Source organism: Culturomica sp. (genome assembly GCF_003524185.1).
Classification (GTDB): Bacteria; Bacteroidota; Bacteroidia; order Bacteroidales; family Marinifilaceae; genus Culturomica; species Culturomica massiliensis.
In genome coordinates, this window is sequence record NZ_DOED01000008.1 from 1 (window position 1) to 57671 (window position 57671).

The 57671-nt window shown below is 43.2% G+C and carries 53 protein-coding genes, 1 other RNA gene and 1 pseudogene (1 of these 55 running past the window's edge); 39 read left to right on the forward strand and 16 right to left on the reverse strand.

The window, feature by feature from the left end:
* Positions 1-93: 93 nt before the first annotated feature.
* Complete coding sequence (locus DD657_RS02870; RefSeq protein ID WP_287048402.1) at positions 94-1071, forward strand: tyrosine-type recombinase/integrase; 978 nt, start codon at positions 94-96, stop codon at positions 1069-1071.
* A gap of 85 nt (positions 1072-1156) precedes the next feature.
* On the opposite strand, the gene ssrA is transcribed toward DD657_RS02870, so the two are convergent.
* Together ssrA and DD657_RS02880 are read right to left on the reverse strand one after the other, a co-directional pair.
* Positions 1157-1553: a transfer-messenger RNA gene (gene ssrA, locus DD657_RS02875) on the reverse strand.
* 159 nt (positions 1554-1712) lie between these two features.
* Positions 1713-2270: a manganese efflux pump MntP gene (locus DD657_RS02880; RefSeq protein ID WP_021989016.1), complete on the reverse strand. Its 558-nt coding sequence runs from the start codon at positions 2268-2270 to the stop codon at positions 1713-1715.
* Positions 2271-2524: 254 nt separating this feature from the next.
* On the opposite strand from DD657_RS02880, the gene DD657_RS02885 reads away from it, so the two are divergent.
* Positions 2525-3961: a sulfatase-like hydrolase/transferase gene (locus DD657_RS02885; RefSeq protein WP_418501371.1), complete on the forward strand. Its 1437-nt coding sequence runs from the start codon at positions 2525-2527 to the stop codon at positions 3959-3961.
* A 21-nt stretch (positions 3962-3982) separates the two neighbouring features.
* Positions 3983-4954 (forward strand): GSCFA domain-containing protein, encoded by a 972-nt coding sequence (locus tag DD657_RS02890; RefSeq protein ID WP_287048407.1) that lies wholly within the window; start codon positions 3983-3985, stop codon positions 4952-4954.
* Here the strand turns inward: DD657_RS02890 and DD657_RS02895 are convergent.
* Complete coding sequence (locus tag DD657_RS02895) at positions 4912-5439, reverse strand: hypothetical protein (RefSeq protein WP_287048409.1); 528 nt, start codon at positions 5437-5439, stop codon at positions 4912-4914. The genes DD657_RS02890 and DD657_RS02895 overlap by 43 nt on opposite strands.
* Positions 5440-5611: 172 nt before the next feature.
* On the opposite strand from DD657_RS02895, the gene DD657_RS02900 reads away from it, so the two are divergent.
* The 3 genes from DD657_RS02900 to DD657_RS02910 are packed head-to-tail and all read left to right on the forward strand — an operon-like array spanning position 5612 to position 8339.
* On the forward strand, positions 5612-6904 hold the full coding sequence (locus DD657_RS02900; protein WP_287048411.1) for an L-cysteine desulfidase family protein: 1293 nt from the start codon (positions 5612-5614) through the stop codon (positions 6902-6904).
* A 14-nt stretch (positions 6905-6918) separates the two neighbouring features.
* A complete protein-coding gene (locus DD657_RS02905) occupies positions 6919-7578 on the forward strand; it encodes a TatD family hydrolase (protein ID WP_287048413.1) in 660 nt (219 codons plus the stop codon).
* 26 nt (positions 7579-7604) lie between these two features.
* Positions 7605-8339 carry a tRNA threonylcarbamoyladenosine dehydratase gene (locus DD657_RS02910; protein WP_021989010.1) on the forward strand — a complete coding sequence of 245 codons (735 nt, stop codon included), beginning with the start codon at positions 7605-7607 and terminating at the stop codon, positions 8337-8339.
* 40 nt (positions 8340-8379) lie between these two features.
* Here the strand turns inward: DD657_RS02910 and DD657_RS02915 are convergent, their stop codons facing one another.
* Positions 8380-8727 carry a DUF3276 family protein gene (locus tag DD657_RS02915; RefSeq protein WP_021989009.1) on the reverse strand — a complete coding sequence of 116 codons (348 nt, stop codon included), beginning with the start codon at positions 8725-8727 and terminating at the stop codon, positions 8380-8382.
* 264 nt (positions 8728-8991) lie between these two features.
* On the opposite strand from DD657_RS02915, the gene trpS reads away from it, so the two are divergent.
* From trpS to DD657_RS02945, 6 genes are all read left to right on the forward strand, one after another.
* The gene (trpS, locus tag DD657_RS02920; RefSeq protein WP_118773596.1) at positions 8992-9975 is read left to right on the forward strand and encodes a tryptophan--tRNA ligase; all 984 of its coding nucleotides are present in this window, start codon (positions 8992-8994) and stop codon (positions 9973-9975) included.
* 2 nt (positions 9976-9977) lie between these two features.
* On the forward strand, positions 9978-10556 hold the full coding sequence (ruvA, locus tag DD657_RS02925) for a Holliday junction branch migration protein RuvA (RefSeq protein WP_021989007.1): 579 nt from the start codon (positions 9978-9980) through the stop codon (positions 10554-10556).
* Between the two features lie 87 nt (positions 10557-10643).
* Entirely contained in the window at positions 10644-17972 is a 7329-nt protein-coding gene (sov, locus tag DD657_RS02930) for a T9SS outer membrane translocon Sov/SprA (RefSeq protein WP_287048416.1), read from the forward strand.
* Between the two features lie 105 nt (positions 17973-18077).
* Complete coding sequence (locus DD657_RS02935; RefSeq protein WP_068689764.1) at positions 18078-18713, forward strand: MBL fold metallo-hydrolase; 636 nt, start codon at positions 18078-18080, stop codon at positions 18711-18713.
* A gap of 30 nt (positions 18714-18743) precedes the next feature.
* Positions 18744-19427 carry a 5'-methylthioadenosine/adenosylhomocysteine nucleosidase gene (locus DD657_RS02940; RefSeq protein ID WP_287048419.1) on the forward strand — a complete coding sequence of 228 codons (684 nt, stop codon included), beginning with the start codon at positions 18744-18746 and terminating at the stop codon, positions 19425-19427.
* 84 nt (positions 19428-19511) lie between these two features.
* Positions 19512-19991, forward strand: a complete 480-nt coding sequence (locus tag DD657_RS02945; protein WP_021989003.1) for an S-ribosylhomocysteine lyase — start codon at positions 19512-19514, stop codon at positions 19989-19991.
* Between the two features lie 32 nt (positions 19992-20023).
* Here the strand turns inward: DD657_RS02945 and DD657_RS02950 are convergent, their stop codons facing one another.
* A complete protein-coding gene (locus DD657_RS02950; protein ID WP_021989002.1) occupies positions 20024-20242 on the reverse strand; it encodes a hypothetical protein in 219 nt (72 codons plus the stop codon).
* A gap of 158 nt (positions 20243-20400) precedes the next feature.
* On the opposite strand from DD657_RS02950, the gene DD657_RS02955 reads away from it, so the two are divergent.
* From DD657_RS02955 to DD657_RS03035, 17 genes and pseudogenes are all read left to right on the forward strand, one after another.
* Entirely contained in the window at positions 20401-20697 is a 297-nt protein-coding gene (locus DD657_RS02955) for a DUF3276 family protein (protein WP_021989001.1), read from the forward strand.
* Positions 20698-20768: 71 nt separating this feature from the next.
* A complete protein-coding gene (gene ubiE, locus DD657_RS02960; RefSeq protein ID WP_021989000.1) occupies positions 20769-21461 on the forward strand; it encodes a bifunctional demethylmenaquinone methyltransferase/2-methoxy-6-polyprenyl-1,4-benzoquinol methylase UbiE in 693 nt (230 codons plus the stop codon).
* Between the two features lie 271 nt (positions 21462-21732).
* The gene (locus DD657_RS02965) at positions 21733-22329 is read left to right on the forward strand and encodes a hypothetical protein (RefSeq protein WP_021988999.1); all 597 of its coding nucleotides are present in this window, start codon (positions 21733-21735) and stop codon (positions 22327-22329) included.
* A 230-nt stretch (positions 22330-22559) separates the two neighbouring features.
* The gene (locus DD657_RS02970; RefSeq protein ID WP_287048423.1) at positions 22560-23681 is read left to right on the forward strand and encodes a L,D-transpeptidase family protein; all 1122 of its coding nucleotides are present in this window, start codon (positions 22560-22562) and stop codon (positions 23679-23681) included.
* Entirely contained in the window at positions 23678-24397 is a 720-nt protein-coding gene (locus DD657_RS02975) for a L,D-transpeptidase (protein ID WP_021988997.1), read from the forward strand. Before DD657_RS02970 ends, DD657_RS02975 begins: the two co-directional genes overlap by 4 nt.
* A gap of 17 nt (positions 24398-24414) precedes the next feature.
* On the forward strand, positions 24415-25194 hold the full coding sequence (locus DD657_RS02980; RefSeq protein ID WP_068689754.1) for a hypothetical protein: 780 nt from the start codon (positions 24415-24417) through the stop codon (positions 25192-25194).
* A gap of 32 nt (positions 25195-25226) precedes the next feature.
* A complete protein-coding gene (locus DD657_RS02985) occupies positions 25227-25631 on the forward strand; it encodes a hypothetical protein (RefSeq protein ID WP_021988995.1) in 405 nt (134 codons plus the stop codon).
* 204 nt (positions 25632-25835) lie between these two features.
* Entirely contained in the window at positions 25836-26831 is a 996-nt protein-coding gene (locus tag DD657_RS02990) for an AAA family ATPase (protein WP_021988994.1), read from the forward strand.
* Positions 26832-26876: 45 nt separating this feature from the next.
* Complete coding sequence (locus DD657_RS02995) at positions 26877-27746, forward strand: DUF58 domain-containing protein (RefSeq protein ID WP_021988993.1); 870 nt, start codon at positions 26877-26879, stop codon at positions 27744-27746.
* Positions 27747-27827: 81 nt separating this feature from the next.
* Positions 27828-28835 carry a hypothetical protein gene (locus DD657_RS03000; RefSeq protein WP_021988992.1) on the forward strand — a complete coding sequence of 336 codons (1008 nt, stop codon included), beginning with the start codon at positions 27828-27830 and terminating at the stop codon, positions 28833-28835.
* A gap of 24 nt (positions 28836-28859) precedes the next feature.
* A complete protein-coding gene (locus tag DD657_RS03005) occupies positions 28860-29852 on the forward strand; it encodes a vWA domain-containing protein (RefSeq protein ID WP_287048427.1) in 993 nt (330 codons plus the stop codon).
* A 102-nt stretch (positions 29853-29954) separates the two neighbouring features.
* Positions 29955-30998: a VWA domain-containing protein gene (locus tag DD657_RS03010; RefSeq protein WP_021988990.1), complete on the forward strand. Its 1044-nt coding sequence runs from the start codon at positions 29955-29957 to the stop codon at positions 30996-30998.
* A gap of 107 nt (positions 30999-31105) precedes the next feature.
* Positions 31106-31915 carry a tetratricopeptide repeat protein gene (locus DD657_RS03015; RefSeq protein ID WP_021988989.1) on the forward strand — a complete coding sequence of 270 codons (810 nt, stop codon included), beginning with the start codon at positions 31106-31108 and terminating at the stop codon, positions 31913-31915.
* A gap of 48 nt (positions 31916-31963) precedes the next feature.
* The gene (locus DD657_RS03020; protein WP_021988988.1) at positions 31964-33793 is read left to right on the forward strand and encodes a BatD family protein; all 1830 of its coding nucleotides are present in this window, start codon (positions 31964-31966) and stop codon (positions 33791-33793) included.
* 121 nt (positions 33794-33914) lie between these two features.
* Positions 33915-34667, forward strand: a complete 753-nt coding sequence (locus DD657_RS03025) for a tetratricopeptide repeat protein (RefSeq protein ID WP_118773587.1) — start codon at positions 33915-33917, stop codon at positions 34665-34667.
* A gap of 127 nt (positions 34668-34794) precedes the next feature.
* Positions 34795-35880: pseudogene (locus DD657_RS03030) on the forward strand (DNA polymerase III subunit gamma/tau); the annotation flags it as partial.
* Positions 35881-36134: 254 nt separating this feature from the next.
* Positions 36135-36518, forward strand: coding sequence for a DUF8439 domain-containing protein (locus tag DD657_RS03035; RefSeq protein ID WP_021988985.1), 384 nt, complete (start codon positions 36135-36137; stop codon positions 36516-36518).
* Positions 36519-36557: 39 nt separating this feature from the next.
* Here DD657_RS03035 and DD657_RS03040 read toward each other — a convergent pair whose 3' ends face one another.
* Positions 36558-37313, reverse strand: a complete 756-nt coding sequence (locus DD657_RS03040; RefSeq protein ID WP_287048432.1) for an SDR family NAD(P)-dependent oxidoreductase — start codon at positions 37311-37313, stop codon at positions 36558-36560.
* A 158-nt stretch (positions 37314-37471) separates the two neighbouring features.
* Between DD657_RS03040 and porT the strand changes: the two genes are divergently transcribed.
* From porT to DD657_RS03075, 7 genes are all read left to right on the forward strand, one after another.
* Complete coding sequence (gene porT / locus DD657_RS03045) at positions 37472-38212, forward strand: type IX secretion/gliding motility protein PorT/SprT (RefSeq protein WP_068689742.1); 741 nt, start codon at positions 37472-37474, stop codon at positions 38210-38212.
* Between the two features lie 48 nt (positions 38213-38260).
* A complete protein-coding gene (locus DD657_RS03050; RefSeq protein ID WP_287048434.1) occupies positions 38261-39817 on the forward strand; it encodes an NAD(P)/FAD-dependent oxidoreductase in 1557 nt (518 codons plus the stop codon).
* 117 nt (positions 39818-39934) lie between these two features.
* The gene (locus DD657_RS03055; RefSeq protein ID WP_068692148.1) at positions 39935-40204 is read left to right on the forward strand and encodes an HU family DNA-binding protein; all 270 of its coding nucleotides are present in this window, start codon (positions 39935-39937) and stop codon (positions 40202-40204) included.
* A gap of 68 nt (positions 40205-40272) precedes the next feature.
* The gene (locus DD657_RS03060) at positions 40273-40833 is read left to right on the forward strand and encodes an NUDIX hydrolase (RefSeq protein WP_021988980.1); all 561 of its coding nucleotides are present in this window, start codon (positions 40273-40275) and stop codon (positions 40831-40833) included.
* Positions 40834-40843: 10 nt separating this feature from the next.
* Entirely contained in the window at positions 40844-41530 is a 687-nt protein-coding gene (locus tag DD657_RS03065; protein WP_287048437.1) for a TrmH family RNA methyltransferase, read from the forward strand.
* 76 nt (positions 41531-41606) lie between these two features.
* Positions 41607-42407, forward strand: coding sequence for a hypothetical protein (locus DD657_RS03070; RefSeq protein WP_068689736.1), 801 nt, complete (start codon positions 41607-41609; stop codon positions 42405-42407).
* On the forward strand, positions 42394-44295 hold the full coding sequence (locus DD657_RS03075; RefSeq protein WP_287048439.1) for a dipeptidyl-peptidase 3 family protein: 1902 nt from the start codon (positions 42394-42396) through the stop codon (positions 44293-44295). The genes DD657_RS03070 and DD657_RS03075 overlap by 14 nt, the downstream gene beginning before the upstream one ends.
* Before the next feature lie 34 nt (positions 44296-44329).
* Here the strand turns inward: DD657_RS03075 and DD657_RS03080 are convergent, their stop codons facing one another.
* From DD657_RS03080 to DD657_RS03105, 6 genes are all read right to left on the reverse strand, one after another.
* Positions 44330-45397: a DUF4097 family beta strand repeat-containing protein gene (locus DD657_RS03080; protein WP_021988976.1), complete on the reverse strand. Its 1068-nt coding sequence runs from the start codon at positions 45395-45397 to the stop codon at positions 44330-44332.
* 4 nt (positions 45398-45401) lie between these two features.
* The gene (locus DD657_RS03085; RefSeq protein WP_068689731.1) at positions 45402-45917 is read right to left on the reverse strand and encodes a hypothetical protein; all 516 of its coding nucleotides are present in this window, start codon (positions 45915-45917) and stop codon (positions 45402-45404) included.
* Complete coding sequence (locus tag DD657_RS03090) at positions 45898-46449, reverse strand: RNA polymerase sigma factor (RefSeq protein ID WP_021988974.1); 552 nt, start codon at positions 46447-46449, stop codon at positions 45898-45900. Before DD657_RS03090 ends, DD657_RS03085 begins: the two co-directional genes overlap by 20 nt.
* Before the next feature lie 115 nt (positions 46450-46564).
* Positions 46565-47332, reverse strand: coding sequence for a triose-phosphate isomerase (gene tpiA, locus DD657_RS03095; RefSeq protein ID WP_068689725.1), 768 nt, complete (start codon positions 47330-47332; stop codon positions 46565-46567).
* Positions 47333-47390: 58 nt separating this feature from the next.
* Positions 47391-48638, reverse strand: a complete 1248-nt coding sequence (locus DD657_RS03100) for a BT_3928 family protein (RefSeq protein ID WP_287048444.1) — start codon at positions 48636-48638, stop codon at positions 47391-47393.
* A 42-nt stretch (positions 48639-48680) separates the two neighbouring features.
* The gene (locus tag DD657_RS03105) at positions 48681-49223 is read right to left on the reverse strand and encodes a DUF1599 domain-containing protein (protein WP_021988969.1); all 543 of its coding nucleotides are present in this window, start codon (positions 49221-49223) and stop codon (positions 48681-48683) included.
* 111 nt (positions 49224-49334) lie between these two features.
* On the opposite strand from DD657_RS03105, the gene folP reads away from it, so the two are divergent.
* The gene (folP, locus tag DD657_RS03110; RefSeq protein WP_021988968.1) at positions 49335-50180 is read left to right on the forward strand and encodes a dihydropteroate synthase; all 846 of its coding nucleotides are present in this window, start codon (positions 49335-49337) and stop codon (positions 50178-50180) included.
* A gap of 15 nt (positions 50181-50195) precedes the next feature.
* Here the strand turns inward: folP and DD657_RS03115 are convergent, their stop codons facing one another.
* The 4 genes from DD657_RS03115 to DD657_RS03130 all read right to left on the reverse strand — a co-directional run bounded on the left by DD657_RS03115 (position 50196) and on the right by DD657_RS03130 (position 55356).
* Positions 50196-50738 (reverse strand): RNA methyltransferase, encoded by a 543-nt coding sequence (locus tag DD657_RS03115; RefSeq protein ID WP_068689719.1) that lies wholly within the window; start codon positions 50736-50738, stop codon positions 50196-50198.
* Between the two features lie 64 nt (positions 50739-50802).
* Complete coding sequence (gene miaB, locus DD657_RS03120; protein ID WP_287048447.1) at positions 50803-52128, reverse strand: tRNA (N6-isopentenyl adenosine(37)-C2)-methylthiotransferase MiaB; 1326 nt, start codon at positions 52126-52128, stop codon at positions 50803-50805.
* Between the two features lie 232 nt (positions 52129-52360).
* On the reverse strand, positions 52361-53866 hold the full coding sequence (locus tag DD657_RS03125; RefSeq protein WP_068689716.1) for an OmpP1/FadL family transporter: 1506 nt from the start codon (positions 53864-53866) through the stop codon (positions 52361-52363).
* Positions 53867-53904: 38 nt separating this feature from the next.
* Positions 53905-55356 carry a hypothetical protein gene (locus tag DD657_RS03130; RefSeq protein WP_287048450.1) on the reverse strand — a complete coding sequence of 484 codons (1452 nt, stop codon included), beginning with the start codon at positions 55354-55356 and terminating at the stop codon, positions 53905-53907.
* 202 nt (positions 55357-55558) lie between these two features.
* Here DD657_RS03130 and proS point away from each other — a divergent pair, with 202 nt between their 5' ends.
* Positions 55559-57034: a proline--tRNA ligase gene (gene proS / locus DD657_RS03135; protein WP_068689709.1), complete on the forward strand. Its 1476-nt coding sequence runs from the start codon at positions 55559-55561 to the stop codon at positions 57032-57034.
* 136 nt (positions 57035-57170) lie between these two features.
* A protein-coding gene (gene mutY / locus DD657_RS03140; RefSeq protein ID WP_437124778.1) for an A/G-specific adenine glycosylase crosses the window boundary here: on the forward strand, positions 57171-57671 show its 5' portion. 573 nt of this gene lie beyond the right edge of the window; 501 of the gene's 1074 nt are visible here — the first part of the coding sequence; its start codon is at positions 57171-57173; its stop codon lies off the right edge, out of view.

Sequence of the window (57671 nt, forward strand, 5' to 3'; positions counted from 1 at the left end):
TAGTAGCCATAATATTAAGTTATCACTTATTTATTCATACATTTGAACTCATAAGAAAGTCTATTTTGTCTTTTCAAAAACAATCCACAAATTATGAATATGCAAATCTTTACAAATGAACATGCTGTTCTTGCCGATAGTTCTATACATCAATTTTTGTTTCATTGTCGGTATGAGAAAAATCTGAATGATAAAACTTTGAATGCCTATGCGACGGATTTAAGGCAGTTTATCGGTTATATTCAAAATATGAATCCATGTGAGGATATTAAACAAGTGACCCGGGATATGCTTAAGAATTACTTTCAGGAAATATCCCATTTTAAGCCTAAGACGGTAAAACGTAAGATCGCTTCCTTGAAAGCGATTATGAATTTTCTGGAGTTTGAGGATGAGACATATGTCAGTCCGTTCCGGAAATTGAAGGTAAAATTCAAAGAACCTTATGTTTTGCCTGCCGTAATGACGATGGACGAAGTGAGGAAGATTTTTCAGTCGGTATATACGGAGCACCGGAACAATACATGCACGGATAATTATACTTATAAAGCCCAGGTCCGGAATATTGCCGTTATGGAATTGTTGTTTGCGACCGGAGTACGCGTATCGGAATTGTGTAATTTGAAATGTAGCGATATCGATCTTCAAAACGGTTTGGTAAAAGTTTTCGGGAAGGGGAGTAAGGAACGGATTATTCAAATCTGTCAAAGGGAGGTTTTGACAGCGTTGAAAAATTATTTCAGGTTATTCAAGCCGGTGACTTCATTTTTTGTCAATCGCCTGGGGTTGCCTTTGGCCCCTCAATCCGTGAGATTACTGATAAAAAAATATGCCCGGGCTGCCCGTATCGATAAAAGGATTACGCCGCATACCTTCCGTCATACTTTTGCCACTTTGTTGCTGGAAGAGGATGTTGATATCAAGTATATTCAAAATTTACTCGGACATAGCACTATTGCAACGACACAGATATATACCCATGTGAATGCGGAAAAACAGAAGAAAATACTTTCCACAAAGCATCCCCGAAGAAAAATGAATTTCGATGATAAACAGGTTATTGCTGTGTAACAGCGCGACCGGAAAGGAAACGAAAAATTTACGTTTGTTGTAATAAAATAAAAACTACTGATTTTTCAGTAGCTTTTATTTTAATCGGTGGAGCAGCAGGGAATCGAACCCTGGTCCAAACACGGAATCCATATGCTTTCTACATGCTTAGCTTTTTATTGGTTTTCGACGATGGTCCGGAAAAAAGCACCCAAGCCATCGCTTATCCTCTTGAATTTTCGCCTTTCGCCAAAGGTGGGCTCAGACTAACCTTATATTGACTGCACCCCGTATGCCGGCCGGAATAAGGTGAAACCACCGGCGGGATGTCTCGTCGCCGCTCCTTGAGCAGCAATTAAGCCAAAAATCTTCTAAAGATTAGGCAGCAAGAGCGTAATTATTTTCGCCAATTAAAGTTTTGTGTCCGGGATTAACGGGCCGTTTCACTGCTCCCGACATGCTTACATACCTATTCTTCATGCTGTCAAAGCCATGTCTGCCCCAAATTATTTCAGGTTGAAACCATGATAAATTCCCAATTGTCCGACCTAAAATATTTAGAAGGTATGTGAATGCAAAGATAGGAAATTAAAAGCGAAATGCAAATAGTTCGTTGAGGAGGAGAAACAGCAGAAAGAAATCGTAAATTTCAGTTGAAGTGTTTATTGAAAACAGGTGTGCTCGATAAGAATTTTGATCCCGATTCCGACTAATATGATACCTCCTAGTAATTCGACGTTAAAGCCTTTGATTTTACCGAAGTAGGAACCGCAACAAACACCGGACAAGGAAAGGAAAAATGTTGTAAATGCGATTATCAGAGTCGGTAACAGGATGGTTGTTTTCAGGAATGCAAAGCTGACTCCGACAGCCAAAGCATCTATACTGGTTGCGATACCCAGTGTGAGTAATGTCCGGGTGGAAAGCGAAGACAGGGAAGAGGATTCGTCCCGAAAGGATTCGTAAATCATTTTTCCTCCGAGATAAACCAATAAGATAAAAGCGATCCAATGGTCAAAGTCGGAAATGTAAGAACTGAATTTACTCCCGAGTGCCCATCCCAACAGTGTCATTCCTCCCTGGAAGAAGCCCATGATAAAAGCCATTTTCAGGGATTTCCGAATACAGAATTTTTTCATGAAAATACCACCGCTGATGCAAACAGCCAGGCTGTCCATCGATAAACCGAGTGCAATTAATATAATCGTCAGGTATCCCATGCATTGAATTTGAGTATGCAAAAATAAGAAAAAATACACTTTGTGAAACGAACCGGGATAAAAGTTATAATTTTTGTTTTAACGTTTGGAAACATTTTTAATAAAAAAGTAAGAAAAAGTTTGGTGATTAAGTTGTTTGTAATTACTTTTACACAAATTTGGTTTCGAATAAAATATCTGATTAATAAGTAGATACTTCTTAAAATATGAAGATGGATTTATTGAAGTTAGGCATAGTGCCGTTAGCAGCTTTGATGGCCGGTTGTGCCGGGAAGGCCAAGAAGGGAGAAAACAGGCCGAATATCATTGTCATTATGGCCGATGATCTGGGGTATGGTGATGTCAGTTGTTATGGGGCAGAAGAGATCCAGACTCCCGGAATAGATCGTTTGGCGGAGGAAGGTTTGCGTCTGACGAACGGACATTGTACTTCGGCAACCAGTACTCCCAGCCGTTTTGCTATGTTGACGGGGATGTATCCCTGGCGGGTAGGGGCGTCTATATTACCGGGAGATGCTCCGATGTTGATTAAGGAAGATATGCCTACTTTTCCGAAAATGTTGAAACAGGCCGGCTATGCGACGGGAGTGGTCGGCAAATGGCATCTGGGGTTGGGAAATGGTAATCTGAATTGGAATGAGCATATAGCTCCTTCTCCGAATGATGTCGGGTTTGATTATTCTTATATTATGGCGGCTACGAACGACAGGGTACCGACGGTGTATGTAAGGAATGGGGATGTTGTGAATCTGGACCCCGATGATCCGATTGAGGTGAATTACAGAATGAATTTCCCAGGGGAGCCGACGGGTAAGGATAATCCGGAACTTCTCCGGTTGCATCCGAGTGTGGGGCATAATATGTCTATTACCAACGGTATTCCGCGTATCGGTTATATGAAAGGCGGAAAATCTGCTTTGTGGGTGGACGAAGATATGTACAGTGTATTTTTGGAGGAAGCAAAAAATTATGTAAAAAAACACAAGGATGAGCCTTTTTTCTTGTATTATGCTTTGCATCAGCCGCATGTACCCCGCTTGCCGAATATCATGTTTGCCGGTAAGTCAAAACTGGGGGCCCGGGGGGATGTGATACTGGAGGCTGATTATTGTGTGGAGGAATTTTTGAAATACCTGGATGAATTGAAATTAACGGAGAATACCATTGTCATTTTTACCAGCGATAACGGTCCGGTTTTGGATGACGGTTATAAAGATATGGCGGAGGAATTAAACGGAGTACACCGGCCTGCCGGTCCTTTTGCAGGATGGAAATGTTCGCCTTATGAGGGAGGAGCACGTATCCCGATGATTGTTCGGTGGCCGGAGAAGGTGAAGGCGGGTACGACATCGGATGCTTTGGTATGTCAGTTGGATTTCTGTCCTTCTTTTGCTGCTTTACTGGAGCAGCCTTATGAAGTAAGAGATGGGATGAATGTGTTGGACGCTTTATTGGGAGTTGCGGAGGAAGGACGGGAATGTCTGGTGTTGGAAGGATATGGTATCGATTTGTGGTTGAAGGAAGGGAATTGGGCTTGTATTCCGGAATATACAAACCGGAGAGGTGAAGTTGTCGGAGCGCGGCTCTATGATCTGGAGGCAGATATTGCCCAACAGTATAATTTAGCGGAAAAGTATCCGGAGCGGGTAAAGGAAATGACGGAAAAACTGAATGGAATAAAAGGATACTGAATATAACCGATTTGAAAGATCATGGAATTTCGAACAAGGGTTGAGATAGAGGCCGTACAGAGTAGGGTGGATTATGATTCCCGGATATGTATGCTGGGCTCGTGTTTTGCTGAGAACATAGGACAACGGTTGAAATATTATCGGTTTCGGACAGAGTTGAATCCTTGCGGAATTGTTTATAATCCGATGTCGGTAGCAAATGTATTGAAGTTGATGCTGGAAAAGTATCGTTTTACCGAGAAAGACCTTTTGTATAATGCTGATAAATGGGTGAGTTTGTATCACCACGGTTGTTTTTCAGCTCCGACAAAAGAGTTGTGTCTTGAGCATATCAACGAGCGCTTGGGACGGGCGGCCGATGGGTTTGAGAAAACGGATTTATTATTGATGACTTTCGGTACCGCCTGGGTGTATCGATACAAAGAGAGGGGAATGATTGTCGCCAATTGTCATCGTTTTCCTGCGGGTGATTTCGAGCGTTTTTGCCTTACCCCTGAAGAGATTGTCGGTGTATATCGACTGCTGATACGGCAATTACGTGAAGTCAATCCGAAGTTGAGGATTGTTTTTACGGTAAGTCCGATACGGCATTGGAAGGATGGTGCACATGGCAATCAGTTGAGTAAAGCTGTACTTTTATTGGCAATAGATAGGCTGGTACAGGAGTTTCCTGAGGTGTATTATTTCCCTGCCTATGAAATCGTTATGGATGAATTGCGGGATTACCGTTTTTATGGGGAGGATATGTTGCATATATCGTCTTTGGCTGTGGAGTATATATGGGAGAAATTCAAGGAAACATGGATATCTCCGGCTATAGAACCTCTGATGAAACGGGTCGATAAATTGAATAAAAGTTTAGCCCACCGTCCTTTTTCGCCGGAAAGCGATGCTTACCGGATGTTTCAGCAACGGTTACGCCAAGAAATCGAAACGTTGCAACAAATGAATCAAAATATTGATTTTACTTCGGTGTCTTCTTCCGGCGTTTGAGGTTCCGGATGGCTTACTTTTATCAAATCGCTGACCGGAATATCCATTTTTACCGGGTAGCTGGACGGATATTTACGACGGATACGTTTCAGCGTCGGAATACAATCCAGACGGTTGCGGAAATTTCCTGCCCGGATTTTAAAATCCGGATCGAAGTAGTTGAGGTATACCGGTATATCCGGGAATTCGGTTTCGAAGTCTGTTTTCATTTGCTGCAGACGTTCAATGGAATAATCATAGGAATTTCCCGAAAAAATCTGAATGCGGTAGCCTGTCACTGTTTTTTGTTCCCGGTTCATACGAATGTGGAGCTTTACCACATCATTAGCGGCAGTTTCTCCCTTGAAATTCACCGTTCCTCCGTTGTCGTTTATTTGTATAAATTCTTCAAATAAGTCCGGTAAAGTTTCTATTTTCACGGAATCGGGGGCCTGTCCGAAAATGGTGTTTGAACACAGTAGCAATATGACGATGATCCGATACATAAAACGACAAATTTTGTGCGAAGATAGAAAATTAAAGTAGAAATATCTCTCTTTTATCCTTTTTTTCTGACTGGAGTCGAAGTGTTAAAAAATATTAATAATACGCTTGATTGTATCAAAATGTAACAGAAATGAATAAATTTGTTACAATTAAAAATAAAAAAGTAACGATATGTATCAGGTTACAGATGAACAGATTATAGAGATTTTAAGACAGGAGTCCGTGCCTGCTTTAGGATGCACTGAGCCCGTAGCCTGTGCATTGGCGTGTGCCCGTTGTCGGGAGGAATTAGGAGGAGTTCCGGAACAGATTGAGGTGTGGGTGAGTGGAAATATTTATAAAAACGGGATGGGGGTCGGGATTCCGGGGTCAGGGATGACGGGTTTACCTATAGCAGCGGCCTTGGGCGCTGTATGCGGAAAAAGTATGTATGGCCTGGAGGTGTTGAAAGATGTATCTGTCGGTGATAATTTGGAGGTCGCAAAAAATAAAGTGACGGAAGGGGCTGTTTCCGTGAAAATGAAAGAGGATGCCGTCGACAAGCTGTATGCAGAAGCGATATGCCGGAAGGGGAACGATACGGTGCGGACTGTCATCGTACATGCCCATACGAATATCGTGTCGGTGGAGAAGAACGGAGAGACGGTCTTTAAAAAGGAGTACACGGTAGATGCATGTGATAAAAAGGAACGTCCCGAATTGAGTGTTGCCCGGATATGGGATTTTATACAGACGGTAGATATATCCCGTATCGAGTTTATATTACAGGGAGCAGAGATGAATAAGGCTATTTCGAACGAGGGGTTGAAGAGTGCTTATGGTTTGCAGATAGGACGTACTTTGCAGGAGAATATTGCTAAGGGACTTTTGGAGGACGATTTGTTGAACAATGCCCTGATTCAGGCGACAGCGGCTTCGGATGCCCGTATGGATGGATGCGAGAAGCCGGTGATGACGAATTCGGGTAGCGGGAATCAGGGAATTACGGTTATTTTACCGGTAGTGGTTGCAGCGGAACGGTTGGCATCGACCCGGGAACAGTTGACGAGGGCATTGGCTTTGAGTAATCTTATAGCAGCCCATATTCATTATTATTTGGGGCATTTGTCGGCTTTATGCGGTATCCTGATAGCGGGTACCGGATCGGCTTCTGCTATTACTTATTTGATGGGAGGGGATTATGATAAAGTCGTGAATACAATCAAAACGATGTGTTCGAATTTGACGGGGATGATGTGTGACGGGGCAAAACAAGGATGTGCATTGAAAGTGTATTCCGGCGTATCTGCTGCGGTACAGGCGGCTTTATTGTCGATGAAAGGGATCAGGACAAATAATGACGGTATCATCGAAGACGATATAGAACAAACGATTCGGAATGTCGGTATTATCGGTACTGCGGGAATGGAGCAGACCGATAAAACGATATTGGATATTATGACGAAGAAGAGAACGAACTATTGAAACCGGATATGCGGATGAAATCAGAGGGGCAGGAAAGGGTGAAGTATGTCGATGTTCATACCCATAAACGGGGGAAAGACATCTATTTACTGGATATTAGCGATGGCCGGCTAGCGGAGGAAGGTGAGTTGTGTTCGGCCGGAATACACCCTATGTTTATCGGAACGTCGGAGCCGGTCAAGCGGATTGAAGAATGGGCTGAACGGAAGCGGATTGTTGCTGTCGGGGAAGCCGGTTTCGACCGTAATTCAGAAACCGGGATAGCAGCTCAGACGGAGTTATTCGAGGAAGAGGTACGTATTTCCGAGACTTATAAATTACCTTTGATTATTCATTGTGTCAAGGCTTTCCCTGAATTATTGGCAGTGTATAAGAAAATGCGGCCCAGGCAGGCTTGGATTATACACGGGTATAATAATAACCGGCAAATTCTGGATGAGTTGCTGAAACACGGACTGTATATATCTGCCGGAAAAAAGGTATTTGTTGAAACGTCAAATATCCGGCAAGTGCTTCCTTTTATTCCTTTGGAACAGCTTTTTATAGAAACCGATGATTCGGATTACACGATAGAAGAAGTATATGCGAAAGTGGCTGATTTACTTCGTATCCCCTTAGATATGTTGATCAGATGCATGTATCGGAACTGGTTGTCCGTTTTTTCCGGTGTTTGAATTTTTCGATTTTAATTTTATTTTATATGATAAATTGGTTAAGTAGAACAGAGCTTTTACTGGGAGTGGAAAGACTGGAGAAATTGAGAAATGCTCATGTATTGGTAGCCGGATTGGGAGGGGTCGGCGCTTATGCAGCCGAGCAGTTGTGCCGGGCAGGTATCGGAGAGATGACTATTGTAGACGGAGATGTGGTAGAAATGACTAACAAAAACCGGCAATTACCGGCATTGGATAGTACGGTGGGTTTACCGAAAGCCGAGTTGATGGCAGCCCGTTTCAGGGATATCAATCCGGAAATCAAGTTACATGTCATCAATGATTTTATCCGGGACGAGGGGATGATTGATTTGCTGAGAGCTGCTGCTTATGATTATGTAATAGATGCTATCGATACTTTGGCACCCAAGATATTTTTAATTTACCATAGTTTGCAATTGGGACTTCCGGTTGTAAGTTCGATGGGGGCCGGGGGAAAATTGGATCCGTCCCGGATTACCGTAGCCGATATTTCCAGGAGCTATAATTGCAATTTAGCCAGGATGCTACGGAAGAGGTTGCATAAACTGGGCGTATATAAAGGAGTAAAGGTGGTATTTTCTTCGGAATTTACGGACCCGGAAGCTATCGTACTGGCAGAAGGGCAGAATAAAAAATCAAATGTCGGGACAATTTCTTATATGCCCCCGCTTTTCGGTTGTTTTGCCGCTTCGGTGGTGATTCGGGATATTATTGGTCTGAAAAATGAAAAAGATGCCTGATAACAAGCATCTTTTTTATAGCATCTGTCGGTACGTTTAATTAAATTTGATCGAAATCTACGTCAAATTCACTCTTTGCAGATTCGGTAGTTTTTGTAGTCGGGATTTCTCCTCCGATAGCAGCCTTGATGTATTTAACTACTTCATCAAGTCCTTCACTGAACTTTTCAAAATCTTCTTTGTATAAGAAAATTTTGTGTTTTTCGAAATTCTGTGTGCCATTATCATCGAATTTCTTTTTGCTTTCCGTAATCGTCAGGTAATAGTCGTTGTTACGTGTTGCTTTTACGTCGAAAAAATAAGTTCTTTTCCCTGCTCGCACTGCCTTAGAATAGATTTCTTCCCGATCACTCGTTTCCATTCCATCTTTTCTTTCGTATCCTTCCATTTATTGAAATTTTAATTAGACTTTAGCGCGTCAAATGTAGGAAAAAAACATAACAACCATAACAAATTCTTAATTTTTTTTAATGTTTAATTGTAAATGTGTTAAAAATAGGAGAAAAATATCCGTTTTTGATGAATTTATCCGGTGGGCAAAACACAAATCCTCTGAATAACTGTTAAATTCAAACATTAATCGCTACTCAAATTTAGTCAAGTTAAATAAAAGACTATCTTTGTGTGCAATTTCATATAAAAGTGTTAAAATATGGAGATAGTAGTAAGCGGAATACGTCCGACAGGAAATTTACATTTGGGAAATTATTTCGGAGCAGTGAAGAATTTTTTACGGCTTCAAGATGAATATAACTGTTTTTTCTTTATTGCTGACTGGCATTCATTGACGACCCATCCCCATCCGGGAGATGTTATGAACAATGTCCGGAAAATATTGGCAGAATATCTGGCTTGCGGCATCGATCCTCAAAAGTCTGCGATATATTTGCAGAGTGACGTGAAAGAGATTCTGGAATTATATCTGTACCTGAATATGAATGCTTATTTGGGCGAATTGGAGCGTGTTACTTCTTTCAAGGAGAAGGCTCGTAAGCAACCGGATAATGTAAATGCCGGTTTACTGACCTATCCGACCCTGATGGCGGCAGATATTCTCATACACAATGCGGACAAGGTGCCGGTAGGAAAGGATCAGGAACAGAATATGGAGATGGCCAGGAAATTTGCCCGTCGTTTTAATACGATTTATGAGGTAGATTATTTTAAGGAGCCTCAGTCTTATTCTTTCGGTGGTGAAGCTGTTAAAGTTCCCGGATTAGACGGTTCCGGAAAAATGGGGAAGTCGGAAGGCAATGCTATTTATTTGTTGGACGAGCCGGCTGTGATTCGTAAAAAGGTGATGAAGGCCGTTACGGATAGCGGTCCGACGGTGCCGAACAGTGCAAAGCCCGAAGCGATAGAAAATTTGTTTAAAATGTTGAAGATCGTTTCTTCTGCCGATACATATGATTACTTTAACGATAAGTACAATGCTTGTGAAATTCGTTACGGTGATCTGAAGAAACAATTGGCCGAAGATATTATTGTGTTCACGACACCGATCCGGGAGCGGATTTTAGAGATTTCTTCGGATGTGGCCTATATGGACAGAGTTGCAGCAGAAGGAGCAGAGAGGGCGCATTGCAGTGCAGATAAAACCATTCGCGACGTTCGAAAAATTATTGGCTTTAAATAATTATGTACGAATATATAAAAGGGGCACTCGTGGAGGCGGGCCCGACATATGCCGTTGTTGATTGTGGAGGAGTCGGATATTGGCTGAATATCTCCGTTAATACATATTCTAAAATTTCTGCGGAAAAAGAGGTGTGTTTGTACGTGCATCTGATTGTGCGTGAAGATGCGCATTTGCTGTATGGTTTTTACAGCAAGGAGGAACGTGTGTTGTTCCGGCAACTGATATCCGTATCCGGGATTGGTGCGAATACGGCAAATGTGATGTTGAGTTCGATGACGGTGGATGAAATTGTCGGGGCGATTCGGACCGGGAATGATGAAGCGATTCGGAGAGTGAAAGGAATCGGGACGAAAACAGCTCAACGGGTTATTATCGAGTTGAAAGATAAAGTAGGTACGAGCGGGGCTGCTGAAAGCTTTGTTTTTGCATCGGGAGCGGTGAAAGAGGAAGCTTTGGCGGCTTTAGTTATGTTAGGATTTGTTAAGGCTCAGGCGTCGAAAGTGTTGGATAAAATTGTTGCAGGAGGTGGCAATAGGACGGTTGAAGAGCTGATAAAGTTGGCTTTAAAGCAGCTATAGTCTGGCTTTAGGGTGTGTAATAAGGAAGGTTGGAATGGAGAAACCGGGTTGTTTTTTTATTTCCAATGTTCAATGATCTTGGGATGTATGCGATTTTTGGTGGTGTTCTTATTTGTCCTGTTCGGGATGTTGTTTGCTGTTTCCGGGAAAACGATGTTTTTGCCGGTAGAGGGGATGCCATACCCGGAATATCCGGCAACAGGTCGCGATACGTTACAGTTTCCCATCCGGGAAAGTGCGGATAATGAAATCCGCCGGAATGTCCCTCCTTCTTCTTTGTTTTTAAAAAAACCTTCCAACGTAAGGGATACGGTGGTTTATGATCCTACAACCAAGCGTTATGTGGTTATGACGTTGATCGGGGATAAGTATGAATATTCGCGCCCTTATTCTTTGACGTTGGATGAATATGTTAATTTGCAGACAAAAAATTCTTTATACGAGTATAATCGTCGGCAAATTCAACAAGGCAATAAATATGATTTTAAAGAACTGGTATCTCATTTACAATTCCTGGATAAAATTCTGAACCCTATTTTTGGAAAAGATAAGGTAAAAATTAATGTACAGGGATCGGTAGAACTGACTTTGGGAGCGAAGATCAACAAAGTAGATAATCCGACTTTACCCATTGATTTGAGGAAGACCACGACCTTGGATTTTGATGAGAAAATTCAGTTTAACATAAACGGTAATATCGGCGACCTGATTAATCTGGACTGGAGTTACAATACGGAGGCGACTTTCGATTATGAGAATATGTTGAAGTTGAATTACGAAGGGAAGGAGGATGATATTGTCAAAAAAGTGGAAGCGGGTAATGTGTCTTTGCCTTTACCGGGGACATTGATTACGGGAGGCCAAAATCTCTGGGGATTCCGTACGGATTTGCAATTCGGTAAATTGACGATGTCTTCTATATTCACGCAACAGAAGAGCGAATCGAATATGGTCACTTTGGATAAAGGGGCGCAGAAGCAGGAATTTGAGGTGTCTGCCCATAATTATGAGGCTAATAAGCACTTCTTTTTGTCGAAATATTTCCGGGATACCTATGATGCGGCTCTGGCAAAACTGCCGATCGTCAACAGTGGGGTTACGATCACTAAAGTAGAGGTATGGGTTACCAATAAAAGTTCCCGGTTTGAGCAGGCCCGGAATATTGTTGCATTCGTGGATTTGGCCGAGAGTGCCCGGAATATTTCAAATCCTTTGTTTCAAGCCGGGGGAAGTATTTATCCGGATAATCAAACGAATAATTTGTACAGTAAAATGGACGGACAATATTCCGGTATCCGGGATATTAACCAGGTTACGAATACATTGGCTCCATTGGCTCCGGGATTTGCTTCGGGAAAAGATTATGAAAAAGTAGAAAATGCCCGTTTGCTGGATGCTTCTGAATACATACTGAATGACAAACTGGGTTATATTTCATTGAATCAGGCTCTGAATGCCGATGAGGTGCTGGCTGTTGCCTACGAATATACGGTAAGGGGGCAAATATATACGGTCGGTGAACTGACCTCGAATGCGCTTGCTGCTCCTTCCACTCTTATCGTCAAGATGTTGCGCAGTACGACTCAAAGTCCGGCAATGCCGACCTGGGACTTGATGATGAAGAATGTTTATAATATCGGTAGCTATAATTTAAGTGCCGATGAGTTTGTGCTGGATGTTCTGTATCAGAATGATAAGGCGGGAACGAAAGTGAATTACTTACCGGCCGGGGATATTAATAATAAAATTTTATTGTCGGTATTGAATCTGGACCGGTTGAATTCCCAATTGGATGCGATTCCTGACGGACGTTTTGACTATATAGAGGGAGTGACGGTATATTCCAGTAAAGGACGGATTGTTTTTCCGGTATTAGAGCCTTTCGGTTCCTATTTGCGGAAGAAGATCAACAATAATAGTGCTGCGAATCAATATGTCTTTGAGGAGTTGTATACGATGACTCAGAGCGATGCCGAGAAAAAGTCGGAAAAGAATAAATATTATTTAAAGGGGAGTTATAAGTCTTCGACGTCCTCTGAAATTTCACTCGGCGGCGGGGATATACCGCAGGGATCGGTAAAGGTTGTAGCAGGAGGTGTCGAGTTGTTGGAAAATATCGATTATATTGTCGATTATACAATGGGAACCGTGAAGATTATCAACCAGTCTTTACTGGAGGCCGGTACTCCGATCACGGTAAAAAGTGAGAATCGCTCGATGTTCGGTATGCAGACGAAGACCCTGATCGGTACTCATCTGGATTATAAGTTTAACGATAAGTTCAATATCGGGGCTACTATTATGCATATGAGCGAAAAGCCGCTCACTCATAAGGTGAATATCGGTGATGAGCCGATTTCGAATACGATATGGGGATTAAATGCTTCTTACAATACGGAATCGGGACTTTTGACGACGTTGGTCGATAAATTGCCTTTTATCAATACGAAGGCCAAATCGCATTTGAGTATAGATGCTGAGTTTGCGAAATTCCAGCCGGGGACGAACAAAGGGGCGGGAGGAAATGCTTATATCGACGATTTTGAAGGCAGTAAGATCGCTATCGATATGAAGGCGGTAACACAATGGAAATTGTCTTCCGTACCCCAGGACGAGGAGTTTCCGGAAGGGCAGCTTTCCAATCAGATCGAATACGGTTTTAATCGGGCCAAAATGGCCTGGTATGTAGTTGATCCGATATTTTACCGGATGTCGACGGCTACGCCGGGACATATCCGGGCCGATAAAGAACAACGTTCGAACCATTTTGTACGTGAGATCCGGCAGACGGAGATTTTTCCGAATAAAGACATTGCAGTCGGGGATGTGAATATTGTTCCGGCTTTGTCCGTTGCCTATTATCCGGAGGAAAGGGGACCGTACAATTTTGAAGTGGAACCGACCCGTTATTCACGGGGAACCGATAAGAACGGTAAATTGAAAGACCCGGAAACCCGTTGGGGAGGAATGATGAGGGCTGTATATACCAATGATTTTGAAGCGGCGAACGTACAGTATATCGAGATGTGGCTGATGGATCCTTTTGTGTATAATGCAGATCATAAAGGAGGAGAGGTATATATCGATTTGGGGAATGTATCGGAGGATATTTTGCGGGATGGGAGAAAGTCTTTTGAGAACGGTTTGCCTACGAGTGCCAATGTGATAAATGTAGATTCGACGAAATGGGGGCGTGTACCTACCGTACAATCCATTGTCAACGGTTTTGACAATAACACACAGGCACGGCGTTTTCAGGATGTCGGCCTGGACGGGTTGAGCGATGAGGATGAGCGGAGTTATTTTTCGGGTTATTTAGAACGAATTCGTCAGCAGTTTGGGGAAAATTCGGAGATGTACCGTCAGGCATACGATGATCCTTCCGGAGATAATTATCATTTTTTCCGGGGGTCGGATTTCGATGCCCGTGAGACTTCTATTCTGGAGCGTTATAAAAGATACAACAATACCGAGGGAAACTCGCCTACGGCAGATATGTCGCCGGAATCCTATCCTACGGCAGCGACAAATCTGCCGGATGTAGAGGATATTAACGGCGATAACACGTTGAATGAAACCGAAGCTTTTTTCCGTTATAAGTTGAAACTTACCCCGCAGGGAATGAAGGTCGGAGAGAATTTTATTACGAGTATTACGGAGGCTGATGTGGATTTGCCTAATGGGACTCAGGGAAAAGTAAACTGGTATCAGATTAAAATACCGATCAATACTTCTAACCGGACTTCGTACGGAAGTATCAGTGATTTCAAGTCGATCCGGTTTATGCGTATGATTCTGAAAGGGTTTCAGGATAGTGTTGTTTTGCGTTTGGCCAGTCTGGATTTGGTAAGGGATAATTGGCGTAAATACGAATCTCAGATTGACGATGATAATTTAGTGACGTCTGACCAGACTGTTTTTGATGTATCGGTCGTGAATCTGGAAGAAAATGCCAGCAAAACACCGGTTAATTATGTGATGCCTCAGGGAATTCAACGAGTGGTAGATGCGACGAACCCGCAATTACGGGAATTGAACGAGCAGGCTATGCTGTTGAAAGTCATGGACCTGGAAGAGGGGGATGCCCGGGGTGTTTATAAGAATGTAAGTCATGATATGTTGCGGTATAAGACGTTGCTGATGGATGTACACGCAGAAGCGATACAAGGTTATCCTTTGGATGATGAGGAATTGACTTTGTTTTTGCGCATGGGGGGAGATAATGTCAATAATTATTATGAATATGAAATACCGTTAAAGCTTACCCCTCCGGGGTTCTATACCGATGACGAACGGGGAAGGCTGGCGGTATGGCCGGCGGAGAATAAAATTCAGTTGCCGCTGCGTTTTTTACAGACGATCAAGCAAAAGCGGAATGCAGCAGCCCGGGCCGTAGGTAAGGAGGTTGACCTCACTGAGGTGTATGAGATGTCTGTTGCTGATTTGGGAGCGGATGTGGAAGCTGAAATGCTGAAACACATTGTCAAGGTCAAAGGTAAACCGAGTCTGGCGGATATAAGGACGATTATGATCGGAATCCGTAATCCGCGAAGTACGTATGTAACGAAAGGAGCCCGTTCTGCTGAGGTTTGGGTGAATGAATTGCGTTTGTCGGATTTCGATAACAAAGGGGGATGGGCTGCCAATGTGCGTATGACAGCTAAATTAGCCGATGTGGCAACGGTTACTTTTGCGGGAAGCCGTATTACGCCGGGATTCGGAAGTATTGAGCAACATGCCAGTGAAATCAGCCGTGAAGATTACAGGTCTATCGATTTTTCGACGAATGTGGAGATCGGTAAGTTTTTTCCGGAGCGTTGGCGGATTCGTTTGCCGATGTACTACGCTTATTCACGTCAGACGACTTTACCGGAATACGATCCGCTGGATACGGATATTCCCTTGGATATCTCCTTGAATAATGCGGAGAGTAAGCATGTGCGCGATTCTATAAAACGCAATGCGGAAGATTATATGATGCGGAAAAGCCTTAATTTTACGAATGTCGGAATTGAAAGTAAAGACGGAAAGTCGCGGCTTTTCGATATTTCCAATCTGAATCTGACGTTTTCCTATAATAAGGCTAATGCACATAACGTGAATACAGAACGGGATTTGGAAAAGAATTACCGGGGATTAATCAGTTATGTATACAATGGGATGCCTCCTATTGTGGAACCGTTTAAGAAGTCGAAGTCGCTTAATTCGCCTTATTTGAAATTATTGAAAGATTTCAATTTTTATTATATGCCTTCGATGGTGTCTATTACTTCGGATATTACCCGCAATTACCGGGAAATCAAACTGAAGAATCTGGATAATCCTAATTTATTGATAGAGCCGACGGTAGATAAGGATTTTATGTGGACCCGGGATTATGCGTTTAAGTTTAATCTGACCCGTAATCTGAGTGTGGATTTCCGGGCTACGACACAGGCGCGTATTGATGAGCCGCAGGGAATTGTCGATAAGCAGCGCGATCCCGACCGTTATAAGCAGTGGAGGGATACGGTTTTGAATAATATTCTGGACGGAGGACGTCCGGTCAATTATAACCACGATTTTAGTGTACGTTATACTGTGCCTATTAATAAATTACCGGGATTAGACTGGACTTCGATGCAGGCTATGTATTCTACCCGTTATGATTGGCAGGCAGGAGCCATAACAGATGATTCGACGCGGCACGGGAATGTTATCCAGAATGCCAATTCGCTGCAGTTGAGCGGGGATCTTTCATTGACAAGTCTTTATAACAAGTCTAAATTTATACGTAATCTGAGCCGTGCTCCCCGTAGACAGAGAGGTAAGAATGTGAATTTCAATACAGAAGCTTCCGAATTGAAAAAAGGACGTGCATTTGTGATCAAGCATAAATTAAAGACCGGTGATATCAAGGTGAAGATGACGGCTAGCGACGGTACCCCGGTAAAAGTCGGTTATGAATCGCTGGGACGTAATAAGGTAAGGATCCGGCCGGCGGAGAATATGAATCTGGCAAAGATAAATGTAACGGGAGTTGTCCGTCAGACTGAGAGTCCGATGAGAGCTGTGGGACGATTTTTCGTGGGACTCATTACCGGTATTAAGAGTGTCAATATTGCTTATTCGGAAGACCGGGGAACTACTTTGCCGGGATTTCTGCCGGAGGCCAGATTCCTGGGGCAGGAGAGATATAACGGAACTTCTGCTCCCGGATTTAAATTCCTTTTCGGAGGACAGAGCGAACAATTCGGTATACGGGCAGCGGAAAAAGGATGGATCACTACCGATACGACCCTGAACGAGCCTTATCTGATGAATTTCTCTCAGAGTATATATGTACGTGCGTTGTTTGAACCGATAAAAAAATTGAGGATTAATTTAACGGCCAGTCGTACGCGCTCCCGCAATACGAGTGAATATCTGATTTATGACGGGGATAAGTTTTCATCTGTCAATAAAATGATAGCGGGTAATTTCAGTATGACGGTCGTTGGGTTGAATTCTGCTTTTTATAAGGTCGGAAATGACGTTTCAGCTTCGGCCGAGGTATATAACGAGTTTTTGGAGAACCGGAAAAAAGTATCGAAAGAAATGGCGATGAAGCGTTATGGAAAAGCATTTGAAGACGAAGCTATCGAAGTCAACGGTAAGAAAACCGGTTTTTATAACGGATACGGAGCAACTTCTCAGGAAGTATTGATTACCTCTTTTAACCGGGCATACGGAGTAGGGGATTATTCCGGACTGATCCCGAAGATTATGGCAATGCGCCCGAACTGGCGGGTTTCCTATACCGGGCTGATGGATATTCCTTTTATGAAAAAGGTGTTCCGTTCATTTAATCTGAATCATACCTATACTTGTAAATACAATATCGGATCGTTTGCCTCTAACCTGAAATATGCAGAAGATGCGATGGATGTGCAGGGAAACTGGATGGCTCTGTTCGATGTAAATACGGTATCGATTAACGAGCAGTTTAATCCCCTGATCAGTATGGATATGGTGTGGGTTAATAACCTGACGACCCGTTTCGATATCAACCGCAGAAGGGACGTCAGTTTGAGTTTGGTCAATGCCCAGCTTTCCGAAACTTCCAGCAATGAGGTGGTTGTCGGGGTGGGATATCGTTTCGGTAATTTGCCTATTTTCTTTAAAAACAGGCAATTGAATAACGATATTAACGTTCAGTTTGATTATTCGATCCGTCGTAACAATACGATTATCCGTCGTATATCGGAAAGTGTGGACCAGCTGACGGCCGGACAAGAGGTGAAGAGTATTAAGGTTTCTGCCGATTATACTTTTAATAACCGATTGAATTTGCGTTTGTTTTATGATAGGGTGGTGAATACACCTTATGTGTCGTTGTCTTTCCCGACAACGAATACCAATTTCGGATTGAGTGTAAGGTATACTTTGACACAGTAATTTTTTTGATTTTACAACCTAATTTAAAGTCTAAAGTTTATCTTTTCGATTTGGAACACGTGATAATTTTATACTTTTGTTCCTGTAATTAATCTAAATGGGAGTATGGAAGTAAAGATTTTTGTGAACAATCCTTTTCAGGAGAATACAATTTTATTGTATGATGAAACGGGAGAAGCGGTTGTGATTGATTGTGGTTGTTTTGATGACGAAGAGCGTGAGGAGTTCAGAAATTTTGTAAGGGGTAAGGGATTGAAGCTGGTCGGTTTATTGGACACTCATCTGCATATTGATCATATTCTCGGAAATAATTTCATTAAAGATGCTTATGGGATAGATCCGCAGGCCAGTGAGGAGGATGATTTTCTGAACCGGGGTGCGATAAGTTATGCTGGTATGCTGGGGATTACCGGTATCACACAACCTCCTGCTATCGGAACTTATCTGAAAGAGGGGGATGTGATCAAGTTCGGTAATTCGGAGTTGAAGGTGATAGCTGTACCCGGACATTCTCCCGGGGGACTTTGTTTCTATAGCGAAAGCAATAAATTATTGATCAGTGGAGATGCCTTGTTTGCGGGAAGTATCGGGAGAACCGATTTGCCGGGAGGAGATTCGAAGCTTTTGCTGAAGTCGATACAGACAAAATTGTTTGTATTGGACGATGATGTGAGGGTTATTCCGGGGCATGGCCCATTGACGACTATCGGAGCGGAAAAAAGATATAATCCTTTCTTTTAAAGTAATCTATTGACAGATAATCAGGGAAAGATGAAAATAGGCGTTATTGTGGCAATGAGTTCTGAGTTTGAACTGGTCAGTGCTCTGTTGGAGGCTAAAACAGAACGGGTTCTCAGCGGGATTGTTTTTCTGGAAGGACATATCGGCGATAAGTCGATCGTTTTGGCAAAAAGCGGTATCGGTAAAGTATGTGCTGCTGTCGGGGCATTGGAAATGATTCGGACATTTGCTCCGGATTGCATTATCAATACCGGGGTTGCCGGAGGTATAGACTGTGGTTTGCATGTGATGGATATTGTTGTGGGAGAGAAAATCGTTTATCACGATGTGTGGTGCGGGGAAGGGAATGAGTACGGACAAATACAGGGGATGCCGGCTTGGTATCTGGCCGATCCGCATTTATACCGTTTGGCTATGCAACTTAAGACGGATGTCCGGCTGGTCGGGGGGATGATTTGTACAGGAGACCGTTTTATTACCGACCGGGAGGAGTTGGAGGGGATTAAGGTAAAATTTCCTGCGGGACTGGCTGTCGATATGGAGTCGGCTTCTATTGCTCAGGTGTGTTATATGTATGATGTGCCGTTTTTGAGTTTCCGGGTAATCAGCGATACTCCGGGGGTAAAGGAGCATGAGGAGCAATACCGTAATTTCTGGACGATGGCCCCCCGGGAGTCTTTTCAGGTGTTCCGGCAACTGCTATTGAAAATATAGTTGAGATAAAAAATTATCTTTGCCTGTAAAATGTCAGTAAAAACAGTATGGCAGGTGGAGAGCAAAATTTTAATATAAATAATTATGAATAAGATACCTAGTTTTAGCATCAATCATGAAGCTTTATTGAGAGGCATATATGTATCCCGTAAGGATTATATCGGAGATGAGGTGGTTACGACTTTCGACATCCGGATGAAAGAACCGAATCGTGAACCTGCTCTTGGCGCAGGGGCTCTTCATACGATTGAGCATTTGGCTGCTACGTTTTTACGTAATCATAAAGAATGGGGAGACAAGGTTGTCTATTGGGGACCGATGGGATGTGCTACCGGAAATTACCTGTTGATGAAGGGAGACCTGCAACCTCAGGATATTGAGGGCGTGATGTTGGAAACTTTCCGGTTTGTCCGGGATTTTGAAGGAGAAGTACCGGGTGCTGCTCCCCGGGATTGCGGTAATTATTTGTTGCACGATCTGCCTATGGCCCGTTATGAGTCTGCCCGTTATGTAAGTGAGGTGTTGGAAGTTATGACGGATAAAAACCGGGTTTATCCGGAATAAAATCAGAGTTCTGCTTGATTTACAATCGGTTTTTATTTTTCTTCTTTTTCATCTTCAATTTCTATCGGTTTATAGTCCCGGCGTTCGTTGGCATCGGTTGTATTGGCACAGTGGATGCCTTTTTCTTTTATGCGCCGGTTCCGGCCGATATGAGTTTCAGGAAATCCCCGTTTAAGAAGAATACCGATACTTAGTGCGACTAACGAAAGACCGACTAAAATAAGTACGATAATGAATAGTTTAACCAGCATGGTAATGTTTAAATAATGGTTTGATGTTTGTGTCTATCTATACAAATTTAAAGTTTTATCTGAAAGCCGGTACACCTTTTTTCTGAAAAAAAACTTAAAAATAGATTCAGTTTCATAAGCTTTTTTCTACATTTGAACATAAATTAAATTCTGGTGTTATGGAAAGATACGGAAATGATGATTTTACCGAAACCGGCGGGGATCGGGAAGAAGTGTATTCAAAAGTGGTGAAAGCGGGGAAAAGGACTTACTTTATGGATGTCAGAGCAACCCGTAATAACGATTATTATTTGACGATTACAGAGAGCAAAAAGAGTTATGATGAATTGGGAAATGTAAGTTTCTCCAAGCATAAGCTTTTTTTGTATAAAGAAGACTTTGAAAAATTTAAGGAAGGTTTGGAAGAAGCCATTGTAGTTGTCAAGAACGCTTTAGAAGGAAAATTGCCGGAATAATTTGCGGTAGGTAAATGATCCGGATTTCAGGTTAGGACTGATTTCCGGTAAATGAAAATGATTTTTACAGTATGGCGAAAAAAGAGGCTGTGCAGGGGATTTTTAACGATATAGCACCGAGTTATGATCGTTTAAATCATTTTTTGTCCTTGAATATCGATAAAAAGTGGAGGCGTAAAGCCATCCGGTGTTTACAGGGAAACGATAAAGGTAAATTATTGGATGTCGCTTGTGGTACGGGAGACTTTTCGATAGCAGCTTCGCAGGCCGGAGTTTCCCGGATCATCGGTATCGATATTTCGGAAAAAATGCTGGAAATCGGTCGGAAGAAAGTTGAGGCTGCCGGTTTAGCTGCAAAAATCGATTTGCGATATGGGGATAGCGAGCGGATGGAGTTTGCCGATGAGACTTTTGATGCGGTGACGGTGGCATTCGGGGTACGTAATTTTGAACATCTGGAAATCGGTTTAAAAGAAATGTACCGGGTGTTGAAGCAGGAAGGAAAAGTTGTTATTCTGGAATTTTCCATGCCCCGGTATTTTCCGATGCGTCAGTTGTACCGTTTTTATTTTAGGCATATTTTGCCGCTAGTCGGAGGTTGGATATCCGGTAATAAGGGGGCTTATGTCTATTTGCCGGAGTCGGTATCCCGTTTTCCGCAGGGTAATGATTTTTTACAGATATTGTCTGTTTGCGGTTTTAAAAGAACTTTTCAGAAGAGATTGACTTTTGGTGTTGCCAGTCTTTATGTCGGGTATAAATAGAATGTTGTCGGTTTTGACAATGTTTTAGTTATGTTTTATTCGATTAGGTGGGGTGTATGAAAAAACAAGAGAGACTGAGCTTGTAAGTTTTTGAAAATTAAATTTATAACGTTTGTGTACTTTTTTTATGCATTTTGTGATTTTTTTAAGTAATAAAGAAAAATGTATTGAAAAAAGGTGTATTTTCGCACAGATTTTCTCGGGTGAACGGAACTAGTTTCGGGTACCCTAGTGAGAAAACAAAAAGTCATACTAAAAGTTTTTAAACAAAATGAAAAACAGATTATTTCTGGCTGTTGCTGTCGTAATGACGGCATTTGTTGTATCAAGTTGCGGTAAAATGCCACAGGAAAGCATTGATGCTGCTAAAGCAGCGGTAGTTGCAGCCAAAACTGCTCAGGCTGACGTTTATATGGCTCCTGAGTATAAAGCTTTGGAAGATTCTTTGAATTCTGTAATTCAGGGAATTGAAGCTGAAAATTCAAATTTCCTTAAGGATTTTGATGCTCTCAAAGCTAAATTGGATACTTTGACTGCTCAGGCAGAACGTGTTGCACAGGCCGTGCCTGCTAAGAGAGAAGCCGTAAAGGCTGAAGCTGAAGCAATGATTGCTACTGTGAAGAACGATCTGGAAACAACAAAGGCTTTGTTGAAGAAAGCACCGAAAGGAAAAGAAGGAAAAGCAGCTCTGGAGCAAATGACGAATGAATTGAATGTCATTACAGCCGGTGTTTCTGAAATCGAAACTGCTTTAGCCGGTGATGTGAATTATGCCGAAGCACTTGACAAATTGAATGCAGCTCAGAAGTCAGTGACCGACATTAATACGGAATTGACAGAAGCTATTGCCAAGAAAAATCGGAAATAATCAGATTCCGGTCATTTAGAGACATCCGGAAAGTCTACCGGCCATCATTCCGTGACAATCATTCCTGGCTTCTCCGAAATTTTGTTTCGGAAACAAAAAGGGATAAAAGATTGTCATACGATTCGCTTTTAAGTGAAAAAGGAATGACGAGGCAAGGCTTTCCGGATGCTTGTTATTGGAAGACCCGGTGTATGGCAGGATTTTAAGATAGGTGAATAAATGAATCTGGCGTGGAGAGCAAGCGTTTTATAAAAAGGTGGGGAATTGTGATGGTACTGCTCGTTGCAGGATGTATTCTTGTGTCTGTATGTATGGTAGAAAAGCCTCCGGTGAAGGAAATGGAGGAGGTGAGAGGCTTACTTTCAAAAGCCCGTGAATTGGAGGCTGCTTTTTATTGTCCGCAGGTATATGAGGAGGCTTGCAAATTATATGAATCGGCGATGACGGTTTGGAAGGGGGAGAATGAAAAATGGATGGTACTGCGAAGTTATAAGGAGGTCGATACTTTGGTTGTCCGGGCTTGCAGCAAGGCGAATGCTGCCATTCGGAAAGCGGAAGCAGGCCGGAAGAACTTAAAAGCGGTGTTACGGGAAAAGATCGACGGGCTCCGTTTCGAAATGAAGGAGTTTGAAGCTTTGTTTGCCGTACTGCCTTTGGAAACGGAGACCAGGAAGCAGCATGCCCGAGGGAAGATGTTGCTGAATGCTGCTGAGATGGCTTTTGAAAAAGGAGATTATGCCGGAGGCAGGGAGAAGGGAGAAGAAGCTGTGCATCTGATTCAAAGTGCTTATTGTGTTGCCCGTAAGAAGTTGGTGAATTATTTTGAAAAGTTACCCGTTTGGCGTAAAGAGGCCGGAAACGCTATTGAATATTCCCGGAAAAATAAGGCGTTTGTCATTCTGGTAGAAAAACTTCCCGCTTATTGTCATTTGTATTATAAAGGAGAAAAAAAATATTCTTTTAAAGCAGAATTCGGAAGGAATTGGTTGGGAGATAAGCAGCAAGAGGGGGATTATGCGACACCGGAAGGGAATTACCGGGTTGTGAGAAAAATGCAGGGCCGGATGACTCATTATTATAAAGCTTTATTGCTGGACTATCCGAATGCACAGGATCGTTTGGAATTCCGGCGTAAGAAAGAAGAGGGTGTCTTACCACAGAAAGCCCGTATCGGAGGTCTGATCGAAATTCATGGGAAGGGGGGACGGCATGCCTATTGGACAGAAGGATGTGTTGCTTTGGAAGATAAAGATATGGATGTATTGTATGAAAAAGTACGGCAAGGAGTTCCGGTAGTTATTGTCGGAAGTACGAAAACCTTGGATGAGGCTCTTAAAAATTATAGTTTATGATTGAAAATGAATTGATGAAGGAAGAGGGCACTGTTCGTTCAGGAATGTCTGTGAAACTGAAGATTATAGGTTTTTCCTGGATGTCGGTTCTGGTTCTGTTGATTCTTTTGCTACCGTTATATATTGCTCCTGCTTTTCAGGAGGCAGGAAGAGATTCGTTGAAATCGGTAACTGTTGATTCTGCTTTATTGAATAAGAGTCGTGTGAAGAAAAAAATGAGACAGTTGAAGAATAATGTGGCATTGCTTGACCGGAAATTGGATCATTATTTGCCTCACGCTCCTTATATTATAATTAATACGACACGTAACCGGTTTTATTTATATGACCGCAAAGGAGTGCTTTTACGGGAAGGGTTTTGTTCTTCGGGAAGCTATACGAAGTTAGTGAGTGAAAACCGGACCTGGGTATTCAAAACGCCGAAAGGCCGGATGACCGTATTGTCGAAAACAGAAAACCCGGTATGGGCAAAGCCGGATTGGGCTTTTATCGAGGAAGGGCTGCCTGTGCCGAAAGCGGGAGATCCCTCCCGGTATGAACGGGGGGTACTGGGAGATTATGCCTTGCGGATGGCAGACGGCTATTTGTTGCACGGGACTTTGTACCAGCGGTTTCTGGGGATGCCTGTAACTCACGGCTGTGTCCGCTTTGGGGATGCCGATCTGAAAGTCGTGTATCAGACTTTACCTGTAGGTGCTTATGTATATATTTATTGATTTAGCGGAACCTGATTATGAATCGTAAATTTTTAAAGATATTGAAGATCGTTACCATACCGGTTATCCTGTTGGTGGTCGTTTATGTTTCGGCAATGCGGTTGGCGGTAAACCGACAGGCAGAACGATTGAATAAGGCATATTGGGAAAAAATGGAACCGGCTGACCGGGAGAATAAAGCGGAAATGCACCGGGTTCCGGGGTATAATGAATTATTGAAAAAGCAAGGATTGTTGAGGGGAATGGTAAAAATGGCAGCCGATGACTCGATCGGTTTATTTTTGAATTTACCGGATAGTACGCTCCGGTTGATGGTGAAAGGGGTCGGTGTAAGGGATATTTCTATTCAGGAAATAAGTAAAAGTTCTTTTTTCTCTAAAATCGATGTGGAGGTATTGTATGAATTGTTGTCCGGTCCTTTTCAAATTACCGGTTTTAAGGGGACGATTGCCAAAGAGCCGTTGAATATTGTACAGGCACCCAAGGATAGCAGTGATGTTATCCCTATGATACAGCCGGATACGACTCATGTCGAACCGGTATTTTTCATTTTGAATACCGATAAACGGGTCCGTTTTTATTTTTATCAGACGGAAGGTGGCTGGAAGGATAATTGGGCCGCTTTTGTTTTTGACCTGAAAGACCGGTATGAGCGTGCCAAAACGGAAATACCGGCTTTGTCGGTTTTTACCTTGCCCGAATATATTCCTACGATCCGGATCGGAATCCGCAAAAAAGATGCAAAAGTACTTTACCGGGCGATTCCTTGGCAGGGACAGGTTGTATTGACGTTATAAATTTATTACTTTTACCAGACTAAAAATTGAATATGGGACGTGATTTTTATATACTGATTGCTTTTTGCGTGTTTATGTTTATGTTGGGCGTTCGTTTGAAACGGCGTTGGAATAATCGTAAACAGAAAACGGCACATACACGGATCAATAAAAACCAGCGTCCTAAAATGGCGGCTTCGGATGAACCGCCTTTGGTCAGGGAGAAGCGATTGAGACGGGAGCGTAGAACCCGTTATTTTACGATTATTTTGCTGTTTGTCTTATTCGGACTCATGGTGTTTATGATACCTGCTCTGATTCGGGATTTGATGCAGCCTGAAGGTTTAGAAATTTCAAATCTTTTTTTACGTTGTTTGATTTTTGTATTCACAATTTACATATTTGTTTTGGGGTATTTGAAAGTATTCCGTAAGAAAGGTAAAGTAAATCAAGAATAAGACATTTGCCGGGGAATCAGAAACATGATTGTTTCTGATTTTTTTTTTGTAAAATCTAAACGTAGGCTTAACTTTTTTTAACTGGATCTGATTTAACATTTGACTCAAATATAAGTAATTTTGATAACGGATTGGAAAATGCCGGTGAAAACCGGATGATGTGAGGGTGAAAGTGAATTAATAACTCAATAATAAATATGTTTTATGATGAATACTGTTGATATTAAAGCGTTGAATGATCGCATTCAGCAGGAAAGTGCTTTTGTCGATATGATAAACATGGAGATGAACAAAGTAATTGTTGGACAGAAGCATTTGGTGGAGGGGTTGTTAATAGGCTTGTTGTCTGACGGGCACATTTTGCTGGAAGGTGTCCCCGGATTGGCAAAAACATTGGCAATTAATACGTTGGCTACAACAATCGATGCAAAATTCAGTCGTATACAGTTTACGCCTGACCTTTTACCTGCGGATGTGGTCGGTACAATGATTTATTCACAGAAAAGAGAGGAGTTTGTGGTGAAACACGGACCTATTTTTGCAAATTTCATTTTAGCCGATGAAATTAACCGGGCTCCGGCGAAAGTGCAGTCGGCATTGCTTGAAGCTATGCAGGAGCGTCAGGTGACGATCGGAGATATGACTTATCGTTTGCAGGAACCTTTCCTGGTTATGGCGACACAGAATCCGATCGAACAGGAGGGTACCTATCCGTTGCCGGAAGCGCAGGTCGACCGTTTTATGCTGAAAGTGGTTATTGATTATCCGAAAAAAGAAGAGGAAAAATTAATTGTCCAGCAAAATCTGGACAAAGCTTTCCCTAAAGCTTCAACGATTTTGAAACCGGCAGATATCATAAAGGCGCGTGAAGTGGTGAAGGAGGTATATATGGATGAAAAAATCGAGAAATATATTATCGATATTGTTTTTGCAACACGTTATCCGGGAGAGAACGGTTTGGAGAAATTTACCAATATGATTTCTTACGGTGGTTCTCCGCGTGCCAGTATCAGTTTAGCCAAAGCAGCTAAGGCTTTTGCTTTTATCAAACGAAGGGGATATGTGATTCCGGAGGATGTAAGGGCCGTATGTCCGGATGTATTGCGTCACCGTATCGGATTGACATATGAGGCTGAAGCCAATAATATCACCAGCGAAGACATCGTCAATGAAGTGCTGAATGCCGTTGAGGTGCCTTAATCGGGGATCAGAGAAGGCGTTCAGGTTATACTATTTTTGTACTTTATGGAAACATCTGAATTATTAAAACGGGTAAGGAAAATCGAGATAAAAACCCGGGGCTTGTCCAGTAATATCTTTGCGGGAGAATACCATTCAGCTTTTAAGGGCCGGGGTATGACTTTCAGCGAAGTACGGGAGTATCAATACGGTGACGATATCCGGAATATCGATTGGAATGTGACGGCACGCCATAATCATCCTTATGTTAAAGTATATGAGGAGGAACGGGAATTGACCGTTATGTTGATGATCGATGTGAGCGGATCCCGCAATTTCGGCACGGTTTCCAAGCTGAAGAAAAATCAGATTACGGAAATTGCTGCTGTGATTGCTTTTTCTGCCATACAAAACAATGATAAGATTGGGGTGATATTCTTTTCCGACCGGATTGAGAAATTTATACCTCCTAAAAAAGGGCGGACTCATATTTTGCACATTATCCGAGAGCTGATTGATTTTTATCCGGAGGATAAGCAGACGAATATAGCTGCTGCGCTGGAGTATCTGACCAATTCTCTGAAAAAGCGTTGTACCTGCTTTGTACTTTCTGATTTTATCGATGAGCATGATTTCGAACATGCTCTTTCGATTGCGAACCGTAAGCATGATGTTGTCGCTTTACGGGTGTACGATAGACGGGAAGACGAATTGCCGCCGGTAGGCCTGATGTATCTGACGGATGCGGAGACCGGGGAACGGATGTGGGTGGATACGTCGGATAAACGCTTGAGGGATTATTATAAAAAATATGCTTTCGAACAGGAGCAGAAACTGAAAAATTCGTTTAAGCGGGCCGGTGTTGATGTTGCCAATATCCGTTCGGATGAGGATTATGTAAGGGCTCTGATCGCTTTGTTTAAGAAGAGAGCATAAAAAACGTTGATTTTAAGTTTGCGGTTTTGTCCTATTGCCGGATGAATCTATTGCAGACGATAAATCATAACAGGTAAATGTATGATGAGGTTTTTAAAACAAATACTCCTAGGTTTATTTCTTTCGGTGAGTGCCGGAGTTGTATGCGCTCAGAATATTGAATACGGGGCAGAACTGGATACGACCTATATGATGATCGGTGATCAGCAGCATTTGTCGTTTAAGGTGAAGAGCGATGTTCCATTGCGTATTTTGTTTCCGCAGCTGAAAGATACCGTGAGCGCCGGTATTGAGATTATATCCGGACCTGTCCGGGATTCTCTGAAAGGCAAGGATGGAAAATGGCTGTATGAGGAAAAATATGTCATTACTGTTTTCGATACGGGTGTATACATGATTCCCCAGATGCCGATTACCGTTGAGAATGACAATTACAATAACATTTTGCGGACGGATCCGTTAGGATTTGTTGTAAATACGTATCAGGTCGAGGAGAGCAAGGGAAATTACGATATCGTTTCTCCTTACGATGCCCCCTGGTCGTTTATGGAAATATTGCCGTATGTGTTATGGACATTGCTGGGATTGGTCGTTATAGCGGTCGTCGTATGGCTTGTTATACGTTACCGTAAGCATAAGCCATTGTTCCAGCGGGAGGAAGTCGTCATCCCGCCTTATGTTGTAGCTATACAATCGTTGGATCGTTTAAAAGACGAGAAGTTGTGGCAATCCGGACGGGTGAAAGAATATTATACGAAATTGACGGATACCGTACGTCAGTATATCGATGGGGAACTCGGAATCGCGGCGATGGAACAGACTTCTTTCGAGATACTCCGGGCGTTGGAAAATAACGATAAAGTAGAGGCCCAGGAGCGGGAGAAGCTGACCGGTTTGTTGCAGACGGCAGATTTTGTAAAATTTGCCAAAGCGACACCTTTACCGAATGAAAATGCCCATAATCTGGATATCGCTTATGAATTTGTGAATCATACGAATCAGAAGATAAAACAGGAACAGCAGAAGCTGGAAGCTCAAATGATGAAGGCAGAAGAGGAGGAGACCGAGAAACTGGCCGATGCTGAATAAATATCGGATTTAAAATTATCGAATATGTTTGGATTTGAATTTGCCAACCCGAAATACTTTCTTTTATTGGTACTGTTGTTGCCGATGATTTTATGGTATATTTTTAAGGAGAAGAAATCGCATGCCGATTTGCAATTTTCATCCTTACGGGCTTTCCGCGGAATACGGCATGCCGGACGGGTATGGTTAAGGCACGTGCTTTTTGCTCTGAAAGTTCTGGCTATTGTCTTTCTGGTTACCGCTTTGGCGCGTCCGCAGTCCAGTAATAGCTGGCAGACCTATACGAGTGAGGGAATCGATATTGTATTGGGGCTTGATATTTCGACCAGTATGTTGGCGAGAGACTTTAGCCCGGACCGTTTGGAAGCGGCTAAGGAGGTGGCTACAAAATTTATCCTCGAACGTCCTCAGGACCGGATCGGTTTGGTGGTGTTTGCGGGAGAGAGTTTTACCCAATGTCCTTTGACGACGGATCAGGCGGTGCTGGTTAATTTGCTGCGTGAAGTGCAGAGCGGGATGATTGAGGATGGTACGGCCCTCGGGTTGGGATTGGCAAATGCCGTAAACCGCCTGAAAGACAGTCCTGCAAAATCGAAGGTTGTCATATTGCTGACCGACGGGGTGAACAACCGGGGGGCTATTGCTCCGGTGACGGCAGCTGAGTTGGCGAAAACTTACGGTATACGGGTATATACCATCGGTGTCGGTACATATGGTGAAGCTCCTTATCCGGTTCCGTCTCCTTTCGGGGTACAATTACAGAATATGCGGGTGGAAATTGATGAAGATGTGTTGAGGCAAATTGCTACCGTGACCGGAGGACAGTATTTCCGGGCCACTGATAATAGTAAGCTGGAACAGATATACAAGGAAATCGACCAATTGGAAAAAAGTAAGATGGAAGTAAAGCATTTCAGTAAAAAACAGGAACAATATTTCTGGTTCGGTCTTATCGGGGTATTATTATTGGTAGGTGAAGCACTATTGAGATACACGTTGTTACGGAAAATTCCATAATAAATGATTGTAAATTGTAGATTTTAGATGGTAAATTGTGAAATGGAAGAAGAGGGAATCCAAAATCTGAAATCTGAGATTTGAAATTTAAAATTAGTTGTCATGTTTAGATTTGCACATCCGGAACTGTTATATCTGTTGATCATTATTCCGTTGTTGATTGTCTTTTATGTCGTGATGTTGACCCGGAAGAAAAAAGCCATTGCCGAATTCGGTAATCCGGAATTACTTGCTCCGTTGATGCCCTTGCTTTCTTTTAAACGGGGAACCTGGAAATTTGTCATGATTTTATTGGCCTTGTTGTTTGTCATTACAGGAGCTGCCGGACCGCAGTTCGGTTCGAAGTTACAGCAGGTGCAGAAAAAAGGGATAGAGTTGATGATTGCGCTGGATGTATCCAATTCGATGATGGCACAGGACATCAAGCCGAGTCGTTTGGAAAAAGCAAAATTGGCCATTTCCAGAATGATCGAAAAATTATCAAATGATAAAGTCGGGTTAATTGTGTTTGCAGGAGATGCTTATGTGCAGTTGCCGATAACGACCGATTATTCTTCTGCACGATTGTTTTTATCGGGGATCAATACGGATATTGTGCCTGTACAAGGTACTGCGATCGGAGCTGCGATCGATTTGGCGGCTAAATCGTTTACTCCGGAAACGGAGGCTTCTAAAGCGATTATCGTGATTACGGATGGAGAAAACCATCAGGATGATGCGGTTGCTGCTGCCCGTGCTGCCCACGAAAAAGGTATATATGTACATACTATAGGTATGGGGTTGGAACAAGGAGCCCCTATTCCTCAAAAAGGAAATCCGGGACAATTTATGAAAGACGGGAAGGGGAATGTAATTATATCGAAGCTGGACGAACAGACTTTGCGGGAAATAGCAAAGGCGGGCGAAGGGTTATATGTCCGGGCTACCAATACGGAAGTCGGTCTGAATACTTTGTTGGATGAAGTGAACCAAATGGAAAAGGCTTTATTGGAAGAAAGGGTATACAGTGACTATGCTGAAAAATACCAATATTTCTTTTTGGCAGGCTTATTTTTCGTGTTTATTGAGTTTATGATTCTGGGCCGGAAGAACAGGCATTTTATGAAGATCAATATATTTAAAACCGGCAAGGAGAAAACAGAGTAAATTTTGTTTGGACCTGCGGGTGGATGATGAGTTCGTTTTTAGTATGATTTTTGATTTACGGTCAAAGTTTTTTATCTTGATTTTAAATCTACAATTTAGAGAATGATATGAAAATAGCGTTGATATTGTTTCTGATCTCGATGGCTTTTACAGCAACAGCCCAAAAGGAGCGGAAATTTGTACGGGGAGGGAATGAACTGTATAATAAGCAGGATTTTGAAAAAGCGGAAGTAGAGTATCGAAAAGCATTGGATAAGCAGGCCGAATCGTATGAAGCGGCTTTTAATCTGGGAGATGCCCTTTATAAACAGAAAAAGTACGATGAGGCTTTGCAGCAGTTTGTTAATCTGGCAAAGCAGGAAACAAATCCGGAAAAACTCGGAGAATTATATCATAATATCGGTAATACTTTGCTGTCGATGGAAAAGACTGACGAAAGTATAGAGGCGTATAAGGAATCCTTGAGAAATCGTCCGGGTTCTGAAGAAACGAAATACAATTTGGAGTTTGCCCGTCATAAGAAACAACAAAACCAGCAGGACCAAAATAAAGATCAGAATAAGGATAACAAAGATCAGAAGGATCAAAATAAAGACCAGAATCAGGATCAGAACAAGGATCAACAAGATCAGAATAAAGATCAGAAAGATCAGGATAAACAAAATCAGGATCAGAACAAAGATAAGAACGACAAAGACCAGCAGGATCAGAATAAAAACCAGCAGGACCAAAATAAAGATCAGAACAAGGACCGGAATAAGGAGCAACAGCAGCAGCCGAACAAGATTTCAAAGGAGGATGCGCAGCGGTTGTTAGAGGCCTTGCAGAATGATGAAAAGAAAGTGCAGGAAAAGGTGCAGAAAGAAAAAGTACAACAACAGAAGGCTAAAAAAATGAAAATCGAAAAAGATTGGTAATTTTGCGGACTGATAAAATATAAGTCTAAAGGCTTAAAAAATATACAAATGAAAGTATTAGGGTTTATATTATTGTTTTTCAGTTGTTTGAACGTGTTTGGGCAAGGGGTTGAGTTTGAAGCTTCAGCACCTTCCGTCGTTGAAATCGGGGAACAATTCCGGTTATCCTATTCGGTTAACCGAAAAGGAACAAGTCTGCAGGTGCCGGCATTGGAAGGGTTTGACCGGTTGATGGGGCCGAGTATGGGTTCCTCTTCCTCCTTTACAAGTATAAACGGAAAGGTAACGCAGAATGTCGCTTATACCTATACTTACGTTTTAGAAGCGACAAAAGAAGGTACTTATCAGATTCCTGGAGCAACGATAACCATAGACGGCAAACAATACCGTTCCAATACATTGTCTATTCAGGTGATCAAAGGGAGTGGGAACAAGGCTGCCCAGAATGAGCAGCAGAACAAAAACCGGGCGGCACAACCTGATGCAACGGCTGCAATTAATGAAGATAATTTATTTGTGAAGGTGGATGTCAGTCGGCGGAATATCTATATCGGGGAGAGTGTGGTGGCAACGATAAAAGTATATTCGAAGGTGGATCTGGTGCGTTTCGGGCGCAGTAAATTTCCTTCTTTTGATGGCTTTTTGGCGGAGGAAATACCGACACCCCAACAGATTGAGTTGGTGCGGGAGAATTATGACGGAAAAATATACAATGTAGGGATCATCCGCAAGGTTTTGTTGTTTCCGCAACATACGGGAGAATTGACGATAGAGCCTTTTGAGTTGGAATGTATTGTCCGTCAACAATTAGCGAATTCCCGCAGTTTTTTTGACGATTTTTTCGGAAATTACCGGGATGTACGCGCTATGCGGTTGAGTAAGCCGGTAAAGATACATGTAAAAGAATTGCCGGTGGAAAACCGGCCTCTCGGCTTCAGTGGCACTGTCGGGAATATTTCCATGCGTACTTCCGTTTCGACGGATACGTTAAAGGCTAATGATGCGATTACTTATAAGATCGTATTTCAGGGAACCGGAAATTTGAAGTTGCTGGAAGCCCCGAAGATGAATTTCCCGCCTGATTTTGAAAGTTATGAGCCGAAAGTAAACAAAGATATCAATACCGGAGAAAACGGAATGACGGGTACCGTTACTTTTGAGTATCTGCTGATACCCCGTTATGCCGGTGATTATACGATTCCTGCTCCCAGTTTTTCTTTTTTTGATCCGAATACCTATCGTTACCGGACAATATTGGGGAATGAGTATAAAATACACGTGTTGAAAGGAAATGAAAACAGCCGGGAAAGCGGTATCAGTGCGGTACAATCCTTTAAGAAGGAGGATGTCCGTCAGCTTGGTAAAGATATTCGCTATATTCGTACGGGAGATTTGAAATTACATCCCGTAGGCAGTCGCTTTTTCGGGACGACTTCTTATTGGTTGGCCCTTATCATACCGTTCGTATTGTTTGTTATCGGAGCAATTCTTAACCGGAGAAGAATTAAAGCCAATGCTGATTTGGTGAGGGTGAAGAATAAAGCAGCCAACAAGATGGCTAAAAAACGGATGAAAGCGGCAGACCGGGCAATGAAAGTTCATAATACGGAGTTATTTTACGACGAAGTATTGAAAGCCATGTGGGGATATGTCAGCTATAAACTGAATATCGATAAGGCCGAATTGAACCGGGATAATATCAATGAGATTTTGCAACGGAAATCTGTCGATAACGTTCTGATACAAGAGTTTATAAGTGTTCTCGATACCTGTGAATTTGCCCGTTATGCCCCTGCCGGTAATCCCGACCAGGAAATGGATAAAGTGTATACGGATGGAATTACGGTTATTACGAAATTGGATAAGGCCATAAAGTAATTTACGGATGAAATCAGATCGGTCTGTTATAAAAATTGACGATCTGATCCGGAGATGGTTCTTTATGTTTATAGGAATTACGAAAATGATAAATGAGTCGGGTGACTTAAGATAAAAGACCATGAGAAAAATAGTATTGTTGTTATCGTTCGTTGTGTTATCGTTATGTAGCTTTGCTGCCGGTGAGAGCCTGAACCAGCAGGCAGAGGACGAATATAAGGCCGGGAAATACCTGGAGGCAGCCGATACTTACAAGAAGATATTGGCTGACGGACAGGAATCTTTTGCGTTGTATTATAATCTCGGCAATTGTTATTATAAGTTGGGCGAGAATACGCAAGCCATATTGAATTATGAGCGGGCCTTGTTATTAGACCCGGCTAATAAGGATGCTCAATATAATCTGAAAATGGCTCAAAATCAAGTGGTAGACAAGATTGAGGTGTTGCCGGAGATTTTTTTTATCAGGTGGTATAAGGCTTTGATTTCCTGGTTTTCTGCCGATCAATGGGCGTATATTTCAGTCGTATTGTTTGTGTTGTTTTTGGGAATGGTTGCCCTGTTTTTCTATTCTTCTTCGGTATGGATGAAAAAAACCGGTTTTACGTTGGGATTCGTACTGTTATTTTTTACGGTAATGACGATTGTTTTCAGTGTGAAGCAAAATAACCGGATTGTGGAGCGGGATAACGCTATCGTGGTAACGCCGAGTGTGACCGTAAAGGGAGCTCCTGATGCAAGCGGAACGAGTTTATTTGTCATTCATGAAGGTTTGAAGGTAAAAGTGATTGAATCTCTGGGAGATTGGGTAAATATCCGTTTGGAGGACGGAAATGAGGGGTGGGTCGCAAAAAACGATGTGGAAAAAATATAATTGTCGGAAGACTTTGATTGTCAGAGCATCATTGATTTTTAATATTTAAAAAGCACCAGAGGCTTGCTAAACCTGTCAAAGCTTATTAACTTTACGGCAGAATCTTTGTTGCTTTCAGTAGTGATTTATGGATAATTTTATAGTTTCAGCAAGAAAATACCGGCCTGCCAGTTTCGATACGGTGGTTGGTCAGCTTTCAATTACCTCTACGCTGCGGAATGCCATTATGAACCACCAATTGGCTCAGGCATATCTGTTTTGCGGTCCCCGGGGAGTTGGGAAAACGACATGTGCCCGTATTTTTGCCAAAACTATAAATTGCATGAATCTGCAGCCGAATGCGGAGCCTTGTAACGAATGTGAGTCGTGTAAAGCTTTCAATTCGGGGAGATCGTTGAATATTCATGAACTGGATGCGGCTTCCAACAATAGTGTTGACGATATCCGGGGACTGGTGGAGCAGGTACGTATTTTACCCCAGATCGGGAAATACAGTGTTTATATTATCGATGAAGTGCATATGTTGAGTACTTCGGCATTCAATGCATTTTTGAAAACTTTGGAGGAGCCGCCTGCCCATGCCATTTTCATTCTGGCAACTACGGAAAAACATAAGATATTACCGACTATTTTGTCTCGTTGTCAGATTTATGATTTTAACCGGATGAAAGTCGGAGATACGGTCGGGCATTTGAAATATATTGCTTCTAAAGAAGGAGTAAAGGCAGAGGATGAGGCGTTGGATATTATTGCTCAGAAGGCTGATGGAGCTATGCGGGATGCTCTTTCTATTTTCGATCAGGTTGTTAGTTTTTGTGGAAATGAGCTGACTTATGAAAAGGTTATTGCCAACCTGAACGTTCTTGATTACGATTATTATTTCAAGTTGACGGATTTGTTTTATGCCGGGAAGGTGTCCGAAGCGCTGTTGCTTTTTAATGAAATTCTGGAGAAAGGTTTTGATGCCGGCCATCTGGTGAGTGGGCTGGGTAAGCATTTCAGGGATGTATTGGTGGCTAAAGATCAGATTACGGTTCAATTGTTGGAAGTCAGTGCAAGTATCCGTGAGCGCTATATCAGGCAGGCTGCCGAATGTGCCGTGGATTTCCTATACGAGGCCCTGAAGGTTGTGGAGCAATGTGAGATGCAATATAAGGTGAGGATGGAAAAGCGGCTTTGTGTAGAAGTGGCTTTTATCCGTTTGTGTCAGATCAATGAATTAAAAAAAAAAATCTGAAAGCCTCTGAATCAGGGGTACTTTTAAAAATTGATGGATTTACCGGTAAATTCGGGGAATCTGCTGTAGCCGCATCTGTTCCCGTTACGAATATCCCTCCTGTTACAACTTCAGTTCGCCGAGAAGAAGAAAAGATAAAGCCCCCGGCTTCATTTAAATTAAAGAAAGCTTTCGCCGAGACAGCCCAAAGCTATGACGTTTCGAAACCGAAGTCTGTCGGGGAACAGATCGTGCAGGTCGAAGCGCGGGAGGCTTTCGGCAGTGAAAAGGTCGTTGCGGCTTTGGATGCTTATATCCGGTCGCATGCACTTGAAACGACAGTAGCTATTGCTTTGAAAACACATACACCTTTGGTACAGGGAGAAGATGTTGTGTTGGAAGTCGACAATAAGTTGCAATACGAGAAGGTTGAGGCTATTAAAAGCAGTATTCAGAATGCATTGATGAAACATCTGAATAACGGGCATTTGTCGCTGGAATTACGCTTTTTTGACGATACGAAAGGTAAGGAAGAACGCCGGCTGATTACTTCTCAGGATAAACTGGAATATTTTATAAAGGAAAATCCGGTTGTTGCCGAAATGAAAAGGATGTTCGGTCTGGAGTTCGAATAATCGTTCTTTTGCTGTAAAACAGCAAAAGAACGATCGGATTTATTTCCGGTATACGTCACGGGAATTTGCTTGTGCTGTCGGCATAATGACGATATCATTGAGGCAAACGTGTGCAGGACGTGTGATTGCGAAAATGATCGTATCTGCAATATCTTCGTTTGTGAGCGGTGTCATGCCTTTATATACGTTCTTGGCTGCTTCCGTGTCTCCTTTGTATCTGACAATTGAAAATTCCGTTTCAACCATTCCCGGGGCTATATTCGTCACTTTAATATTGTGTTTGAGCATATCTGTACGCATGGCTTTGGAAAGAGCATCTACGGCATGTTTGGTGGCACAATATACATTACCTCCGGGATACACTTCCTTGCCGGCAATTGAGGCAATGTTTACGATGTGTCCGTTATTGTTCCGGATCATCAGAGGTGCGATTTCCCGGGTGATATAAAGAAGTCCTTTTACGTTTGTGTCAATCATTCTTTCCCAGTCATCGATGATACCTTCCTGTATAGGACTGGTACCTACGGCCAATCCTGCATTGTTGACCAGAACGGCTATGTTTTGCCATTTCTCTTCCAGGTCTGTAATGGCTTTCTTTACTTCTTCTGCCTTCCGGATGTCGAAGCACAAGGGTAAAACTTCCCGCCCTTGCCGGCGGATTTCGGTGGCCAGTTCGTTTAAAAGTTCCTGACGACGACCGGTAATGATGAGATCATAACCGATTTCTGCTGCCCGTAAAGCTGTTGCCCTGCCGATACCGGAGGTCGCTCCTGTAATTAGTGCTATTTTTTTCATTTTGGGTGTTTTTCTGTTATACGGTTACGAAGTTATAGGTTTTACGTCATTTTGGGATGTTAAAATTCAAAATTATAAGAGAAAAAATGGTCATTCGCTTAAAATTGTATATTTTCGCTGATGTTATCAGGTGCTTTTAGTTCCGGAATATATACAGAATGGTAAAACGACTCGGATTTATATTGCTTTTAATGATGTTGGTATCTGCTGCCAATGCTCAGAAAATATTACGGAATACAAGTATCCTGAATTATCAGCGCGGTGACCGTACCTGGTTGCACTTCGGTTTTACCCTGGGGGTAAACTATATGGATTATCGGGTATTTATGTCCGGAGCCAATGCATATCGTGCTGAAACCGGGAAGATGGATGTCGGTTTTTTAGTCGGTATTATCTCCGAGTTGCGGATTACCGATGATCTGGGATTTCGCTTTTTACCGGGTTTGGAATTCGGAACACGCCGCATGATTTATACGAATGTGCCTGAAGAACTGGATGAATACGGAGAGAAAGATGGTAAAGTTGCTGCCTACAACGAGTCGGTATATATTACACTGCCTTTTATGTTGAAATATAAGGCTGTGAGATTGAATAATTTCCGTCCTTATCTGACTGCGGGTACCAGTTTGAAATATGATTTTCAGAAACATGACCGGCTGGATCTGGATAAGGGCGTATATTTCAGGACCAAACCTATAGACGTATTTCTGGAAGCCGGATTGGGATGCGATTTTTATTTACCTTATTTTAAATTGGGTGTCGAATTACGTTTTTCTTTGGGATTAACCAATACATTGGTCCGGGAATACGATTCGAAAAATCCGGGATACGAAGGCTATACTGCTGCATTGAAAAAGCTACAGGCCCGTATGTTTACTCTTTGCTTTAATTTCGAGTAGAAAGGTTTAGGGGAAAATGACTTTCGGAATAAGTTATCCGTATATTATATGTATAAAGAAATTGAGATCAGAATTCGTCCGGAGGAACTTGCGGATACGACGGCTATAGACCGTCAGGTTGCTGTTAGGTTAGGAATAGGGACAGAACGGATCAAACATATTGATATTATCCGTCGGGCGGTGGACGCCCGTCAACGGCAGGTGATGATGAATCTGTTGATCGGAGTGCACATTGACCGGATCGAGGAACGGGAGACTGTTTTTCGGCCGGCTTACCGCGATGTCTCAAAGGCTCCCATTGCCGTGGTTATCGGTGCCGGACCTGCCGGGCTGTTTGCCGCATTGCGACTTATCGAAGGGGGAATTCGGCCGTTGGTGTTGGAGAGAGGAAAATCGGTGGACGGGAGGAAAAAAGATTTGGCGCATCTGTATAAGACGGGAGAGGTCAATCCGGATTCTAATTTCGGATTCGGAGAGGGAGGTGCCGGTACGTTTTCTGACGGAAAATTATATACCCGTTCTAAGAAACGGGGAGATGTGCGAAGAGCTTTGGAAATTTTGGTATATCACGGTGCAGACGAAAATATTCTGATAGATGCCCATCCTCATATCGGTACGGATAAATTACCTGCTGTCATTGTCAATATTCGCAAGACTATTGAAAGATTCGGCGGAGAGGTCAGATTCAATAGCCGGGTTACCGATTTTATGATCCGGGAGAAGCGGATAGAGGGGGTTGTTGCTGGCGGAGAGGAAATTTATGCTAAGGGAGTTGTATTGGCAACCGGACATTCTGCCCGGGATGTTTATCGTTTACTGCACAGGCATCGGGTGTATATGGAACCAAAGGATTTTGCCGTCGGATTGCGTCTGGAGCATCAGCAGAACCTGATCGATTGTATCCAATATCATACGAAAGACGGAAGGGGGAAGTGGTTGCCTGCTGCAGAATATAATTTTGTAATGAATATACAGGGGCGTGGCGTTTATTCTTTCTGTATGTGTCCGGGCGGGGTGGTGGTGCCTGCTGCCACGGGGCCCGGACAACAGGTTGTGAACGGTATGTCGGCTTCAGGGCGTAATACGCCTTGGGCTAACTCGGCAATTGTTACCTCAGTAGGGGAGACGGAGCTTGCACAGATGCAGTACCGGGGACTTTTTGCCGGAATGGAGTTTCAGGAGCAACTGGAAAAAACGGCCTGGGAACAGGGAGGGCGTAACCTGTATGCTCCTGCCCAATTGTTGACGGATTTTCTGTCGGGTAATTACAGCCAAACGATTCCCCGGGTATCTTATAAGCCGGGTGTGACGTCTTCGTTGTTGCATGAATGGTTTCCTGCGCTTTTAACGGAGCGTCTGCGGACCGGCCTTACTTTTTTCGGACAGAAGGCGAAGGGATATGTGACGGATCAGGCTGTTTTGCTGGGGGTCGAAACCCGGACGTCGGCTCCTTTAAAAATTCTCCGGGAAAAAGAGACATTCAGGCACGTTGAAATTGAAGGTTTGTATCCTTGCGGAGAGGGGGCCGGTTATGCCGGAGGCATTGTTTCTGCTGCGATGGACGGAGAGAAATGCGCCGAAAGTCTTTTGACGACATATTTTTAGTAAAAAGTAAAAAAAAAGTCGTTTTTTTTTTTGAAAACTTTGACATCCTCAATAAAATACATACATTTGTCTGTAGAGAAAAAGGTTATAAAAATTCTAACCCTAAAAATTAATAGTATGAATAAAGCACAATTAATCGATGCTATTGCTGAAAAAGCAGGTTTAACAAAAGCAGATTCAAAAAAAGCTTTAGAAGCTTTCGTAGAAACAGTTGGTGATGCACTGAAAAGTGGTGATAAAGTAGCTTTGATCGGATTCGGGTCATTCTCTGTATCAGAAAGAAGCGCTAGAAGTGGTAGAAATCCACAAACTGGTAAAGCAATCACTATTCCTGCTAAGAAAGTGGTTAAGTTTAAAGCTGGTGCTGAATTGGCCGAAAAATGCTAATACCTGCAACTAAACAATAAAAAAAGGGGTGTCAACGAAAACACCCCTTTTTTTATATTGAAAAGGAGATGAAAAAGAAAGAAATATTACCCTGGAATGTACTTGGTTCCGAATATCTTTTTCGGGAACCTTGGCTTACTGTTCGTAAGGATCGGGTTAAGTTGCCCAATGGCAGCATTATTCCTTCCTACTATGTATTGGAATATCCGGCATGGATTTGTGTTATCGGTGTCACCAAGGAGGGTAAAATGTTGATGGAGCGACAGTATCGTCATGCTTTGGGAAAAGTTTCGTATGAGTTGTGTGCAGGAGTTGCAGAGGATTCTGACGAGACTTATCTGGAAGCGGCTAAACGGGAGCTTTGGGAAGAAACCGGTTATGGCCGGGGAAATTGGTCGCATTTTATGACCATGTCTGCTAATCCGGGAACGCATACCAATTTGTCGTATTGTTTTCTGGCCACGGATATTGAAAAGATTTCAGAGCCACATCAGGAAATGACAGAAGATATTGCGATCGAATTACTGGATGTTCAGGAAGTAAAAGAAATGCTTCAAAAAGGTGAGATTGTGCAATCCATGCATGCCGCTCCTTTGTGGAAATATTTTTGCGAAATGAAAGAAGTGTAAGTTTGAGATCATGAGAACCGAAAAAGAACAACTGGAGTACCTCAAAAATTTTGTAACGGACGAAAGAAACCATTTATTTGATCGTTTGCTTCAGGAAAGGACAGATTATGTCACAGTTGTGCTGGAAGATTTATACCAGTCCCATAATCAAAGCGCTGTGATGCGGACAGCCGATTGTATGGGACTTCAACATATACATATAATCGAGAACCGGAATTGTTATGATGTCAGTTCGACGGTTTCTCAAGGGGCCCGTGAATGGCTGACTCTTCATCGGTATAGAGGGGAACAAAACAATACACCGGCAGCAATCCGGCAGCTCCGTGAAGCCGGTTACCGGATTATAGCAACAACTCCCCACACCCAGGATGTATTGATCGATGATCTGGATTTGCAGAAGGGGAAAATGGCTTTTTTCTTCGGAACGGAATTGACGGGTTTGTCGGAAACCGTAATAAATGAGGCCGATGAATTTGTAAAAGTCCCGATGTATGGCTTTACAGAGAGTTTGAATGTAAGTGTATGTGCTGCTTTAATCATGTACAGTGTTGTTCAGCGTTTGAAAACGAGCGCCATAAACTGGCATTTGGATGAAGCCGAACGGGTGAGAGTGGCTTTGCAATGGTATAAGCATTCGATAAAATCTTCGAAGCAGATATTGGAGAGGTTTGAGGAAAAAGAGGAAATCGGATTGTAGATTTTAAATTGAATCGGGGAACGAGCGTTTATGTTGAAACCGCATTGTAAATCGAAAGTCGTAAATTAGTACCGGGATGATGTTGAAGAACAATATGTTTAGTCGTGTTGGAAAATTATTGGTTGCCGGATTGCTGGTTGTATACGGGAATGCCGGATATGCACAGAGTAACGTTCAGCGCCGGGCCGATACGTTGATGACCGAATTGGTAAAGGCAGAGACCGATAGCTTGAAAATCAGCTATGCAGATGAATTGGGACGGTTATTGACAGTACTGAAACCGGCGGATTATGATTTGCTCCGGCCGGTTAAATACCTGAATTATAAGAAAAGTCCGTTGACCGGGGCTGAAATGTTTTCCTGGCAGGTACAATTGACGGAAGGGGCGGCTTTTTATCATGTTTTTAAGTTCGGAGGTATCCGGAAAGATGTGGTGTGGCGTTATTTGCCCGGAGAACAGACGGAGATTCCGGATTATTTGTTTTATGATTGGCTGGCCTTTAAAACGGGTAAAAAATATAGCTATATACTTTTCGGATGGAGTGAAACGGCTAAAACAAACCGTAAAGGATTGTGGGTGGTGGATTTTGCAGCGAACGGCAAGGTAAATTTCAACCGTCGGTTGTTGCGGAAGGGTAATCGCCGGACCGCTTTCCTTGTTTTCGAATACGGAAAGGAAGTAAATATGATGTTGAAACACGACCGCAAAGGAAAACGTATTATTTTCGATCACTTGTCTCCGGCAGAGTCCCGGTATGCGGATTATTTCATGTTTTACGGTCCGGACGGAGAGGTGAATGCTCTCGAATTGAGAAAGGGAGAATGGTGGTTTACCGATAAAGTAAAAATAAAAAATACCGGAAATGAACTTCGATAATTACATAGCAGAAGAGTTTGATGATATCCGTATACTCCGCTATCGGGTGGATGTATTTGAGACCTTGCCTTTACAGGAAAAATTGTTTGTCTATTATCTTAGCCGGGCGGCTTTGGCCGGGCGGGATATTCTATGGGATCAGAACAACAGATATAATCTTCGGATACGTAAAGTATTGGAGCGTATTATATGCAAGTATGAGGGGGATCGTTCGGTTGCTGAATTTCAGGCATTTTTGCTTTATGCCAAGAAGGTATTTTTTGCCAACGGTATTCATCATCATTATTCCATGGATAAATTTATTCCGGCATTTCCGGAATCCTATTTCCGCCTGTTGCTGGAGCAGACCGGACAGGGAGCTGTGTTCGAGGAACTGAGAAGCGTTGTGTTCGATCCGGGATATATGGCAAAGCGGGTAGCGTCTGACGGTAGCCGGGATTTGATAGTCAATTCAGCTAATAATTATTATGAAAACGTCACCCAGCAGGAAGTGGAGGATTTCTATAATAACCGGAAAGAACCGGAAACAAGGCATCCTTTGAATTCTACTTTAGTTAAGGTGGAGGGGGAAGTAAAAGAGCAGGTATGGAAAGCAGATGGAAAATACGGTAGGGAAATCCGTCGGATTATGGGATATCTGGAGCAGGCTTTGCCTTATGCTGCCAATGAAGAACAAAAGCAGGTGATCGGCTTATTGTTGGAGTTTTACCGTACCGGCGATCTAAAGGTTTTCGATAAGTATTCGATAGCTTGGGTTAAAGAAGGAAAGGCAAATGTTGATTTTATAAACGGATTTATAGAGGTATACGGAGATCCTTTGGCTTATAAAGCCAGTTGGGAGTCTGTGGTAGAGATTGTCGATGCGCAGGCTTGCAGCCGGACCCGGAAATTGGCTGAAAATGCCCTTTGGTTTGAAAAACACGCTCCTACGGATGACCGGTTTAAAAAAACTGAAATATCCGGTATTACGGCCCGGGTGATGCAGGTTGCTATGCTGGGAGGCGACTGTCATCCGGCAACGCCTATCGGTATTAATTTGCCGAATGCCGAATGGATACGGGAGACATACGGAAGTAAGTCGGTTACGCTGGATAATATCACTTATGCTTATCACCGGGCTTCAATAGGGAGTGGGGTAACGGATGAATTTGCATTTTCGGAGGAAGAGAAAAAGCTGGCAGAGAAATACGGTTATGAAGCCGGTAATATCCATACGGATTTGCATGAATGTCTGGGACATGGCTCCGGAAAGATGTTGACCGGCGTAACGACGGATGCTTTGAAAAATTATTATTCTACCTTGGAGGAAGCGAGAGCCGATTTATTCGCTTTGTATTATATTATGGATCCCAAACTGGTTGAGTTGGGAATTGTTTCTTCTCCGGAAGTGGCTCGTTGTGAGTATAACAGTTATATCCGTAATGGACTGTTGACACAACTGACCCGGATAAAACCCGGAAACAGCCTTGAAGAATCGCATATGCGTAACCGGCAATTGATAGCTGCCTGGGTATATGAGCAAGGGAAGGAAAGAAATGTCATTGAACGGGTTGTGCAGGAGAATAAAACTTATTTCGTCATACGTGATTATGAAGCTTTACGTATTTTATTCGGAAGGTTACTGGCAGAAGTGCAACGTATTAAATCGGAAGGCGATTATACGAAGGCCAGGGATTTAGTGGAAAATTACGGTGTAAGAATCGATATGGAGCTGCATCGGGAAGTGCTGGACCGTTATGAAAAATTACATATTCCTCCTTATGCGGGTTTTATTAATCCGGAGTATACGCTTGTTGAAGAAGGAGGGAAGGTGACGAATGTAAAGATCGGGTATCCGGGAGATTTTTTGGAGCAAATGCTGGCCTATGGCCGTGAAATAACCGGTTAATGCCTTTTTAAAAGCATTAACCGGTCTTCGGTGGTTATTTACTGAGTACAATATCGGAATAGGTTGTTGCAATTTTTATCGTGGCAGTCGGAGTTCCGGTATTACCGAACGAAGCAATGCCTTTGATTTGTTTCGTATAACGGTCGCTGCTGTCGTCGAGGGTTACATCTGAGAATTTCAGGCCGTTTGTACGGATATTTCCATAATGACTGGATAGATCGGCTTTAAATATGATGTTATTTGTCAGGTTGATCCGGACCGGAGTATAAGTGGCATCAATCGTTATGGCTTTGAAATTTTCGGATAAACCGTCTATTTTCACTTTACAGTATCTCAAACTGAGGGCTTCGAGTCTGTCGGATAATTGGTTGATGGTGATATTGCTATAGGCTGTATTGATAAAAAGGGTTCCGATATTCCCGATTTTGTAGTTGTCGTATTTGGAGTCGGCTCTCAATGTACCGATTTCCGTCGACGAAAGATTAGAATACGCACAATTTAAATTCCAGTCGTCGATTTTGTCTATCCGGACATTGCCGTATTTTATGTCGAGTGTCAGTTTCCCGGTTTCACCCAGTTCTAGGTTTCCGTATTTGAGAATAATGGAGTTGTCTTTCCCCGATAGGCGGCTGGCGTAAATATTACCGTATTTGACATCAGCTTTGAAGGTCTGTGTCGTTTCATCCAGCCGGATGTTTCCGTATTTGTTGATCAGGTTCAGGTAGACGGAAGCAGGTACATTGACCGTATAATTTACCGTTGTTCCACAGTTGTTACAATTGAAATTCCGTTGTTGTTCGAAATTGGTTTGAGCGGAAACTCTTCTTCCGGTCTGGTTGAAATCGATAGATACCCGGTCAGCCATTTGTTGGGCTATTTTCTCCTTGTCTCCTTTACCGATGATCTCGATGGAAAAATCGATGACCTCTTTATTCCATGCGTTGATGACAATATTTCCGTATTTGTTATTTATGTCCAGTTCACTGCCGGCAGAAACATTGAATTGTTTGGTAATCACTCGTTTTATTTCATGAGTGTTGGCGGAAGCGTGGCTTGCTGAGAACAACAGGCAGAGCACGAATAATAAGAATGTGTTTTTCATAGTTTTATAATTTATGTTGTTGATTATTTGGAATATCCTCTAAAATGGCGCGTATGCGTTGCAGGGATTCCATTTCTGCGTTGTAGCGGAGTACGATTAATGCAATATGATCTTCTTCAGACATCCTGGGCAAAGATGCACCCCATTTCTGGAATTTAATTTGCATGTCCTCAATATTGTCCCGCACTTCCCGTTGAGACTGAAGGTCCGTGATATGATCGGTTTCTTCTCTCACTTTGCCGATTTCATCCTGCAATTGCCGGTTGTAATAGGCTGTAACTTCCTGTATCGATTCCGGATAAGACATCGCTTGCCGGGGACGGGAATATTGGAACATGAGGATAAGTGCAATGGCTGCAGCGGCGCTTGTCGTTATTATCCATCTGCGCCAGTGTGTGTGTTTCTTTTTTTCGTGGCGTTCGAGACGCTGTTCGAAACGTTCGAAGTGTCCCATAGGCGGAAGTGCATTGTCAAGCATTCCTGCCTGTTTTCTGATTTGTTCATCCAATGAATTGCTCATGGGGATAATGTTCTTTTATAAGTTGAACTAATTTTTGCTTGGCCCGGATATATTGTGAACGGACAGTGGAAGGTGAAATCTGGAGTTGTACCGCAATGTCTGCGTAATCCAGGTTTTCTATCAGATGCAGATTCAGGATCATCCGGTAACCTTGCGGTAAAAGCTGCATCATTTTATGGATGGCTTCCAGTTGCATTTCGATGTGTTCCTCTTCTTCCGGTTCGTCAGTGTATTCCACTCCTTCGTTTAATTCTATAAAACGAATTTTGCGTTTTCGACAGATGTCTATCGACCGATTGATGGCAATACGTTTGAGGATACGTTTCATACTATCGGCATCTCCCGTGTACTCGTCAATTTTGTCGAGCACCTTTAAAAAGGTTTCCTGCATAACCTCTTCCGATTCCTGGGGATTACCCAGTATACGGAAGCAACAATTGTATACGCTTTTATAAAATAGCATATAAAATTCGAGTTGGGCCCGTCTGTCACCTTTTTGGCATTGTCGTCGTATGATGTTGTAATCGCTCATTTTACTGCTTTCTGACTATATGACGTATAAGATATGAATTTGCTGCATGTAAGATATAAAAAAATGTCTCCTTTGGGGGGAGACATTTTTAGTTTATTGTTCAATGAATTATATATCAGTGTTTTGAACGAGCGGAGATGATGGCGGAAAAATCTTCTGCTTTTAAGGAAGCGCCGCCGATTAAGCCGCCGTCTACATCCGGGTTGGCGAATAGTTCGTCGGCATTTTTAGCGTTGCAGCTTCCTCCGTAAAGAATGGAGGTATTGTCAGCAATGGCTTTACCGTATTGATCGGCAATAACTTTACGGATAAAGGCGTGCATTTCCTGTGCCTGGTCGGAAGTGGCTGTTTTGCCGGTACCGATAGCCCATACCGGTTCGTAAGCGATGACAATGTTTCCGAATTCTTCAGCCGTCAGGTTGAATAAACCGTTTACCAACTGGGATTTAACAACTTCAAAATGTTGGTTGGCTTCCCGTTCAGCCAGGACTTCTCCTACACAGAAAATAACTTCCAGTTTGTTTTCCAGAGCGCGGGCTACTTTTTTTACCAGGATAGCATCTGTTTCACCGTAATAGCTTCTTCTTTCCGAGTGTCCTAAAATAACATATTTACACCCGGTAGAGGCTACCATGGCTGCCGATACTTCACCGGTGTATGCGCCGGATGCTTCCGTGGCACAATTTTGTGCAGAAACAGAAACCAATGCCGGATCGACAGTTTTGTTCACTTCTGCCAGATGAATAAACGGAGTTCCGATGATTACCTGTACATTGGAGGCGTTCAGTGATTTTACTTTGGCATTTACTTCTTTAGCCAGTTCGATTCCTTCGGAAAGGGTTTTATTCATTTTCCAGTTACCTGCAACAATTTTTTTTCTCATGGTAGTATAATTTATTATTAAGTTTAGAATGATTTTTTCGTATAATCTGCTTTAAGACTTATTTTGCCAGTCTTTTGTATTTTTTTATCATGTAGAAGGCCAGCAGGAACATGTATAGTAAAGCCAGGGAATAAATCACATACCGATCGGTAATGTATTGTTGTTCCAGCAGGCAGAAAGATAAAGGATCTTTTCCTTTCAGTTCATCGGCATCCGGAATATCCCGGTGTCCCCATTTATCGATAATGGTTCCTTTTTTCAATAATACAAGGCCCGGATTGGAACGGATCACGGTTTTTAATTGAATTTCATCTGTAGCGCAGAAGCTGTAGTTGACGTTGTATTTGTGAACAAAATCGGTGATTTCGTCGGCGTTGGAAGCTGTCAGGCCGTAAAAGCGGTAGCCGTTCTCACTGGCATAAGCTGCCAGCTTGTTGAGTTTATCCTGTGCTTCTGCCGAGGCTTTGCTCAATTTGTAAGAAACGACTAAGAACGTGTAGTCGTCATCGTTCAGCACTTCTTCTGTGATGTCTCCGTATTCGGGGTGTTCAATGACAAAATCGTGGATGGGGGCTTTATAGCCTTCCTTTAATAATTTTTGGCTGGAACTGTGAAATTCCCAATTCAATGTGTCTTGCCAGGGGAAGTTGCTTTCATCAAATTCCTTAATCTCTCCTGTATTTTTATTTTTGTATTTTAAGGTTGTGCTGTATTCGTCGTGAGGGGCTCCTTCCGGAGTCGTCATACCTTCGGTGATGTTGGCTCCGACGGCATAGGGGCGGAAGTCCAGGATCGGCAGATGACGATAGCTGTACATTTCTATGCAAAACATAAATATAATACTTCCCGTCAGAATAACACTCTGTTCCAGGACGTTGAAAATGGATTTGAACCGCTTGCGGTTGAAAAACACCAGCAATACCATAACCAATAGGATGATATTTTTAAAGAAGGTTTCCCAATTGGTCAAGACCAAGGCATCTCCGAAACAGCCGCAGTCTGTCACCGGATTTTTGATTGCGAGAATCAACGTCAGGGGAGTGAAGACTGCCATGAAAAGAAGGGCTCCCCAGGAGGCTAATTTTGTTTTGATATTTAAAAATAAGCAAATACCGATAATGAATTCTGCCATGGAAAGCAAGAAAGAAAAGAATAATGCGGAAAAATTCATCCAGCTCATTCCGAAAGCGTTGAAGTAGTCGGTGAATTTGTAATCGGATCCCAACGGATCTATCCCTTTTACAAAGCCGGAGAAAATAAACACTAGTCCGATAAGAATCCTGCAGATATTCAGTAAAAATTTCATTGTACTTTGGAGTTTATAAAAATATATAAATCGTTTCTGTTTTTATTGTTTGTTCTCGACACATAAGCGGATCAGGGCAAAGACGGCATAATTGACCATGTCGTAGTAATTGGCATCTATACCTTCCGATATCAGGGTATCGCCTTGATTGTCCTCGATTTGCTTGGTCCGTTTGATCTTCATCAGAATGAGATCGGTATAGGAACTGATACGCATACTTCGCCATGCTTCGTCGTAATCGTGATTTTTGTCTAACATCAGACGTTTGGCGCTTTGAAAATATTCATCGTATCGTGCGGTTATTTTTTCAGGAGGAGTATCTTCTCCCGGGCCGAGTTCCAACTGGATAAGTCCCATGATGGCATAATTGATGATGCCGATGAATTCCGGCACAATACCTTCATGTACTTTGCATACGCCTTTTTCTTCTATGCAACGTATGCGGTTGGCTTTGATAAATATCTGATCTGTAATTGATGTTGTGCGTAATATCCGCCAGGCTGTGCCGTAGTCGTGCATTTTTTTTGTAAAAATATCACGGCATATATTTATTACGCTGTCATATTCTTGTGAAGTATCCACCATAATTTTCGGTTTACATTATGAAATGTAAAAAACTCGTTGTTATTTTGAGGTGTAAAATTAATAAATAGAATTGATAATATTTCAATTTTCAATTTTCAATTTTTAGCAATCATGATAAAGTTTCCGGTAATAGAAAGGCAAGTGCTCGATTTATCCCGTCCCCGGGTGATGGGAATTTTAAATGTGACTCCCGATTCCTTTTACGATGGGGGTAAGTATCTTAGTGAAACGAAGGTCATTGAACGTATCCGGCAGATTGTGGAGGAGGGAGCGGATATCATTGATGTCGGAGCCTGTTCTACCCGTCCGGGGGCTGCCGGGGTTGACGAGAAAGAGGAAATGGCCCGGCTGGAACCGGCTGTCGAGCTGATCCGGAAATATTATCCGAATATGCTTGTTTCGATAGATACTTACCGGGCGAAAATAGCGGAAGAAATTAATACTTGCCTGGGCCCGGTCATTGTCAACGATATTTCCGGAGGAACGATGGACAGCCGGATGTTTGAAACGGTAGCCCGGATGAAAGTGCCTTATATTCTGATGCATATACAGGGCATTCCCCGGACAATGCAACGGAATCCGGTGTACGGAAATGTCGTGGAGGAGGTAAAGCTCTTTTTTAAGGAACGGATTACCCGTCTGAATGAGTTGGGATTCGATAACCTGATCCTGGATCCGGGGTTCGGATTTGGAAAAACGGCTGAACATAATTTCCAATTGATGGAAGCATTGGATACTTTTCAGGAATTGGGTTATCCGGTACTTTCCGGAATTTCCAGAAAGGGTATGATCTGGAAGACTTTGGACATTACGCCGGCGGAGGCATTAAACGGCACGACGGTGTTGAATACGGTGTCACTGATGAAGGGGGCTCAATTGTTGCGGGTACATGATGTAAAAGAAGCTGTAGAAGCTGTGAAACTGTTCAACTGTATACATCAGTTTGCCCGTTTCTGATCCGTGTTTTGAAGATCAGAAACGGTTTAGCCACGGACGGACGACCTGCCACAGTACGATGCCTACACTGACGGAAATGTTGAATGAATGTTTTGTCCCGAATTGGGGAATTTCGATGCAACCGGCAGAATGATCGATGACTTCCTGTTGTACCCCTTTCACTTCATTGCCGAAAACCAGTGCGTATTTTCCATCGGTGGGAAGTGTTACCTTTTCCAGTGACAGGCTGTTCTCGGCCTGTTCTACCGAGAACACTTTATAGCCGTCGGCCTCTAAACGATGGATGACAGGTAATGTATCTTTACTGTATTCCCATGCCACCGATTCTTCTGCTCCTAAAGCTGTTTTATGGATTTCCCGGTTGGGCGGGGTGGCTGTTATGCCGCAAAGGTATATTTTAGAGAGCCGGAACGCATCTGACGTCCGGAATACGGAACCGACATTATTCAGACTGCGGATATTGTCCAGAACGATAACGATGGGCAGTTTTTCTACCGACTTAAATTCTTCGGTGCTGATCCGGTGAAGTTCTTCGTTTTGTAATTTTCTGTTTTCCATCGATTGTAATGAATTTTAAATTATTGGGTAAACTGATTTGTTGACAGATTCATTCAATCAAAAATCAACCGACGGCTTCTCCTATTAAAGTCGCCGAAGTACAGTCTTTCACCTTTACCTGGATAAGATCGCCGGCTTTGGCTGTTTTGCAAGGGAATACGATCACTTTGTTCTGACTGCTGCGCCCGAACATTTCGTCCGGACTTTTTTTCGAAATCCCTTCTACCAGTACTTCGAACGTTTTTCCGATATCCCGGCGGTTACTTTCCAGAGACCAGCCTGTTTGCAGATCGATCAATTGCTGGAGGCGTCTCCCTTTGGTTTCTTCATCGACATTATCAGGTAAACGTTTGGAAGCCATTGTGCCGGGACGCTCGGAATATTTAAACATATAAGCCAGATCGAATCCGACTTGTTGCATCAGTTCCAGTGTCTGCTGAAAATCTGCTTCACTTTCGTTATGGAAACCGACAAATACGTCTGTCGAGATGCCGCATTCGGGGATGATACGGCGGATGGCGGCAATCCGGTCCAAATACCATTCACGGGTGTATTTCCGGTTCATGTCTTTGAGTACCGAATTACTTCCCGATTGTACGGGTAGGTGGATGGCTTTGCATATATTCGGGTAACGGGCGATGGTTTCCAGTGTGGCATCGCTCATATCTTTAGGGTGGGAGGTAGCAAACCGGATCCGCATTTGAGGCACGGTACGGGCTACCGTTTCCAGTAGTGCCGGAAAATTTATGTCGGAGGTTTCGTCTTTGTAATGGTAGGAGTTGACGTTCTGTCCCAATAGGGTCACTTCTTTGAATCCGCGTCTCTGCAGGTCGATCACTTCCGCTACGATACTGTGCGGACTGCGGCTGCGCTCGCGTCCCCGCGTGTACGGTACGATGCAGTAGGTACAGAAGTTGTTGCATCCGCGCATGATGGATACAAAACCTGAAATCGTCGTTTCGTCGATACGGGAAGGGCAAATGTCTTTGTACGTTTCGGTTTCCGAAAGCTCGATGTTGATAGCCTTTTCTCCTTTGGCGGCCTTTTCAATCAATAAAGGCAGGTCCATGTAAGCGTCGGGTCCGACGACGATATTGACATTTTTTTCCTGTTCGAATAGATTTTCTCCCAGACGTTCTGCCATACACCCCATAATTCCTACGAGTAGATGGGGATTCCTTTTGCGGATTTCAGAAAACCCTTGTACGCGTCCCCGTACCCGTTGTTCTGCATTTTCGCGGACAGAGCAGGTATTTACCAGAATGATATCCGCTTCGTTTTTATCTTTGGTGTGTTCAAAGCCTTTAGCTGTTAAAATGGCTGCGACAACTTCACTATCAGCCACATTCATTTGGCAGCCGTAGGTTTCGATATAGAATTTTTTACCCATAAAAAAATATTACTTTTGAAGGTACAAAAGTAATATTTTCAAAGGGATATCTTTTATAAAAAGCGTAAAGATTCGCAGACTTTTAAACAGCTAATTTATTTTTGATTTTAGATTTACGATTTTTGATTCTGTCACACTTGGATGAAAAATTACATATTTATGTATGGAATTTGAAATCTCTTTAATTGTTGACTTGGTGTGTTTAATCAAAAATCGTAAATCTAAAATTATTTTAGAATCTTACTCCCACCGTAATCCGTGCCTGGTGTTCGTGGTATTTGTTGGATACGGGCTCTGCCATTACCGTATGAATGAGGTTGTCGATCTGGGTTTCCGTGTAATAGAAGATGGTTTCGTCTTTTGCAAACCGGTAGCTGTATGCGGCGTCACAATAGAACTGACCGAAGTTCAGACCGATACCGCCTGAAACCGTTTGGATTTTATCACCGCCCGGAATAGAATTTACAAAACTGTATTCTTTGCGTTTGTACGGACTTCCCATATAATTATAGCCGGCCCGCAAGCTGAATTGGCTGTTAAAACGGTATTCGGCTCCGACCCGGAAATTATGAGCTGCCGTATAGGTACTCTTGATTGCGGCGTTGGTTTCGTCGTAAAAACGGCTGTAGGGGCCTGCTGTGTATTTGGCCGAACCGTAATCCACATATTCGTAGTCTGCGCTGATGATCGCTTTTTGGTTCAATACCGTTGCAATACTTAAGATGGCCCGCCAGGGGGTTCTCATATCGAAATCGTATTTGTCGTAGTATCCCTGGGATTGGCTGATTTGTGATTCCCGCCCGGTATTCGGGTCTTCGGGAGTCCAGTAGTAAGCGTCAATATATGTTTCCCGGCGATAATTCATGTTATACCACGTGGGCGTATGAATAGCGGCACCGATACGGAGTTCCGGAATCGGACGGTAAATGGCTCCGAATTTCAGGTTGGTACCTACACCGTTGATCCGGACATTTTCAAAGAAGTCGTATGAATCAAAGCCGGACGGGGCATTTTCTTCACCGAGTTCAGTGTATTGGCTGCGGGTTTTGAAATAGGTCGTTTGCAAGCCGATGGTCATTCCCAAATACAGTTTGTCCTTGTAGTTCGTGCCGAAAGAAAAAGCATACTCACCCTGATATCCGTCTTCTTTGAGCAATTTGTATTGATTGACTAATTCCCCTTCTCCGACGGCCGGAGAATAGTACAATTGGTCATTCGGATTGATCAGGAATGTTTCGTACGCCTGTCCCAGTGTAAACGGATTCAGATCTTTCGGCTGGATATTGTCCGCCTGTAGAGCATAGGCATTGAGCTGGGAAGTTGAGGAATTGAGTACGGCGATATCCATCTGGCGGTTGTAGTTGCTCAAATTGGTATAATTGATACCGAAATTAAAACCCCGCCAATTGAAGTCGGGCGTATACAGAGAGAAAACTGCCCCCAGCGTTCCCATCTGGAAAGAAGTCTTATTGGCTGTACGGTTTCCCGATTTGATATCGTTGAAATTCAGTAAGGGGGTAAAGGCAGCCTCCGATTTCCGGAAAACACCGATTCCGGCAGGATTGGTACTTAAAGTCGAGAGGTCGCCTCCCAAGGCTCCGAATGCACCTCCCATGGCAGCCGAACGGGCCGTCCCTGTGGTTGTAAATCTGGAGAAACGCAGGATTTCTTCATAATTTTGGGCCGATGCTATGGTTCCCATAGTCAACAGTGCCGAAAGAATATATAATTTTTTCATTGGGTTCAGTTTTTAGTATAAAACGAAGTTTTTGCATTTTATCTTCTTCCGCCTGTTCGGGTAGAGCTACCACCGGAGCGGGTGGTTCCGGACGACCGTGTCGTACCTGTGGAACGCGACGGAGAATAACTGCTTCCGCCCGACCTTGTGTTGTTGTACGAAGGCCGTGTCGTATTGTTTCTGTTGTAATTATACGAATTGCTTCCCGGTCGTGTTGCCGGACGGGTATAACGGTTTGACTGACCGGATGTAGACGGCCGTGTCGTTGCCGGCCGTGTCGTTGCCGGCCGTGTCGTTGCCGGCCGTGTTGTCGTACCGGGTCTTACGCTGGTTCCCGGCCGGGTCATTCCCGGTCGCGTTGTGGTTCCCGGTCTTGTGCTTGTTCCTGGTCTTGTTGTTGTACCCGGTCGGGTTGTCGTTCCCGGTCTTACGCTGGTACCTGGCCGCGTTGTCGTACCCGGCTTTGTCGTTACTCCCGGTCGCGTTGTCGTACCCGGCCTTACGTTGGTGCCGGGGCGGGTGCCATAACCCGGTCGCGTATTGTTTCCCGGTCGCGTAGCATAGCCCGGACGGGTGCCGATTCCCGGACGCAGGTTGTTATCCGGTCGTACAGGTGCGGGTCTGTTATGAGAGGGGGGGTAATGTCCGCCGCCCCAGATAGGCGGATAAGGATAGTGGTGATGCCAATGCGGATAATATCCACCCGGATACCAGGGATCGTACCAGCCGCCCCATCCGTACCAACCGTTATACCAGGGTCTGTACCAGGGATCGTACCATCCGTTGTTCCAACCGAATCCGAAACTCCAACCCGGATTTCCCCAACCCAGATTGAAACTCCAGTTGAATTGTCTGTCAAAAACAAAACTGTCATAACCCGGTTGATTCCAGGCAATCGTCCAGATGTATTTGGGGTAGGATCCGAAAAGGAAGGTCGAATAAAGTTCTATATTTGAAGAGGACGGAAACCACCAGTAACGGTTGTTGTCTGTATAAACATTCCAGTCCGGACTTACGGAAAGACTGAGAGCGATGTCTGTACCGTTGGCAATATAGCCGAATCCTTGGGGATATTGGGCTATAATCCGGGCTGCCTCACGCAAATCCGACTCACTGCCTTTAAAGCCACCGATCCAGTAACCGGTATTTTCATAGATCGTTTCGTTGATATCATTCGCAGATGACAATTGTGATTCTGCCTGATAAGCCAGATCTGCCGTATTGACTTGTTCTACGGTACCTTTGCGGCGGTTGATGACAGATGCCGTACTGCCTGTCCAATCTGATTCCGGTTGAGTGTAAGATGTCGTACCGGCTGATTTTGTCATGTCGATATGCTGTCCCGTTTCGGTTTCTACTTCCTTAACGATAAGCGGTTTTGCTCCAGGTACATAGTAGATGTCGTCTTCCATACTGCTGCTAAGGCTGCGGCTCGAATAGCAGGAGGTAAGGAGAAACACTGAAGCTATAATATATACTATCGATTTCATAAGATAATGATTTACTTGTTTATTAAATTACTATCAAAAAGTATACCATAAATTTTGGAATTCCGGGGTTATATACTGTATTTAACATGATTCCTCCGTTGTGTGGTATCTTTATCTGTTTACGGAATAAAAATACTCTTTTTCGGGTTATATATCTTAGTTTTTTGCTTAAATTTGCGACGTTTTACCAAAAAATAAGAAGATGGCCAAGTTTTTAACATCAAGAAGTGAAGATTATTCTCAATGGTATAATGAGTTGGTAACCAAGGCAGGATTGGCGGAACCGGCAGCCGTAAGAGGTTGTATGGTGATCAAACCGTACGGATATGCCATTTGGGAAAAGATGCAACGTCAATTGGATCAAATGTTTAAGGACACCGGACACGTAAATGCTTATTTTCCCTTATTGATACCGAAATCTTTCTTTTCAAAAGAAGCTGACCATGTTGAAGGATTTGCGAAAGAATGTGCTGTTGTGACCCATTATCGTTTGAAGAATGATCCCAACGGCAACGGAGTTATCGTCGATCCGGAGGCTAAACTGGAAGAAGAGTATATTATCCGTCCCACATCCGAGACGATTATATGGAATACATATAAAAACTGGATACAATCTTACCGGGATCTTCCGATATTGTGTAATCAGTGGGCGAATGTTATGCGTTGGGAAATGCGTACCCGTATGTTTCTGCGTACGGCTGAATTTCTTTGGCAGGAGGGACATACTGCTCACGCCACTAAGGATGAAGCGGTAGCTGAGGCCAACCAGATGGTGCGCGTATATGCCGAGTTTGCAGAAAAATGGATGGCTGTCCCTGTAATTATGGGTTCCAAGAGTGAAAGTGAGCGGTTTGCCGGAGCTTTGGATACATACACGATAGAAGCTTTAATGCAGGACGGTAAAGCATTGCAGGCAGGTACATCTCATTTCCTGGGACAGAATTTTGCCAAAGCTTTCGACGTGATGTTTACCAATCAGGCAGGTGAACGGGATTATGTATGGGCGACTTCCTGGGGGGTTTCAACGCGTCTGATGGGAGCTTTGATCATGGCACATTCCGATGACAACGGGTTGGTATTGCCTCCGAAGTTGGCTCCTTTGCAGGTCGTGATTGTGCCGATATATAAAAATCCGGAAGGACTTCAACAGATTCGTGATAAGGTAAGCGGTGTCGTAGAAGCATTGAAGGCAAAAGGAATTACCGTAAAATTCGACGATCGTGATACCCAGAAACCGGGCTGGAAATTTGCTGATTACGAACTCAAGGGAGTACCGGTACGTTTGGCGATAGGAGAACGTGATCTGGCAAACGATACAGTTGAGGTGGCCCGTCGCGATACCCTTGCTAAAGAAACGGTACCGATGGCCGGAGTGGTAGAATATATCGGGAAATTACTTGAAGACATTCAGGAAAATATTTATAAAAAGGCTCTCGGTTTCAGAAACAATATGATCACAAAAGTGGATTCTTACGACGAATTCAGGCAACTGGTCGAAACGAAGGGTGGTTTCTTCCTGTGTCATTGGGATGGAACGGCGGAAACCGAAGAAAAGATCAAGACGGATACCAAAGCGACGATTCGTTGTATCCCGTTTGATAGTCCGGAAGAAGAGGGAAAATGTATGGTAACCGGTAAACCTTCGCATCGTCGGGTGCTGATAGCAAAAGCTTATTGACCGGGCTACCGGGATCAGGCTGCCCCCAAAGGCCGTATCGGGTAATTTTCAGGCGGGAGAATGTGCTGTCGGCAGACAGGGATGTTTCCCGTACCGGGAAATCGAAGGTCGGTTTTTGGGGTAGTTTTTGTAAAATATATTGGTTGTGGATAATAAATCGGGTTTTGGTAAGGTTTTGGTTGCGTGGTATGAGGAGAACCGCAGGGAATTACCGTGGCGGGATACGAATGACCCTTATCTGATATGGATATCCGAAATTATTTTACAGCAAACCCGGGTAGTGCAGGGCTTGGATTATTTCAATCGTTTTGCCGCCCGATTCCCGGATGTCCGTTCACTGGCAGAGGCAAAGGAAGACGAGGTACTGAAGTATTGGCAGGGTTTGGGGTATTATAGTCGTGCCCGTAATTTACATGCTGCCGCCCGGGATATTATGCAACGTTTTTCCGGGTTGTTTCCTGTCCGTTATGAGGACGTTTTGTCATTGAAAGGGATCGGCGGGTATACGGCTGCCGCTATCTGTTCTTTTGCCTGGAATCAGCCTTATGCTGTTGTTGACGGAAATGTCTACCGGGTGTTATCGCGGGTATTCGGGATAGATATACCGATAGATAGTACGGAGGGAAAGAAGTTTTTT

Bases quoted from the DNA above. Each gene is read 5' to 3' on its own strand.
- DD657_RS03055 (WP_068692148.1), top strand. From the start codon at position 39,935: ATGAATAAAGCACAATTAATCGATGCTATTGCTGAAAAAGCAGGTTTA.
- DD657_RS03085 (WP_068689731.1), bottom strand. From the start codon at position 45,917: ATGAGCAATTCATTGGATGAACAAATCAGAAAACAGGCAGGAATGCTT.
- DD657_RS02955 (WP_021989001.1), top strand. From the start codon at position 20,401: ATGGAAAGATACGGAAATGATGATTTTACCGAAACCGGCGGGGATCGG.
- DD657_RS02890 (WP_287048407.1), top strand. From the start codon at position 3,983: ATGGAATTTCGAACAAGGGTTGAGATAGAGGCCGTACAGAGTAGGGTG.
- DD657_RS02935 (WP_068689764.1), top strand. From the start codon at position 18,078: ATGGAAGTAAAGATTTTTGTGAACAATCCTTTTCAGGAGAATACAATT.
- porT (WP_068689742.1), top strand. From the start codon at position 37,472: ATGGTAAAACGACTCGGATTTATATTGCTTTTAATGATGTTGGTATCT.
- DD657_RS03020 (WP_021988988.1), top strand. From the start codon at position 31,964: ATGAAAGTATTAGGGTTTATATTATTGTTTTTCAGTTGTTTGAACGTG.
- tpiA (WP_068689725.1), bottom strand. From the start codon at position 47,332: ATGAGAAAAAAAATTGTTGCAGGTAACTGGAAAATGAATAAAACCCTT.
- DD657_RS03040 (WP_287048432.1), bottom strand. From the start codon at position 37,313: ATGAAAAAAATAGCACTAATTACAGGAGCGACCTCCGGTATCGGCAGG.
- DD657_RS02940 (WP_287048419.1), top strand. From the start codon at position 18,744: ATGAAAATAGGCGTTATTGTGGCAATGAGTTCTGAGTTTGAACTGGTC.
- DD657_RS03090 (WP_021988974.1), bottom strand. From the start codon at position 46,449: ATGAGCGATTACAACATCATACGACGACAATGCCAAAAAGGTGACAGA.
- DD657_RS02880 (WP_021989016.1), bottom strand. From the start codon at position 2,270: ATGGGATACCTGACGATTATATTAATTGCACTCGGTTTATCGATGGAC.
- DD657_RS02885 (WP_418501371.1), top strand. From the start codon at position 2,525: ATGGCCGGTTGTGCCGGGAAGGCCAAGAAGGGAGAAAACAGGCCGAAT.
- DD657_RS03010 (WP_021988990.1), top strand. From the start codon at position 29,955: ATGTTTAGATTTGCACATCCGGAACTGTTATATCTGTTGATCATTATT.
- DD657_RS03125 (WP_068689716.1), bottom strand. From the start codon at position 53,866: ATGAAAAAATTATATATTCTTTCGGCACTGTTGACTATGGGAACCATA.
- ruvA (WP_021989007.1), top strand. From the start codon at position 9,978: ATGTACGAATATATAAAAGGGGCACTCGTGGAGGCGGGCCCGACATAT.
- DD657_RS03075 (WP_287048439.1), top strand. From the start codon at position 42,394: ATGAACTTCGATAATTACATAGCAGAAGAGTTTGATGATATCCGTATA.
- DD657_RS02975 (WP_021988997.1), top strand. From the start codon at position 23,678: ATGATTGAAAATGAATTGATGAAGGAAGAGGGCACTGTTCGTTCAGGA.
- DD657_RS03100 (WP_287048444.1), bottom strand. From the start codon at position 48,638: ATGAAATTTTTACTGAATATCTGCAGGATTCTTATCGGACTAGTGTTT.
- miaB (WP_287048447.1), bottom strand. From the start codon at position 52,128: ATGGGTAAAAAATTCTATATCGAAACCTACGGCTGCCAAATGAATGTG.
- DD657_RS02915 (WP_021989009.1), bottom strand. From the start codon at position 8,727: ATGGAAGGATACGAAAGAAAAGATGGAATGGAAACGAGTGATCGGGAA.
- DD657_RS02945 (WP_021989003.1), top strand. From the start codon at position 19,512: ATGAATAAGATACCTAGTTTTAGCATCAATCATGAAGCTTTATTGAGA.
- DD657_RS02950 (WP_021989002.1), bottom strand. From the start codon at position 20,242: ATGCTGGTTAAACTATTCATTATCGTACTTATTTTAGTCGGTCTTTCG.
- DD657_RS02895 (WP_287048409.1), bottom strand. From the start codon at position 5,439: ATGTATCGGATCATCGTCATATTGCTACTGTGTTCAAACACCATTTTC.
- trpS (WP_118773596.1), top strand. From the start codon at position 8,992: ATGGAGATAGTAGTAAGCGGAATACGTCCGACAGGAAATTTACATTTG.
- ubiE (WP_021989000.1), top strand. From the start codon at position 20,769: ATGGCGAAAAAAGAGGCTGTGCAGGGGATTTTTAACGATATAGCACCG.
- DD657_RS03080 (WP_021988976.1), bottom strand. From the start codon at position 45,397: ATGAAAAACACATTCTTATTATTCGTGCTCTGCCTGTTGTTCTCAGCA.
- DD657_RS03015 (WP_021988989.1), top strand. From the start codon at position 31,106: ATGAAAATAGCGTTGATATTGTTTCTGATCTCGATGGCTTTTACAGCA.
- DD657_RS03105 (WP_021988969.1), bottom strand. From the start codon at position 49,223: ATGGTGGATACTTCACAAGAATATGACAGCGTAATAAATATATGCCGT.
- DD657_RS03060 (WP_021988980.1), top strand. From the start codon at position 40,273: ATGAAAAAGAAAGAAATATTACCCTGGAATGTACTTGGTTCCGAATAT.
- DD657_RS03070 (WP_068689736.1), top strand. From the start codon at position 41,607: ATGATGTTGAAGAACAATATGTTTAGTCGTGTTGGAAAATTATTGGTT.
- DD657_RS02985 (WP_021988995.1), top strand. From the start codon at position 25,227: ATGGGACGTGATTTTTATATACTGATTGCTTTTTGCGTGTTTATGTTT.
- DD657_RS02910 (WP_021989010.1), top strand. From the start codon at position 7,605: ATGATAAATTGGTTAAGTAGAACAGAGCTTTTACTGGGAGTGGAAAGA.
- DD657_RS02995 (WP_021988993.1), top strand. From the start codon at position 26,877: ATGGAAACATCTGAATTATTAAAACGGGTAAGGAAAATCGAGATAAAA.
- DD657_RS03005 (WP_287048427.1), top strand. From the start codon at position 28,860: ATGTTTGGATTTGAATTTGCCAACCCGAAATACTTTCTTTTATTGGTA.
- DD657_RS03025 (WP_118773587.1), top strand. From the start codon at position 33,915: ATGAGAAAAATAGTATTGTTGTTATCGTTCGTTGTGTTATCGTTATGT.
- DD657_RS02980 (WP_068689754.1), top strand. From the start codon at position 24,415: ATGAATCGTAAATTTTTAAAGATATTGAAGATCGTTACCATACCGGTT.
- DD657_RS03050 (WP_287048434.1), top strand. From the start codon at position 38,261: ATGTATAAAGAAATTGAGATCAGAATTCGTCCGGAGGAACTTGCGGAT.
- DD657_RS02965 (WP_021988999.1), top strand. From the start codon at position 21,733: ATGAAAAACAGATTATTTCTGGCTGTTGCTGTCGTAATGACGGCATTT.
- DD657_RS02990 (WP_021988994.1), top strand. From the start codon at position 25,836: ATGATGAATACTGTTGATATTAAAGCGTTGAATGATCGCATTCAGCAG.
- DD657_RS03115 (WP_068689719.1), bottom strand. From the start codon at position 50,738: ATGGAAAACAGAAAATTACAAAACGAAGAACTTCACCGGATCAGCACC.
- DD657_RS02870 (WP_287048402.1), top strand. From the start codon at position 94: ATGAATATGCAAATCTTTACAAATGAACATGCTGTTCTTGCCGATAGT.
- DD657_RS03000 (WP_021988992.1), top strand. From the start codon at position 27,828: ATGATGAGGTTTTTAAAACAAATACTCCTAGGTTTATTTCTTTCGGTG.
- DD657_RS02900 (WP_287048411.1), top strand. From the start codon at position 5,612: ATGTATCAGGTTACAGATGAACAGATTATAGAGATTTTAAGACAGGAG.
- DD657_RS03065 (WP_287048437.1), top strand. From the start codon at position 40,844: ATGAGAACCGAAAAAGAACAACTGGAGTACCTCAAAAATTTTGTAACG.
- proS (WP_068689709.1), top strand. From the start codon at position 55,559: ATGGCCAAGTTTTTAACATCAAGAAGTGAAGATTATTCTCAATGGTAT.
- DD657_RS02905 (WP_287048413.1), top strand. From the start codon at position 6,919: ATGAAATCAGAGGGGCAGGAAAGGGTGAAGTATGTCGATGTTCATACC.
- sov (WP_287048416.1), top strand. From the start codon at position 10,644: ATGCGATTTTTGGTGGTGTTCTTATTTGTCCTGTTCGGGATGTTGTTT.
- DD657_RS03130 (WP_287048450.1), bottom strand. From the start codon at position 55,356: ATGAAATCGATAGTATATATTATAGCTTCAGTGTTTCTCCTTACCTCC.
- folP (WP_021988968.1), top strand. From the start codon at position 49,335: ATGATAAAGTTTCCGGTAATAGAAAGGCAAGTGCTCGATTTATCCCGT.